Below are 57,671 nucleotides of genomic sequence, written 5' to 3' on the forward strand. Positions count from 1 at the left end.
ACCTGAGGAGCCACGATGCCCAAAGCAGTGCGATTCACCGAGTACGGCGGCATCGGCGTACTGAACGTGGTCGATGTCGAACGGACCGTGCCCGGTGAACGCCAGGTCCTCGTCAAGGTGGTGGCGGCCGGGATCAACCCGGGCGAGGCCGCGATCCGGCGGGGGTTCCTGCACGACAGGTTTCCGGCGACGTTTCCGTCGGGGCAGGGCAGCGACCTCGCCGGGATTGTCGAGGAACTCGGCACGGGAGCCACCGGATTCGCCGTCGGTGACGAAGTGATCGGCTTCACCCACAAGCGGGCCAGCCACGCCGAGTACGTGATCGTCGACGACGACCACCTCACCCCCCGACCTGCGGCGGTCCCGTGGGAGCAGGCAGGCGCGCTCTTCGTCGCCGGGACCACGGCGTACGCGGCCGTGCACGCCGTCAGGGTCAAGCGTGGCGAGACCGTCGTCGTCTCCGGGGCCGCAGGCGGAGTGGGCTCTCTCGTCGTGCAACTCGCCCGGCACGCCGGAGCCACCGTCATCGGCCTGGCCAGTGAGCCCCACCACGCATGGCTCGCCCGGCACGGAGCGATCCCACTCACCTATGGCGAGGATGTCGGCGAGCGCATCCGCGCGGTGGCCGGCGGCACGATCGACGCCTTCATCGACACCTTCGGCGCTCCCTACGTCGAACTGGCACTGGAACTCGGTGTACCCGGTGAACGGATCAACACGATCATCGACTTCCCCGGCGCGGCCAAGCACGGCACCAAGGCGGAGGGCAGCGCGGCGGCGGCAAGCGCCGACGTTCTGCGGGAACTCGCCACGCTGATCGCCGATGGGGATCTGGAGATCCCCGTAGCAGGCGTCTACCAGCTCGACGAAGTCCGAGAGGCCTTCCGAGAGCTGGAACGCCGACACACGAACGGCAAGATCGTTCTCAGGCCCTGACGGGCCGTCATCGACCGGCTGCCACCGCATCTTGCGAGCGAGCCGTCAAACCAAGCACACCCCTGAACGGAGCAAGGCCGTGGCCAAGCCGTCACAACCCGAGATCCGCACCCGGTGGTCGTCCCAGGACGCCGCCGATCAGTTCACCGTCGACAACCCCGCGACCGGCGCGCCACTGGCCGTCGTCCAGGGCGCCGGCGACAAGGAAGTCGACCAGGCCGTACAGGCGGCCTACGACGCGCACTTCTCCTGGAAGGCCCGCACCGCCCGCGAGCGTGGCAGCTGGCTGCGGAAGATCGCTCAGGCGATCCGCGAGCACGCCGACGAGATCGCGACCCTGGAGTGCAGCGACAACGGCAAACCCCTGACCCAGGCGCGCAACGGGGACGTGAACGCGGCGATCGGGCTCTTCGAGTATTTCGCGAGCCTGTGCGACTCCATGCCCGGTCAGGTCAACGACGGCGGAAGCCTGCTGGACATCACGGTGCTCGAACCCTACGGCGTCATCGCCGCGATCGTGCCGTTCAACTGGCCGCCGATCCACACCGCCAGCAAGCTGGCCCCGGCGCTGGCCGTCGGCAACGCGGTGGTGATCAAGCCGCCGGAGCAGGCCCCGCTCTCAGCCATGCGCATGGTGGAGATCATCCAGTCCGTCCTGCCCGACGACGTGGTCCACATCCTTCCCGGCACCGGCTCGATCGGGTCCCGGCTCGCCGGCCACCCGCTCGTCGGCAAGATCTCGTTCACCGGGTCGCCCACCACCGGCGTCTCGGTCATCAAGACCGCTGCCGACAACCTGACGCCGACCCTGATGGAGCTCGGTGGCAAGGACCCGTTCATCATCTTCGAGGACGCGGACCTCGACCTGGCGGTGCCGTGGGCGATCGAGGGCGGCCTCTACAACCAGGGCGAGGCCTGCACCTCGGCGTCGCGTGTCCTGGTACACGCCGACGTCTACGACGAGGTCGCGCGCCGCTACGGCAACGCGGTGAAGCGGCTGCGCGTCGGCAACGGCATCGATCCCGGCACGCACATCGGACCGATGGTGTCCGCCGCCCAGCGCAAGCGGGTGCTGGACTACATCGACATAGGTGTCCAGGAGGGTGCCACGATCGCGGCGCAGGCGCCGCTCCCCGATGATCCGGAGCTGGCGGGCGGCTACTACGTCGCGCCGACACTGTTCACCGGCGTCCGCCCGGACATGCGCATCGCGCAGGAGGAGATCTTCGGCCCGGTCATCTCGATGATCCCGTTCCACGACGAGGACGAGGCCGTCAGGATCGCCAACGGCACCGAATTCGGCCTGGTCGCCGCGGTGTTCACGCCGGACTCGGAGCGCGCACTGCGGGTCAGCCGCGCCCTGCACACCGGGTTCGTCTTCGTGAACAACTACAACCGGAACTTCACGGGCACGCCGTTCGGCGGTGTCGGCGCGAGCGGCTACGGCCGGGAAACCTCGGCAGAAACCCTTCGCGAGTACGGCTACAGCAAGAACATCCGCCTGGTCTCCGGGAGGGGCGAGATGCCGCGCTGGGCGCCGTCCCTGGAGGTGACCGGACACGACAAGTGAGCAACCCGGTCATCAAGGCGACGTAACCCGCCACGAAGACACGAAGAGACGGCGTGCGGCACCCTTGAGACGGACGGTGCCGCACGCCGTCGCGCCGTTCACAGTCCCTGACCGATGTCCTGCACGGCTGCCAGCAGGGGACGGGACAACGCTGCCAGGCTCGCGCGGGTGCACCGGACCGACGGAGCCGCGACCGCCACGGCGGCCACGGCGGTGCCTGTGCGGTCACGCACACACGCACCGACGGCGTGCACTCCGCGCTCGCTCTCCTGCAGGTTGATCGCGTAGCCGTCCCGTCGTACCGCCACCAGCTCGTTGAACAGGCGCTCCACGTCGCCGGAAGCGTCGGACCCCTCCCCGGGGAGCCCGTTGGGGTAGAGGGCCCGGAGCCGGTCGGCCGGCAGTGCCGCGAGCATGGCCTTTCCGCCCGAGGTCACATGGGCGGGCAGGAGCGTGCCGGTGCGATAGCTGACCCGCAGCGCCTGTGGGCCCTCCACGCCGTCCAGGAAGCGGGCTCCGTTGCCATCGAGCACCATCAGGTGGGTCGTCTCACGGACGGCGTCCGCCAGCCGTTGAAGGTGGGGGTGGGCGATGGTGATCAGGTCCGGGGGAGGGGTCGACCGGCTTCCCCTGATCGCCTGCAGAGCCGGCCCGGGCCGGTACACCTTGTGGCTGTCCTGCACCGCGAATCCCTCGAAGACGAGCATCGCCAGGATCCGGTGCGCGGTCGAGCGTGCGACGCCCAGCCGGTCCGCGACGTCCATCACCCGCAGTTCGTCGAGCTCGTGCAGCAGCCGGACCACGCGCAGGGCGTTGCCCGCGGCGCTCACCGGATACGAAGGGCCGGGCGAAGGACGAACTGAATTCTCCATAGCGGAATTCTACACTTCATGGATTCCGCTGAGGGGAAACAGTGGCCTAGCGTCAGGACCAGCGCCGAACGATGTGCGCTTCTTCCGACGGTCGCCGAACACAAGACCTGGAGGTCTCCGTGACCGATACCACCAGTGAACAGACCGAGCGCAAGCTGCTCGACGAGCTGTACGCGGACTTCGAGGACGCGGGTCTGATCCCGCTGTGGACGCAGGTGGACGGCCTCATGCCGATGTCGCCGCAGCCCGCCGCGGTACCGCACCTGTGGCGGTGGACGGAGCTGCTGCCCATCGCGCAGCGCTCCGGAGAGCTCGTACCGGTGGGGCGTGGCGGCGAGCGCCGTGCCATGGCACTGTCCAACCCCGGTCTCCCGGGCCTTCCCTTCGCCACCCCGACCCTGTGGACCGCGATCCAGTACCTGGGGCCGCGCGAGATAGCCCCCTCGCACCGGCACAGCCAGGGAGCCTTCCGGTTCGTTCTCGAAGGCGAGGGCGTGTGGACCAACGTCGACGGCGACGCGGTCGCGATGGGGCGGGGTGACCTGCTGCTCACGCCGAGCTGGGCCTTCCACGAGCACCAGAACGTCACCGACAAGCCGATGGCCTGGCTCGACGGACTCGACATCCCCCTCGTCTCCAAACTGGACGCGGGGTTCTTCGAGTTCGGCCCCGACGAACTCTCCACCCGCGAAACCCCCGAACACTCGCGCGGTGAGCGACTGTGGGGTCACCCTGGGCTGCGCCCGATCAGCCGGCCCGACCAGCCCAACTCCCCGCTGGGCGCCTACCGCTGGGAGCACACCGACGCCGCCCTGACCGCCCAGCTGGAGCTGGAGGACGAAGGCGTAGCCGGAGTGATCGAGCCCGGGCACGCCGGAGTCCGCTTCTCCAACCCGACCACCGGCCGGGACGCCCTGGTCACGATGCGCACCGAGATGCGCCGACTGCGGGCCGGAGCACAGACCGCCTCCGTGCGTTCGGTCGGCTCCGCGGTCTGGCAGGTGTTCGAGGGCGAGGCGGTCGCCCGAGTCGGCGACAAGGTCTTCGAGATCGCCACGGGCGACCTGTTCGTCGTCCCGTCCTGGTGCGAGGTCTCGCTGTCCGCCCGCACCCAGGTCGACCTGTTCCGTTTCAGCGACGAGCCCGTCTACGAAGCCCTGGGACTCGCCCGTACCTCCCGAGGAGAACACAAGTGAAGCTCGCCACCATCCGGGTCAACGGCACCACGCGCGCCGTCCGTGTCGACGAGGCCAAGGCCGTGGACCTCGGGGAGAGCGACCTGGTGGCCTTCCTGCGCCACGGCGACTGGGCGGCACGTGCCGCGGACGCAGACGGCGAAACGTACGAAGGCACCCTGGACTACGCCCCCGTCGTCGTCGCGCCCGAGAAGGTCGTGTGTGTCGGCCTCAACTACCGCACCCACATTCTGGAGATGGGCCGCGAACTCCCCTCGCACCCCACACTGTTCTCCAAGTTCGCGCGAGCGCTGGTCGGTGCGTACGACGACGTGACCCTGCCCGCCGCGTCCACACAGATGGACTGGGAGGCCGAACTCGGCGTCGTCATCGGGGCCGAGGTCCGGCACGCCGACACGGAGCAGGCGCGGGCCGCGATCGCCGGGTACACCGTGCTGAACGACGTCACCGCCCGGGACTGGCAGTACCGCACCACCCAGTGGGACCAGGGCAAGACGTTCGAGGCCACCACCCCCATCGGACCGTGGCTGGTGACCGCCGACGACCCGGCGGTGTCCGCCCAGGGACTGAGCCTGACCTGTGAGGTCGACGGCGACACGGTCCAGAAGGCCGACACCGGTGACCTCGTCTTCGACCCGGCAACGCTGGTCGCGTACCTGTCCGAGATCATCACGCTGGTGCCCGGCGACGTGATCGCCACGGGCACTCCGGGCGGAGTCGGCCACGCCCGCAAGCCCGCCCGCTATCTGCACGACGGTACGGCCCTCGTCACCCGGATCGAGGGGATCGGCGAGTGCCGCAACACCTGCCGCCGCGAGACACGGTGAGCGCCCGCCCGGCCGCGACGCTGGAGTGGGCGGCCAAGGGCACGGCGGCTTTCGAAGCCGCCGTGCACTGGCTGACCGACTCGGGGCTCACCGGGCCCTCGTACCTGCCGGGCTGGAGCAGGGCCCACGTCGTCGCCCATGTCGCCCGCAACGCCGACGCCCTCGTCAACCTGGTGACCTGGGCGCGGACAGGCGTCGAGACGCCCATGTACGCCAGCGGCGACCAGCGTGCGCGCGAGATCGAGGAAGGTGCCCGGCGCCCGGCCGAGGAGCTGCGTGCCGACCTGCTCACGGCCGACGGCCGTCTCGCCGGGGAACTCGCCGCACTGCCGGACGAGTGCTGGGAAGCGACCGTCCGCACCGCGCGAGGCCGTGAGGTACCCGTCTCCCAGGTGCCCTGGATGCGAGTGCGCGAGGTGTGGGTCCACACCGTCGACCTGAACATCACCACCTTCGACGATGTCCCGCACGACGTGTGCGCGGCGCTCGTCGACGACGTCGCCGCCGCTTTCCGGACCCGCCCGGACTGTCCCCCCGTCGAGCTCCGGATCAAGGGCGACGTCCGCACCTGGACCCTGGGCGCGCTCGGCGGCGCGGAGCCGGTCGTGGTCAGCGGCGACCTGCCGAGCCTGGCCGCCTACGCCACCGGACGCCCTGTGCCCGGCCCTCTGAATCCCGTCGGCGGCCAATCCCCGCCGAAGCTGCCCGCGTGGCTGTGAGCGCGAAGGAAAGATGATGAAAGTTGCCTGCATCGGCGCAGGTCCCGGAGGACTGTTCTTCGCGACCCTGCTCAAGCGGAGCCGACCCGGCGCGGAGGTCGTGGTCTTCGAACGCAACGGCCCCGACGACACGTTCGGCTTCGGAGTGGTCTTCTCCGACGCCACCCTCGACGCCATCGACGCCGCCGACCCCGTCCTCAGTGAGGCGCTGGAGAAGCACGGCCGGCACTGGGACGACATCGAGGTCCGCGTGCACGGCGCACGGGAACGCGTCGGCGGCATGGGCATGGCCGCTGTCGTACGCAAGACGCTGCTGAGCCTGTTGCAGGAGAGGGCCCGCGCCCAGGGCGTTCGGATGCGCTTCCAGCACGAGATCCGTGATCCCGCCGAATTGGACGACTTCGACCTGGTCGTGGTGTGCGACGGCGCCAACAGCCGCTTCCGCACGGTGTTCGCCGACGACTTCGGACCGACGGCGGACGTGGCGAGCGCGAAGTTCGTCTGGTTCGGCACCTCGTACATGTTCGACGGGCTCACCTTCGTCCACCAGGACGGCCCGCACGGTGTCTTCGCCGCCCACGCCTATCCGATCGGCGACTCGCTGAGCACCTTCATCGTCGAGACCGACGCCGACTCCTGGGCCAGGGCCGGACTCGACACCTTCGATCCCTCGACCCCGCCGGGCCCGAGCGACGAGAAGACCAAGGCCTACCTGGAGGACCTCTTCCGCGAGCAGATCGACGGGCACCCGCTGGTCGGCAACAACTCCCGCTGGGCCAACTTCGCCACGCGCAGGGCCAGTTCGTGGCGGCGTGGGAAGTGGGTGCTGCTGGGCGACGCGGCGCACACCGCGCACTTCTCCGTCGGATCCGGCACCAAGATGGCCATGGAGGACGCCGTCGCGCTGGCCGAGGCCCTGGGGGAGTCACCGCACAGCGTGCCCGAGGCACTCGACGCCTACGAGTCGCGCCGCCGCCCCAAGGTCGAGAAGATCCAGAACTCGGCGCGGCCCAGCCTGTCGTGGTGGGAGCACTTCGGCCGCTACGTCCGCTCGTTCGACGATCCGACGCAGTTCGCCTTCCACTTCCTCACCCGCAGCATCCCGCGCGGCAAACTCGCCGTGCGTGACGCGGCGTACGTGGACCGCGTCGACGGATGGTGGCGCGAACACCACGGGGCACCGCCCCTGGAGACACCTTTCCGCAGTGGGACGTTCAGGCTTCCCTCACGCCGCGTGGCAGTCGGCGACGACCTCCTGACCGGGACGGACGGCACCGCCATCCCGATGGTCCCCTTCGGCGGTCAGCCGTCCGAGGCGGGTGTGTGGATCGACGCCCCGGACACCGAGGAGGGTCTGCCTCTCGCCCTCGATCAGGTGCGTGAGACGGCGGAATCGGGCGCCCCGCTCGTCGGCGTACGCGGTGGTACGACGCTGACCCGCGTACTGGTCGCCGAGGAAGCCCGACTCGCGCACAGCCTGCCGGCGGCGGTCATCGGCGCGTACGACGACGACACCGCGACCACCCTCCTGCTGTCCGGCCGGGCCGACCTCGTCGGAGGCGTCAAGTGACCGCCCTCGACCCGCTGTTCGCACCCCGAGCCATCGCCGTACTCGGTGCTTCCGCCACACCCGGAAAACTCGGTGCGGCGATGACCGACTCGCTCGCCTCGTTCCCCGGACCGGTGCTGAAGGTCAACGCCGGCCGGCCGGATCCCGACCGGGGCTTCTTCCCGACCGTTGCCGAGGCCGCCGCGAGCCACGGCATCGCACCCGACCTGGTGGTGTCCTGTATCCCGGCCGCCGCCACTGCCGGGGCCATTCGCGACGCGGCGAACGCGGGAGCCCACGCCGCCCTCGTGTGCGCCGGCGGTTTCGCCGAATCCGGCGACGACGGCGCGCTGCACCAACAGGCCCTGGCCGAAGTGGTGCGGGACACCGGAATCCGGGTTCTCGGGCCGAACACGTCGGGCTTCCTCGCCCCGCACCGACGGCTGACGGCCAGTTTCGTCCCGGGCGTGGCCGGTCTGGAACCGGGTCCGGTGGCGGTGGTGGCCGCCAGTGGCGGAGTGAACCACGCGCTGGCCTTCGCCCTTGCCGAGGCCGGCGTCGGTCTGCGCCTGGGGGTCGGGCTGGGCAACAGCCTGGACGTCACCCAGGCCGACGTCCTGCTCCACCTCGCCGAGGACGAGGACGTACGGGCCGTCGCCCTGCACGTGGAGACCGCCGCGGAAGGGCGCCGTCTCACCGAGGCCGTACGCCGCCTGACCGACCGGATCCCCGTCGTGGCCCTGGTCGTCGGACGCAGCGACATCGGCGACTTCGCCCGCTCCCACACCGGCGCCCTGGCCACCTCCTGGCGCGTCACCAGGGCAGCGTTGCGGCAGGCCGGAGCCGTCCTCGTCGACGACGAACGCGACCTCGTCGACGCCGTCACCGCGCTCAGCCGCGTACGGCTCCCCGCCCACCCACGTCCGGGCATCGGCCTGGTCACCGCACAGGCCGGACCCGGACTGCTGCTCACCGACGACCTGCGCTCCCACGGCCTGCAGGTCCCGCCCCTGGTCGAACGGACGGTGAAGGAACTGCGCGAGCTGCTCCCCGCACTCACCTACCTGAACAACCCCGTGGACACCGGCCGCCCGTCGCCCGCGCTCACGCAGATCGTGGAGCGGGTCTCCCAGGACCCGGGCATCGACGTCACCGCCGTGTACGGACTACTGGAGCCCACAGCCGTGGACCTTTCGGGCGCTCTGGCCACCGCCCGCACCGCCACCCCGCTCGTCGCCGTCGTCGGCGGGCCCGTGGAGCAGGCGCGACAGGCCCGCCGGGAACTCGGCGCGGCCGGCATTCCCTGTGCGGCCACACCGGCCTCGGGATCGGTCATGATCCGCGCGCTCGTCGAGGACGCGGCCTCCCGAGCCCGTCGGAAGGCCGCCGACGTCATCGTGTCCGGTGCACCCACCCTGCCGCTGCCGGGTCCGGTCGACGAGCACACCGCCAAGAGTGTCCTCGGGGACCTGGGTATCCGCACGCCTCTGAGGCGCGTGTGCGCCGATCCCGCGGCGGCGCACGCCGCTCTCGACGAGCTCGGCGGACCGGTCGTCGTGAAGATCCTCGACGCGGAGATCCTGCACAAGACGGAAGTCGGCGGGGTCCAGGTCGGCATCCGCAGCCACGAAGAGCTCGACGACGCCCTCGCCCGCATGCCCGCGAGCCCCGCACTGCTGGTGGAACAGATGGCCCCCGCCGGCCCCGAACTCATCGTCGGAGTACGCCGCGACCCGGTGTTCGGCCCCGTGCTGGCTCTGGGCGCCGGGGGAACCGCCGCCGAAATCCTCGGCGACGTCTCCCTGCGCCTCGCGCCCCTGTCCGCACACGAGGCCGACGCCATGCTCGACGAGCTCGCCACCCGCGAGATGTTCCTCGGCGCACGCGGCACCACCCCGGTCGACCGCGCGCGGCTCACCCACGTACTGCTCGCCCTGGCCTCCCTCGCCACCGAAAGCGCCGTGGCCGAGTGTGAGATCAACCCTTTGCGCGTCCTGCCCGACGGCGACGTCGTCGCACTGGACGCCGTGCTGCTCCTGCGTGACCCATGGGATCAAGGAGGATCCGACGATGCGTGAGGGATTCGTCCCCTGGCCCGAGGAAACGGCCGACCGCTACCGCGAATCGGGATACTGGCGAGGCAGGCCCCTGGGTGCCTACCTCCACGAATGGGCCGAGACCTACGGCGACGCGGTGGCCGTCGTGGACGGCGCCACCCGACTGACCTACCGTCAACTCGTCGACCGTACGGACGGACTGGCGTGCCGACTGCTGGACTCGGGCCTCAGCCCCGGTGACGCGATGCTCGTCCAGCTGCCCAACGGCTGGGAGTTCGTCACGCTCACCCTGGCCTGTCTGCGGGCCGGGATCGCCCCTGTGATGGCACTGCCCGCACACCGGGGCCATGAACTGCGATACCTGGCCGCACACGCCGAGGTCGCCTCGATCGCCGTACCCGACCGGCTGGGCGACTTCGACCATCAGGCACTGGGGCGGGAGGTCGCCGAAGCCACGCCGAGCGTAAGGCTGTTGCTCGTCGCGGGTGGCACGGCAGGCAACGACGCCACGGATCTGCGTGCCCTGGCCGAGCCGGCCGCCGACCCGGCCGCCGCAAGGGCCCGGCTCGACCGGATCGCCCCGGACAGCGGCGACATCGCTGTCTTCCTGCTCTCAGGCGGTACGACAGGACTGCCGAAGCTCATCACCCGCACCCACGACGACTACGAGTACAACGCGCGCCGCAGCGCGGAAGTGTGCGGCCTCGACTCCGACACCGTCTACCTGGTGTCACTGCCCGCCGGGCACAACTTCCCCCTGGCCTGCCCCGGCATCCTGGGCACCCTCATGAACGGTGGCCGGGTGGTCCTTGCCCGTACCCCCGACCCCGACAAGGCGCTGCCCCTCATGGCAGCCGAAGGCGTGACGGCCACCGCCGCCGTACCGGCCGTCGTCCAGCGCTGGATCGACGCCGTGGCCTCCGGCCGTCACACCGCCCCACCCGCGCTGCGGCTGTTGCAGGTAGGTGGCGCCCGCCTCGCGCCGGAGGTCGCCCGCCGTGTCGAACCCGTACTCGGCGGCACGCTCCAGCAGGTGTTCGGCATGGCGGAGGGGCTGCTGAACTACACGCGCCCCGACGACCCCGACGACATCAGGATCGAGACGCAGGGGCGCCCCATGTGCCCGGACGACGAGATCCTCGTCGTCGACGCCTCCGACAACCCGGTCCCGCCAGGAGGGATGGGCTCGCTGCTCACCCGCGGCCCGTACACCCCACGCGGCTACTACCGGGCGGACGAGCACAACGCCCGCGCGTTCACCCCTGACGGCTGGTACCGCACCGGCGACATCGTCCGGGTGCACCCCTCGGGCAACCTCGTCGTCGAGGGACGCGACAAGGACATGATCAACCGGGGCGGCGAGAAGATCTCCGCGGAGGAGGTGGAGAACTTGGTCTACCGCCTGCCCGGTGTCGCCCGCGTCGCCGCCGTCGCGAAGGCCGACCCCGACCTGGGGGAGCGGGTGTGCGCGGTCGTGGTCGTCGAACCGGGAACCCACCTGACCCTCGAATCAGTACGCGCCGCTCTCACCGCCATGCAGGTGGCCCGCTACAAACTCCCCGAAGACCTGCTGGTCGTGGACGAGTTGCCGCTGACGAAGGTCGGCAAGATCGACAAGAAACGTCTGCGGGATGTCGTCCGTGACAGGGCAGACCCCGTCGAGGCGGTGTGACAGGGTTCGCCGCCGCGGAGGGCGGGCCGATGACTTTGCGGTGATGCTCCCGCCTCCCCGGGGGGAGTCAAGCTGCTCTGCCCGCCTTCTGGCGGTACCTGGGAAACAGCTCCAGGTACCGCCATCACCGTCACCCTGTCCCGACCGTCGGACCAGCAACGGGAAGTGCCCCTTCTGGTGACCGGCCTCATGCGTCCTCGGGTACGTCCTGCCGCTGAGTCTTTCTCTGGGCGGACCAGGTCGAGCAGGTAGAGCACCGGCCGGGCGGTCAGAGGAAACAGATCGGCGTCATCGGCGCGAGCCGCCGGCTGACCAGGGACTGCACGTCGCCACCCGTCGTGCGCGTGGCGAACGGCAGCCCGGAATCTGGAAGCGGTCGTCATTCCCCTTCGCAGATGCCCTCGACAGCGACCTTCTGGTACAGGTGCGGGTAGGCGACGGTGCCGGCCGGGTAGCCCGCCAGGTGCGAGGCGAACTCCGGCGTGCCGAGCGCCGCACGGAGGTGTTCGGTGGATTTCCAGACCGCGACGTTGGTGAACAGCCGGCTGCCGCCGATTCCGCGGTACAGCTGCACCGCGAGGAGGCTCCCCGACTTCTTCATGTACTCCGCGTCGTCCGTCCAGGCGGCCACCACCTCGTCCTCCTTGCCCTCCGGAGCGACAAACGTGTTGATGATGGTGACCGGGCCGACCTTCTCCTTCTGCTGGTCGTGGAAGTTGGTGGACTCGTCGAGCTGTCCGAAATTGAGCATGATTCCTCCATGGAATCGAGGGGGAAGCGGGTCTGCCGACCCACAGGGATTCAAGTGATCCGGGACCGGGAGGCGGCCCAACCGCGTGTTGGTGAGGCGTGATCAATGGGCAGTGCGCGGGAGGGGATACGCCGATGACCGCCGCGAGGCCCCGCCCGTGGTGTGCGTTCAGGCGTGGTGCTTGCCGAGGAAGTCGGTGGTGAGCTGCAGCCACTCCTCGGTCCGCTCCAGCATCGGCAGGTGGCCGGTGGCGATTTCGGCGAGCTGGGCGCCGGGGATGGTCTCGGCGAGCTGACGGTGCAGGGCGGGGGAGGTGAGCCGGTCGTCGGTGGTCGAAACGACCAGGGTGGGGACCTTGATGCCGGCGAGGTCGTGCCGTACGTCGACCTGGCCGACGAGGTCGGTCTGCTCGGAGCTGCCGTCGGCCGAGCCGGCGGCGACATAGCCGAGGGTCTGCCGCAACTGCTCGGCCGGCATCGACTCCAGCGCCTGGGTGCCGAGGGCCATCATGAGCTGGAACTCGGCGAGCAGTTCGCGGTCGCCGGACGCGGCGATCTTGCTCCAGACCGAGGAGGCGAGAGCGAGCCGGTTGTCGCGGTGCGGGAACGCGGCGGTCAGGACGAGCGCGGTGACGCGCTCGGGGTGGCGGGTGGCGGCGCGGATGGCGACCGGGCCGCCGAGCGAGTATCCGGACACGGCGAAGCGGTCGAGGCCCTCCGCGTCGGCGGCGGCGATGAGCTGGTCGGCGAGGTCGTCGACGGACAGCGGGGTCGTGGAGCGGGGGGTGTCGCCGCTGCCGGGGTAGTCGATGCCGACGACGGTGTGGCGGGCGGCGAGCCCTTCCAGGACGGGTCCGTAGGTGCCGGCCAGGCTGCTGCCGGCGCCGTGGGCGAGGAGCAGGCCGGGGCCGGAGCCGAGGCGAGTACGGGCGAACACGGGCTCGAGCAGGTTGCGGGATGACATGGCCATCTACCTTTCACAGTCACCGACACGCAATGAATCATCCAGTGCGTGTGATTGCTCTTCATTTGTATCACACGCTCTGTATGATTCAAGCTGTGACGTCAATCACGCTCGCCGTATGATTTGCCGCTAGGGTGGTGGCATGAACGAGCCTCCCCACCGCCGTCAGCCGACTCCGGGCAACCCGCGCGTGCAGCGCACCCGCAACCGCGTGCTGGCCGTCGCGCGAGAACTGCTGCCTCAGGTCGGACCGGCCGGGCTGACCTATGCGCTGCTGGCCGAGCGGGCAGATGTCACCCGTCAGACCCTCTACCGGCACTGGCCCAACCGGGCCGCACTGCTCTTCGACCTCGTCCTGGAAGGCCCCGACCTCGGCAACTATCCGGAACCGGGCAGCGACGTGGGCGCCGTGGCCACCGCCTGGCTGAAGAGCCTGCGTGCCGGGGTCAGCGTGCCGTCCGTGCGAACCGCGGCTCTGGCCGTCACCGCCCAGGCCGACCACGACCCGGACAGTGCCCGGGCACTCGTCCGCATCGGCGAAGACCGCTACGTCGGCTTCAACAGACTGCTGGAACCTGCAGGCATCCAGATCAGCGAAGACGAGTTCACCCTGCTGTACGGGCCCGTCCTCGCCCGGCTCTTCCTCGACCGTGGCCAGGTCACCGACGCCTTCATCGAGGCGGTCGTGGCCCAGTGGCTCACCATGCTGCGGCCTGTCGGCGCACCGCAGGACGCGGAGCGGTAGTCACCGAGGCTTTCGGCGGAGGCCGACCGGAACAACCGCCGATCGTGCCGGTGCGGTCGCCTGCTGACTTGAGTGAGGGCCCTGCTCCGGCACGAGGCCCTCACACGCACCGGGCATTGAGCGGGCGCCGGACCTTGAGAACAGCAGGACAACCTCGACACCGTTGGACCGTGGCTTCACCTGCACCCGGCACGGCGGACGCACCCAAGAGCTGACCAGGGTGGCGACTGAGTGAGGCCCCCTGCCGCTGTGAGAAGCCGGAGACCGCTGCAGGACGTGGGGCCGGTCCGGCGGTTGGCTTCATGGAAGCTTCATTTGCCGAGTGGTACGTGCCTTATGAGGCGCCTGTTGTCTGACGGTCATGCACGCACTCCTCGTCCCACCGGTGGGCACTGTTGAGCACCATGCCGTGGGGCACCTGACTATGGCGATTCACACAGCGCTGTCCGGTTCCGTCGTGCTCGGCGCGTTCCCTCGTCTTGAGTCGGCCAGGCATGTGGACCACGTCGGACAGACGGTCGGCGATCGCGCGCTGCATGAACGAACCGGCGGTCAGTCCACGACCTGTGCAGGGGGAGTGGCGGCGGTGTTGCCGACGGGGCCACTCCACAGCCGACCACCGGGTGGCGCGGCTGCATCGGCGTCATGGGGTTCCCGCGCATGAGTGCCGAATCCGACCGGCCGGCGGTGACCGGCCCAGCCGAGGAGCGACCCACCCGTCGCACTCTCAGATCGGCCTGGACCGCACACAGGTCCGTGGCGACAGCGCTCGTGGCGGGGACCATCGCCGTCCTGCACAGGACCTGCCCTGCCCGGCCCGGGCCTGGCGACGGGGCTTTGACGCACGCACATATGACCTGACTCTCACACAGAAGCAAGAGGGAAACCCGAAATGAACCTGCGACGGAACATCTCGCGTCGAAGGATGATCGAAGGAGCATCGGCCGCGGCGCTTGTCACGGCTGCGGCGGCGGCCACGGTGCCGACCGCCATGGCCAGTCCGGAGACGGCTTCGTCCGGCTCGGGGCTGCCGAAGGGCAACTGGCGTATCGACACCCACGCCCACTACTCGCCCGACGTGTACAACGACTACCTGCAGCGCTACGGCCTCCTCGGCGCCATCACCGGGGCGTACGGCCCGTGGTCGGTCGAGCGGCACGTGGCCTTCATGGACCAGTACCGGATCCAGGCCAGCGTCCTGTCGTTCGGCGACCTCCAGGTCACCGTCGGCCCGGTCGACGACCGGCGCGCCACCGCCCGTGCGGTCAACGACTACGCCCACAACCTCGTGCAGACCCGGGGTGACCGGTTCGGCATCTTCGCGGTCACCCCGATGCCCGACATCGACGGCTCGGTCGCCGAGGTGGACCGCGCGCTCGGTGAACTGGATCTCGACGGCATCTGCCTGCTAACCAACTACAAGGGCACCTACCTCGGGGATCCCTCGTTCGCGCCTCTGTACGAGATCCTCAACGACCGCCATGCCTACGTCTACGTCCACCCGACGGGTCCGGAGAACAACCCGGCTCCCAAGCTCTGCTTCGGTCCCGACATCCCGGCCGGGAACAACGTCTTCGAGTACAACTTCGACGCGACCCGCGCGATGACGAGCCTGATCTACAACGGTGTCCTGCGGGACTACCCGAACATCCGCTGGCACTTCACGCACTCCGGCGGGGCACTGCCGTTCCTGGCCTTCCGGCTCGCGACCCGGCACTCGGCCTTCCCGCCGTTCAACGAGGTGCTGCCCGAAGGGCCCCTCAAGTACATGAAGCGGATGTTCTTCGACAACGCGCAGGCGTTCACCGCCGCGCAGTTGCAGCCGCTGTCGTCGCTGGTGCCCGACAGCCACATCATGTTCGGCAGCGACTGGCCGGCGACCCGCCATCTCTACGCGGCCGACAACGTCGAGACGATGCCCTTCCTCAAGGGCAGCCTGCCCAACCTCAAGGCAGGCGACCCCGAACCGACCGTCGACGAGATCTACAGCCGGCGCGAGCGAATCGCTCTCGAGCGGGACAACGCCCTCCACCAGTTCCCGAAGCTGAAGGCGCGTATACGCCGCGCCGGCTCGCGCTGAGCCGCGACCGCACGCCAAGCCCGCCGCCCGCTGCCCCGCCGACGGGCGGCGGGCGGCGGGCGGCGCTCTGCGCAAAGATCAGCGCCGGCCGACGGAGGGGCCACCGACGGACATCGACGTCGCCGGGCCGGGTGAACACGGCCCGCAGGATGGGGAAGGCGGTTCCTGATCTGCCCGGCGGGGGTGCCGGTACCGGGACCAGCGTGGAGAAGGGGATCACGGTGCACCGGCCGGCTTGCCGCCGCACCCCGTTCCGCCTCCGCCTTCCGCGTCTGCCTGCCCTGACAGGTCGCCCGGCTGCTGAAGGCGATCGGTTCGGACGTCGGCACATCCCGTCCGACTTCGCCGTCCGTGGACCGCCTCATGGAGTTGCCCGGCGGCCCGGCGCCGGATGGGCGAGGCCGGCCCACAGGTCGTCGCCGGCCACGACAAACCCCGTACGCTGGCCGCATTCGAGGCGTTTGCCTCCACGCCGCCCGTCACCCCGCGGCCATGACGACCCTCCGCCTCCCTCTTCCCGACCGACGATGGAAAGCGAGCACGATGAGTACGCAGCGCGTTCTGGTCGTCGACGACGAGCCCAAGATCCGTATGACCGTGCGCGGTTATCTGGAGGCGGACGGGTTCCATGTCGTCGAAGCCGCGGACGGACCGTCCGCCCTGCGGGCGGTCACCCGTGACCGGCCGGACCTCGTGGTGCTCGATGTGATGCTTCCGGGGCTGGACGGATTCCAGGTCCTGCGCCGCATCCGGGAGGCGAGTCAGATCCCGGTGATCATGCTCACCGCCCGCGACGAGGAGGTCGACCGGCTGATCGGCTTCACCACCGGCAGCGACGACTACGTCACCAAGCCGTTCAGTCCCCGCGAACTGGCCTTACGGGTGCGGGCCATCCTGCGGCGCATCGACAGCCGGTCCGAGGAGGCCGAAGAGGACGGCGTCCTGCGGTTCGACGGACTGACCGTCGATCACGTGACCCGGACTGTGCTGGTCGATGCCGACCGGACGGTGGAGCTGTCCGCTCTTGACTTCGATCTGCTGTTCGCGATGGCCCAGGCCCCTGGGCGGGTCTTCACCCGGCGCGGCCTGCTGGCCCAGGTGTGGGGCGATGACTTTTTCGGCGACGAGCGTGTCGTGGACGTGCACATCCGCACTCTGCGTCGCGCGCTGGGCGACGACGCGGGCGCACCCCGGTTCGTAGGCACCGTCCGCACCATCGGCTACCGGTTCGTCGGGCGCCCCGCCTAGCGGCCAGGAAGGACACCACCCATGTCGCCCGCCCGCGTCCCGGCCTACCAGAGATGTCGTGCGCGGCTGCGCCAAATTCAGGAGCGGATGTCGCTTCGCAACCGGCTGGTGCTCTCGCACGTCATGGTCCTCCTCCTGGCGCTGCTGGCCATGGCGGCGATCAGCGCACTGATCGAGGTCTGGCTCGGTTTTGCCGACATCGAAGGTGACGTGGTCTTGCAGGTCGGCCTCTTGTTCGGATTGGCCGCGGCTTTCCCGGTGTCCGTCGCTCTGTCCCGGTTTCTGCTGAGGCCGCTCGACAGAGTGCGCGCCGCCACGCGCCGGCTCGCCGAGGGACACTACGACGATGTCCTCGAACTCCCCAGCGAGCCGGGCCTGGCAGCTCTGGTCCAAGACGTCAACACCCTGGCGGCAGCCCTCGCCGACACCGAACGCCGCCGCGCCCGGCTGATCTCCGAGGTCGCCCACGAGATGCGAACCCCGATCACCCTGCTACGCGCCCAGATCGAGGGCGTGGCCGACGGAATCTTCGTCCCCGACGAGGCCATGTTCGCCTCCCTCGCCGACGACCTTCACCGGTTGCAGCGCTTGGCGGGCGACCTCTCCAGCCTGTCCCGGTCGGAAGAGGGCGCCTTCGTTCTTCACGGCACGCCCACCGACGTGGCCACGTTGGCCCGGACGACAGGCGAGAGACTGCGCCCCCAGTACGACGACCAGACGGTGACCCTCGTCGTGGACGCGAGCACCCCCGTCGTCGCTTTCTGCGACCCGGACCGGATCACCCAGATCCTGGTGAACCTGCTCGGCAACGCACTGGCCGCATCCGATCGGCACGGGCACGTGACGCTGTCCGTGCACACCGAACCGTCTCCCGCGGCCCGGGTGATCGTCCGTATCGTGGATGACGGCATCGGCATCGCCGCCCACAACCTGGAGCGCATCTTCCACCGCTTCGAACGCCTTGAGCGTCCCGGCCGACCCGCTACCGCAGGCGGCAGCGGTATCGGCCTGGCCATCGCCCGGGGCATCGCCCGAGCCCATGGCGGAGACATCACCGCGGAATCCGCCGGCCTGGGCAAAGGAGCCACGTTCACCTTGCACCTACCGCAGGACCCCGCCCCTGGGAGCGGTATGCCACCGGCTTCTCACTGACTCCATCTACCCCCGACACCGGGGTGAAGGCGATGGGCAGATCGAGGTCGTGAAGGACGTCGAGGAAGTGCGCTCAGCGCGCGTCGCCGGGTTCGGAGACGGCGAGAGCGCGTGCGGCGGCCCGCGGCGCGTGACTCGGTCAGTGTTCCGGTGATCGCTCGGTCCGCAGGCATTCTCGGCGCCCGGTCGGTAGGACCCACAGTGGGTGAGCGGGCGTCGGACGCCCCTCGGGCAGCTCGTACGAGGACCAGCAGAGCACGGGGCTCGGTGTGAGGCCGCCGGCCAAAGCCGGCACCCGCACGTCGGCCCTGCCGACTCCCTCCCGCGTTACGCATCCGAGGCAGGAGCCCGGCTTCATGGAACCTTCATACGCCGAGTGGTAGGTGCTTTATCAGGCGGCTGTTGCCTGGCGGTCATGCAGGCATTGCTCGTCCCGCCATCGACCGGCGTTGAACACCATGCGGTGCGGCACCCGCCCAAGGCGGTTCACGCCGTCCTGTCCGGAGCCGTCGTGCTCGGCGCGCTCCTTCACGGGGCGTGGGCGGAGCACGTGGATCCCGTGGGGCAGACGCTGAGCGAGTACACGCTGCGTGAAGCAACCGCCGGCCTGGTCACGGCCGTTGTGGCGGCATCGGTGGGGTCGCCCGTGGGGCTGCTCCGCATCCGACAGCCAGCCGCTGATGTGGCCGACCCGGCTGCGTCGAGCATCGGGTGCGCCGGACTCGTGCTCAGCCGGGACCTGCTCGCGAACCCGGCGCTGTCGTCCGACCCGGACACGGCCGAGCGGATCCTCGACCTGATACGAACCCGCCCCGAGATCAAGTGACCGATCGTCAGGCCGATCAGCTTTCTGCTCCACCCCTGGCAAGCCGCCTGGTCGAAGTCCGCTCGCACTCGGTCTCGCCCGGCGGGTGAGGTGCGGGCGGCTGTATACAGCCCCCGACGAACCGCGTAACGATCTGAAGGAACGTGAAAGTGGAACAGACCATGATGGCGGTCCGCCTGTTCGAACACGGCGGGCCCGAGGTGCTCAAGTACATCGAGGCACCGATTCCCGAGGTCGGCCCCGACGACATCTTGATGCGCGTGCACGCCACGGCCGTCAACAGCTGGGACCTCCGGTACCGCGCGGGCAACTTGCCGCAGCCACTCCCGGGACGGCCCGCGTGGCCTCTGCCGTTCCAACTCGGCCGGGACGCGGCCGGTGAAATCGTCGCCACCGGCGAGAACGTCACCAGGTGGAGCCCCGGCGACAGAGCGGTGCAGCTTCCGCACCCGCCGTGCCGCAACTGCGCCCTGTGCGTACGCGGGCTCGAAAACCTGTGCATCGACACCGCCTACCCCGGACACCAGGTCTTCGGCGGATACGCCCAGTACGTCGTGCGTCGCCAGGACGCGATCCTGCCCATCCCCGACGGCGTCGACTTCGAGACCGCCGCAGCCACCATGTGGTCCTACACCACCCCGCTCAACTGTGCCCGGCAAGCCCCTGTCGGCCCCGGCGACACGGTGGTCATCACCGGCGCCAGCGGGGGGATGGCGATCGCCTGCGCACAACTGGCGAAGCTGAGCGGAGCCACCGTCATCGGCACCACCACCAAGCCGGACCACGACGAAGCGCTCAGGAAGCTCGGCTACGACCACATCGTGCGCTCCACGGATCCCCGACTGCCGGCACAGGTCAGGGAGCTGACGCACGGTCTGGGCGCGGACGCCGTCTGGGACTGTGTCGGCGGCAACGACTTCTTCCAACTCTCCCTTGCCTGCATACGGCTGGGAGGTACGGTCATCGTCCTGGGCACACCGACCGACCAGGGATCCCGCCTTGAGCTGGACGCACTGGCGCTCATCGGTGGGCAGGTGAAGATCGCCAGCGTGCGTGGCGCGACCCTGCGGGACCAGCAACTGTGCCTGGAACTGCTGGCAGAAGGAAAGATCGAGCCGATCATCGACCGGGCCTATCCCCTGGCAGAGGCGGCTGAGGCCCACGCGTACCTGGAAAGCCATCGGCAGACCGGCAAAGTGCTCCTCCTGCCATGAACCCGGGGCGATGACTGACGCCCGCGGAAGGCACGGCCGGACGCGCCATCGAGACGATGCGGCGGAGAACATGCCGTCGGCCCGCCGGTCAGGTCCACGCCGTCGGCTCCGCCTCCGGCACGCTCATCGAGGTCGAACAGCGCGAACTGGGCTCCTATGAGCCTCTGTTCACCGTCACTGCCGCAATCAGGCGATTGCTGAAGTGGGCCAGCCGGCCCTGTGACCAGCTACTGGTGACGCAACGGCCACCGACGAACAGCAGCTGCTCGATCGCGGCGGCGGGCACCGAGGTGACGGTCGCGGTGGTGACGTTCTTCATGCCCGGTCAAGTCCCAGTCCCGCCTGGGAGATGCGGGCCGCAGCGTCGAAAGGCTGCGGCGGACGGACTTCCGGGTGCGTTCAAAAGAGCCCCGAGCCCGGGGGCGGGTCAGCGGCGATCCCGGCTTCACTCGCTCCACCTGCTTTCCAGCGGGTGGAGACGAGGGCGGCCTGGATGTCACGCCTGCCTTCGGTGCGCTTGCGTTCGTAACCGGCGGGACTCATAGCAGTGTCCGTTGCTGGACAAGGCGGAGATGCAGAAGGCGCGTTGGAGTCGGCGGTTGTAGTGCCGCGGCCGGTGAAGACTGCCGGGGTCTTCGCCTGAGGCACCGCCGCGGTGGTCACCCCGATCGGCCACGTCAAGACCGGGACGGACGCCTGGACCCACGGCGACGGCACCCCCGGCGAGGTCACCCTGAACCTCCGTGATGCCCTGCTCGGCATCCGGCGGGGTGTCCGGGACGACAAGCACGGCTGGATGCCCTGACTGGGCTGAGCCCCGCGGGCCACTCGGCACGCAGTCCTTCCAGGGCCCGTCCGGACGAGTTCCGGGCGGGCCCGCTCTGCGTACTCCCTTCTGTTCCCTCCCGTCCACACGGCCACCCGAACCGGCCAGGCTGCCGTACGGATCCTGCTCGACCGGGCACTGGACGACTCCGCGTTCGACGCCCTGCGCGACCTGGATCTGACCGGATTCGGCAGCGTAACCCCGCGCTACGACACCACCGAGGCCTGCTGGGTACCGGTCCCCGCCGACGACAGCCCGGAAGCCGACTGGCCGAGCCGGTCCGACGGCTCGACGAGATGCCCGCGTACCCCGGGTGGGGGAGGGGTTGCGGACGATTCTCGGCCACGTACGGGCGTTCCTGGACGAGCCTCTCCTCGCGGACGCGTGACCTTCCGTCCGGGTTGTACGCAACAAGGCCTATTGACCCTGTGGTAGTTGGTGCGTTTGCCTCGGAGGGAGCCCTCGGCGCGGGGCCGGGGGTCATGCGTCAACGGGGAACACAAGGGGGAACATGTCCAAGGCTTCAGCCGTGTCCGGCAGAGCCGTGACCGTGTCCGGCATTTCCTTATCGACGGCGCTGCTGCTCGCGTTCACCGGAACGACCGCCGGTGCCGCGCAGCACGCGCCCCGGACGGAGCGGGTCAGCACCGCCGCCGACGGCACCCAGGGCGACGGCGCCTCCAGCGTGGCCGTCACCACGCCGAACGGACGCTACATCGCGTTCCGTTCGTCGGCCACCAACCTCGTGCCCGAGGGGGTCAGCCGCCCGGGCACCTACTCCTACATCCGTGACCTGACAACCGGCGAGGTCACCAAGATCGAGAGGGCACTGAGCACGCCCCGGCTCAGCGCCGACGGACGCTGGGCCACGTACACCGACTGGGGCAGCCGCAACATCAACGTCTTTCTGTCCGACCTGAGCACGGGCACCAGAATCCGGGTCGGGGCCCCCGACGGCCGGGACACCGCGTCCTCGCCGACCATCAGCGAGGACGGTCGCCACATCGCCTACCGGTGGCTCGGGCACCCTGATTTCCCGACCCGCATCGACCTCTACGACCGTCTGACCGGCACCCGTGAGACCGTCAGCGCGGGCCCGCAGGACTCCAACCGGGACATGGACAGACCGTCGATCAGCGGCGACGGTCGCCGGATCGCCTACCAGGACAACGGCACCGGTGACGTGTGGGTCGCCGACCGTGTCACCGGCGCGCAGACCGAGGCCGACGACGGCACGCCCTCGACCGTGGTCCAGCTGAGCGCCAACGGCCGTTTCCTGGCGATGGATTCGGCCGGCGGCTCCTATGTACGGGACCTGCGCACGGGCCGCGTCCGGCACTTCCCCGGCGTCCGCGTCCTGGCCGTCAGCCCGGACGGGCAGCGGCTGCTGACGCGGGACACGGACGCGAACCTGACCCTGCGCGGCCTGCGCGGCGGACGCGAGATCCCCGTCGGACACGGCAGCGCCACCGCGGGCTCGGTCTCCGCCCACGGCCGCTCCGTCGTCTACTCCACGGAGGACGCGGACGTCGTTCCCGATGACACCAACGGTCTGTACGACGTCTTCCAGTGGAGGTCACGCTGATGTTCCGCGCCTCAAGAGCCGTGCTCGGCACGGCAGTCACGATCGCGCTCGCCTGGACGCCGGCGGCCGCCGCACAGGACCGGGGTCACCAGGGGCCCGACCAGCCCCGTACCGTGCGCGTGAGCACGGCCGCCGACGGCACTCAGGCCGACGGACCGTCGAGCGGGGCCTCGATCAGCGCCGACGGCCGCCAGGTCGCGTTCACGTCCACCGCGCCGAGCCTCGGCTGCGAGCGCCTCTCGCCGTGCCTGTTCCTGAAGGACCTGACCGACGGCGGCCTGACCAGGATCGACCTCGGCAGCGGCCACACCTACGACGCGCCGCTGTCCAGCGCCGACGGGAGCCGTGTCGCCTTCTCCGCCGGCACCCGCTTCCAGGCTCCTTACCTGTACGACAGCGCCACCGGCCGTTCGGAGCGGCTGTGGCCCGAAGACCCGCCCGGATCGGCCGAGTTGGGCCGCGCCCAGTCGATCAGCCCCGACGGCACGCACGTCGCGTACACCGTCGGCGGCCGCAACGGAGGGCAGACCGCGCGGCTGCTGTACGTCCGGGACACGGAGACCGGCACCGAGGAGCTGATCTCGACCGCCGAGGAGGGCGACAAGAGCAAGGCCTCGGTGAGCGGTGACGGCAATCGGGTCGCCTACTCGGTCCAGGGGGACGTCGGGGGCGACGACCCGAACGACGTCTTCGTCAAGGACCGGGCGACAGGCCGGCGCATCCACGTCGACGCGGACCTCGGTGTCGCCCATCTGATCCGGATCACGGCGGACGGCCGCCGGGTCCTCCTCAACGCCAACACCGGGGTGTACGTCCACGACCTGAGCACGGGCACATCGCGACGGGTGGCCGACGGAACCGCCTCCTCGGCCACGGCGGACGGCCGGTACGCCGTCGTATCGGGTACGGACGGAGTGCGGGTGCGTGACCTGCGGACGGGGCTGCGAGGGGCCGCCCTGTCGTGGACCGCCACGGTGATGGGCGACTCGCTGGCCGCCAAGGGACGTGTGGTGGCGTTCAGTTCGACGGAGTCCCACCTGGTGTCGGGCGACACCAACCGGCAGTCGGACGTGTTCGCCTTCTCGGGGGGCCTCGGGAAGAACCCGGCCCCGATGCCGTCCGTCACTGAACGGCTCGGCGGACCGGCCGGAGCGTCGCACGACCCGGTGATGGGGGAGAACAAGCTCGTCACCTTCACCTCGGAGGAAGACGTCTTCATCAACGCGGCTGTCCGCGTCGTCCAGGTCAACTCCGCCACGGAGAAGCCGTCGTCGGAGGGCACCCCCTGCTACAGCGGACGCATGGTGAGCTATGTGATCCCGTCCGCCGCCGACGGCGCCCCGGAGATCCACATCCGCAACCGCTCCGTCGGCAAGGTCACCACCCTGGACTCCTACCAGGGCGTCCGCTTCACCTGGATGGGGCAGTCCCGGATCAGCCCCACCTGCCAGTGGATCACCTACGCGGCGACCCTGCCCGCCACCGACGCCGACCCGGACCCGCAACCCCGCGTCTACCGCTTCAAGTTCGACGGCGGCACCACGGACGTGGTCAGCGCGCCCTCGGGCGGTCCGGCGGGCAACCCGTCCATCGACTACGACGGCCGGTACATCGCCTTCGAGCAGGGCGACGACGTCTACGTCCGTGACCTGGACACCGGCGACCTGTCGAAGGTCGCGGACGGCGCCTCGGCCCCCTCCCTCAACGCGATCGGCCGCACGATCGCCTTCCAGCAGGGCCGGTACGTCTACGTCCGGGACCTCGACACCGGCACCACCACGGCCCGGGTCAGGGGCACCGAGCCCTCGATCTCAGGGCACGGCACAGAGTTCGCGTACACCTCGGGCAGTTCCGTGTACCTGCTCGAAATCGGCACGGGGAAGAGGCAGTTGGTCAGCGTCGATCGCTGGGGCGGCCGCAACGACCTCCCGGCCGGGCACCCCTCGGTCAACGCCGACGGCACGGTCGTCGCGTTCGAGTCGGCCTCACCGGATCTGGTTGAAGGGGACACGAACGGGGTGACGGACATCTTCCTGCGGACAGTGCGGTAGCAGGCGACAACCACCACGAACAACAGGCAACACCACAACGGGGGACCACCGTGCACAACACCAAGCGAGTCTTCGCGCTCGCGCGCACGCCAGTGGTGTTCCTCGGCGATTACCCGCCGACAGCTGAAGCGTACGACCGGCACACCGCTGCGGGCCCAGCCAGTAGGGGCCCCGGTAACGGTGGTACGGCCTTCCAGACGGATCTGGTCGAGGGGGGAGGCCCCAGAGAACAGGCAGTCGGTCAGGTTGGCGTCAGTCGGTGCCGGGTGCGCAGCATCCACGCCCTGTACCGAGACGCCCGGTTGCGGGCTTGAGTCGGCCGGCGGGTCCTGACTCATGGCCGTGCCGTTGTGGGTGAAGGTGGTGGGGTGGGTGCTGACCGACGCAGGGGCGGTCAGCACCGCCTGGCTGAGGTCAGCACCGAGCGCGTCCGCTTGCACGTCACTTCCCGCGCTGCTGTCGGGTGGCACGAGTTTGTGGGTCCGTCCGTCGCGGAGGGGCCCAGGACGTTGACACGGCGGCGGGGCAGGGCGAGGACGGCCTGGATGTGATGACCGTTCCAACCGGTCGTTGAACAAGGTGCGGGTGGATGTCGCCACCACCCGTAACACGGTCAACCTCCACGGCTGGACGCTGGAGGAAGCCTCCGGCCACACCGTCTGGCCGGCCGTGCCACGGCCCGTATCCACACCGGTGAGGGCCGCGACACCCGCACCGACCTCTACCAGGACCGCCGCAGCTACGTGTGGAACAACGACCACGACACCGCCACCCCGCGCAACGACCACGGCCGCTTCATCGACGACGAGCCCAGGAGCCGTGACCGTGACCGCGACCACGGCGACGCCCGCCGCTGAATCCACCCACCACGCGGACGGCTGAGCACGCCACCCGCCCCCGCACCTGAGATGACGGCGTGCCCGGCCCACAACGGACCGGGCGTGCCGCCGGCATGAGGGGCGGGGACGCTCGCGCACCCAACCACAGGCCCGACCATGGCCTGGGGACCACCAGGTCTGGCGATGACCTCGTGCGCCGCGAGCGCTGCCGAGCGGGCCAACTCCCGTTCCCGGACCACGAAGTCGTCGACGCCCCGCGGAAGCGCCATAACGCCCACCGGGCTGTAGCCCCGGTGCGCCCGGCCCGGGCCGCGTCAGCAGTCGCTGCCGCAGTGCCTCGTCCAGGCCCAGTCCGTCCGCGAGCGCGGCGACGGTCCGCCGCTGCGGAGCCGCCCGCCGCCCCGCTCCAGATCCCCCGATGCCCCGTGCACGTCCGACGCCTTCGCCAGGCCCTCGATGGTCTGCGACGCGGACAGCCGCAACTCCCGCAGCAGCGCCCCGAACGCCGCCTGCTCCCCGCTCAACCCCGCCCCCGAGCATGATCATTCGAATTCTGGAAGAGCCGGCGACGCGCGTCGGTCGTCGGCGCTGCTCAGTGGTCGGCAAGGGCGTTGTCAGTGGTCGCCGGTAAGTTCGTCAGTGTCGCGCCGATCGGTCGCGACACTCCCCCTGGGCTGCGCCGATTCGGCGTGCGCAAAAGCCTTGTGCCGTAAAGGAGATGGTGCGTGTCGGATTGGGAGAAGTCGAGTACGGCCCGGGTGGTGCCGCCCGCGAGGCCGCGCAAGCTCGCCAAGGTCCCCTTCGTCGAACTGGCCGACGGACGCCTGCAGGGAGTGGTCTCCAGCGGCTCGGACATCGAGCGGGTGTACGTCTCGTCGGTCGCCGCCAGTACCTACGCCTTCGCGTGCAGCACGAACAACAACCGCCCCTGCGGCGGCGCGCGGGGCTCGTTCTGCAACCACATCCGCGCCCTGGTCACCGAGGCCGTCCTCCAGTACGGCGCCGACCGCGTCGCCCGCTATCTGCGCGTCGAGCCCGGGGCCGCGCAGACGGACGCCGCCGCTCTCACCGCCGCGATGACCGGCGCCCGGCCCCCGCAGGCGGACGGCAAGGCCGCCGCGGCGTCCGTCTTCAGCCGGTTCCTGCGCCACCTGGCCTACCTGGAACTCGCCCCGGTCACCGCCCCGTTGCCGGAACTGCAATGGTTCCCGCCGACCAGGGCGGCGGCCGCCACGGGCACACCCGCCGACGAGTCCGATCCGGCCGGGGAGGGGGAAACCGGCCGGCTCACCGCGCCGGTGGCGGGGCTGGACGAAGCGCTGGCGGCCGCCGACGCCTTCGACCGGACCCTCGTGGCAGGCCTGCTGCGCCCCCGCCCCGACCGGGTGCAGGATCTCGCCGAACTGGCCCGCGCCGTCGCCGGCACCCCGCTCGCCACGCGGGTCGCCGAAGCGGCCGAGAAGGCCGCGGCCGGAGCGGCGAGGGAGGAGCACTTTGTCGCCCTGGCCGCCGCCCGCACCGCCCTGTTCGGCGCCGTGCACGACGCGCTGACGCTGGGCGCCGACGAGCTGACCGGCCGTACGAGGGAGGAGCGAGGGCCGACTGCCGCCGACGCGGGGCCCGAGGCCAACCTGCTCGCTGCGGCCCGCAGTTGGCTGTCGGACCTCGCGCGCACCGGCTGGCAGGGCATCGACCACGAACTGGTCAGCGGGGCCGCACCGATCGTCTCCGCGATGCTGCCCGACCCAGGGCTGCGCCGCCTGGCCACACTGCTCGACGGTTTCGCCGCCGAACTCGCCGCCTCCTGCCCCGGCGCGGCCCTGGACCGGATCCCGGCGCGCCGCTGGGGCGATCTGTGGGCGCGCGCCCTGCTGCTGACCCGGCCCGGAGCCGCCGATGTGCCCGCGGTCGAGGCCGTCACCGGCCGGCTGCTGCCGCTCGGCGTGGACCTGCACGAACACGTCACCGCCGCGCAGGCCCAGGTCCACGCGGTGTTCGAACCCGCCGACGGCGCCGCACCCCGGCTGGTCCGCGCGAGCGTCTCGGTGCCGAAGCCGGACACCGTCGTCGAGGCGGGCGTCTGGCAGTTGCTGCGTCCGCATCTGTCGCTGCTCACGGCCCTCGGCGAAGGCCGGACGATGGACCTCGACGCGATGCCCCTCACCGGCGAGGGCGATCTCCTGTGGGACGACGCCCGGGCCCGCCTAGGCGATCCCGCAGACGCCCTCGCGACCGCGCGGGTCGTCCTGCCGACCGCCACCGCCCTGGCGACCGCGCCCTTGGACCGCCACCCGGCGCGCATCGCCGAGCCGGTGTTCCTGGAGGGCTACGACAGGAGCCAGGACGGCGACACCCTCACCTTCACCGTCGCTGGCCAGGCCCTCCCCGTCGACACCGACCGCATTCCGACCGCGAGCCCTCTGACCCCCGAGGCCGTCGCCGCCTCCGGCGCGTGCATCGCCCTGCTCCGTTGGGATGCCGGCGGGTTCCGGCTCCAGCCTCTCGCCGTCGAGACCACCGTCCGAAGGAAGGCCGTCGCCCTCCACGCGGGCGCGTGGGCCGGCGGCACCACCGACAAGGCAGGCGCCCGGGCCGAGAAGGCCGCCACCGAAGCCGTGACCGTCCTGCGGGAACGGGCGGGAAGGCTGCTGCGGAAATGAGCGACGACATGGAATACGCGGCCGACGTGCTGGAAGCGGCTCCCGACGACAACCGTCGGCAGGTCCTCTACTGGCGTCTGCTCGCCCGTCTCTTCGACCCCGAGGAGCAGGCCGGCCTGGAGGCCGCGAGCCTCGCCGTCGTCGAGGACATCGGTCTGCCGCCCGCGCTGCTGGACCCGCAGGCCTCCGTCGACTCGATCGTGCAGCGCCACCCGGAACTGGCGGCGGAGTTCGACGGGTTGATGGTCCCCGAGACCGACACCGAGGATGCGGCTGACCGAGACACTCGCGACCGTGCTGCCGAAGTCCGGCGCGCGGCCCTGGTGTCCAAGGTGCTGCTGAACGTCTTCGCCACAGGCTCTGGAGCCGTCGGCGCCGGACAGTTGTCCCGTTGGCAGAGCGACGCCGGCTGGCTGGAGCGTGCGCTCGGCTGCGCACCGGGCGAGCTGCGCGGCGGCCGTGCGCCGGGAGGCCCCGGCGTCAGCCCGACCGGCTCCGGAGGCGGCGGCCGGACGCCCGACCTGAGCAACCTGATCCCTGCGATCGGTCCCGAACTCGGCGCCCTCGAAGCCGACCTCGTCCGGCGCATGCATCTGCGCGAGGTGCTCGCCGACCCGCAGCTCGCCGCGCGGCTCACCCCGAGCATGTCGCTCATCGAGCAGCTGCTGCGCGACAAGAACAACCTCTCCGGCGTCGCCCTGGCCAACGCGAAGGCGCTGATCCGGCGCTTCGTCGACGAGGTCGCCGAGGTGCTGCGCACTCAGGTGGAGAAGTCCTCGGTCGGCGCGATCGACCGCTCGGTCCCGCCCAAGCGCGTGTTCCGCAACCTCGACCTCGACCGCACCATCTGGAAGAACCTCACCAACTACAGCCCCGAAGAGGAACGCCTCTACGTCGACCGCCTCTACTACCGGCACACCGCCCGCAAGACGACGCCGCAGCGGCTCATCGTGGTGGTGGACCAGTCGGGCTCGATGGTCGACTCCATGGTCAACTGCACCATCCTGGCCTCGATCTTCGCCGGCCTGCCGAAGGTGGACGTCCACCTCATCGCCTATGACACCCGGGCGCTCGACCTCACCCCGTGGGTGCACGACCCCTTCGAGAGCCTGCTGCGCACCCAGCTCGGCGGCGGCACGGACGGGACGGTCGCGATGGCCCTGGCCCAGCCCAAGGTCGCCGAGCCCCGCAACACCGTCGTGGTCTGGATCTCCGACTTCTACGAGTGGCAGAGCCAGCCCCTGTTCGACAGCATGGCCGCCCTGCACCGCTCGGGGGTCAAGTTCATCCCCGTCGGCTCGGTGACCAGCTCCGGGCGCGGCAGCGTCAACCCGTGGTTCCGGGAGCGCTTCAAGGACCAGGGCACCCCGGTGATCTCCGGCCACATCCGCAAGCTCGTCCACGAACTCAAGACGTTCCTCACCTGAGCTCCTGGGTCTCCTGAGATTCCTGGGACTTCTCCCGCCTCACGAACTTTCGAGAAAGGCCTCTCCATGTCCGACCTGCTGCGCGCCCCCGCCGAGCTCAAGTACGCCGAGGAACTCGACTGGCTGGAGTCCGTCGACGACGGCCCCAAGCCGTTCTCCTGGCGGCTGTCCCCGAAGATGGTCCGGCTGTTCATCCTGGGCTCCGAGCGCGCCGACGGCCTCGACCGGGAGATCTCCCAGAAGTGGTTCGGCGACCGCAGCTTCGTCGAGCGCTCGATCGTCACCCTCGCCTCCGACCGCGGCCTGCTGCTCATCGGCGACCCCGGCACCGGCAAGAGCTGGCTGGCCGAGCTGCTGTCGGCCGCGATCTCCCGCAACTCCACCCTGGTGGTGCAGGGCACGGCGGGCACCACCGAGGACCACATCAAGTACTCGTGGAACGTGTCGATGGTCATCGCCAAGGGCCAGTCGCGGGAGTCGATGATCCCCTCGCCGATCATGACGGCCATGGAGGCCGGCTCGATCGGCCGCTTCGAGGAGCTCACCCGCTCCACCAGCGACGTGCAGGACGCGCTGATCTCGATCCTGTCCGAGAAGTACATCTCGGTCCCGGAGCTGGGCAGCGACCAGGACAGCGACAACATCGTGTTCGCCAAGCCCGGATTCTCGGTCATCGCCACCGCCAACAGCCGCGACCGGGGCGTCAACGACCTCTCCTCCGCGCTCAAGCGCCGCTTCAACTTCGTCCGTATCCCGGTGGTGACGAACAAGAAGAGCGAGGCGGAGATCGTCCGCTTCCGCACCGAGGAACTGCTGCGCCGCCACCAGATCGAGCTGGACGTCCCGCCGACCCTGCTGGACGTGCTGCTGCAGAGCTTCGCCGATCTGCGGGCCTCCTCGGCCGCCGCCGGCAGCGACGACGAGAAGCTGGAGTCCGCCCTTTCCACGGCCGAGCAGATCGGGGTTCTGGAGGACGCCATCCTGCACAGCAACTTCTTCGGCGAGCGCGCCCTCACCGCGCACGCCCTCGCCGCCTCGCTCGTCGGATCCCTGGCCCGGCGCGAGCCCGAGGACCTCGCCATCCTCAACAAGTACCTGCACGGCGTGGTCGAGCCGCGCAGCAAGGAAGAGGGCGGCTCCTGGCCGGAGTTCCTCCAGGGCGGCCGCGACGCGATCGCGAACCTGTCATGAGCGGCGGCCCCTTCGAGGCGCTGCGCGGTCAACTACACGAGGCGGCGACGGAGTTCGCCGATGGTCCCGGAGCCCTGGAGGGCATCCTGCGGGGCATCGTCGACGACGTCGAACGTGCGGTGCGCGAACCGCTGGAGATCTTCCCGGTCTGCCACCACTCACCGGCCTCGGCGATCGCCATGTCCCGCCGGCTGCGCGAGAAGCAGCCGAAGGTGGTCTACCTGGAGCTGTGCGAGGACATGGCGCCGCTGCTCACGGAGCTGCGCAACTGCCGTCTCCCGGTGGCGGTCCAGGCCTTCGCGAGCGAGATCGAGGGCTTCCCCCTCGACTGGGCGCCGCTCTCCGTGGTCGCCCCGGTCACCGAGGCTTCCGCCGAATACCAGGCGATCGCCTACGCACTCGACACCCCGGGCGTCGAACTGGTCCTCGTCGACCGCTCCTCGGACCATGTCTTCCAGTGGGAGACCGAGCACCTCACCGAACCAGACGCAGCTGCGGACTCCGACCCCGACGCTCCCGAGACGCCGCAGCAGGCCGCCCTGCACGGCGACGCCGTCGGCGTGGAGATCGGCGACCTGCGCCCGCGCTTCGCCGAACTGGAGGAGCACCTCCTGCGCCACGGCCGGGTCCGGCACTGGTCGGAGTGGTGGCACCAGTACGTCGAACTGCCCCTCGGCGACAGCGACCACGACACCTACCGCCAGGTGATGCTGCTCATCGGCAGCCTCTTCCGGCGCCTCGCCCCCGGCGACCCCGGGAAGGTCCGCGTCGACGAGGACCGCGAGCGGTACATGTGGACGCGGATGCGCGAGCACCTCGCCGCCACCGGCGCCGACCCCGCCGACTGCCTCTACGTCTGCGGCGCCTTCCACGCGGCCAGCAGGGTCGAGGAGTTCGGCGTGCACGGCAGCGACACCTTCACCATCAGCCCGCCGAGCCCCACCAAGTGGCGGCACGGTCTGATCCCGTCCAGCCACGCGGCGATCGAGGCGCAGTTCGGCCTCGCCGCGGGCTCGGTGTCCATCGCCGCGACACAGTGGGCGAAGAACGTCAAGCGCACCGGCGTCCGCCCGTTCCGCCTGGAAGGCCAGGCGGGCACGAGGAAGAGCACGAAGAAGCCCACGGCGAGGAAGGCCCTCCCCGCGCCGACACCGGCCCAGGCCGCCCCGCCCGCCGACCGGCTCACCTGCTTCCTCCGGCGCCCGCCCACGCTCGACCCCCTCGACGAGGCCGAACTGCTCGGCTGGTCGGTGGACATCGTGCGCGCGGCCCGCCGGGGCGGCTACCTCGCCTCCACCGCCGACGCCATCGCCGTCTTCGAGACGTCGATCCTGCTGGCCGGGATGCGTGAGCGCGCCAAGCCGACACCGTACGACTTCCAGGACGCGGCCGTCACCTGCATCGAGAAGGACGCCGTCCCGGGCCGGCGCGACGTCGCCCGACTGGTCGAGATCATGATGGGCGGCGACCGCGTCGGCCAGGTCGGGTACGACGCGCTGCCGCCGCTGGCCCGCGACGTGCACGACCGGCTCGCCCCGCTGAACCTGAAGCTCCAGCAGCGCGGAGTGCAGCGCGCCCTCCTGGACATCGCCTCGCGGCCGGAACTGGAGCACTGCTCCGACCTGCTGTGGATGCTGCGCCGTCTGCTGCCCGACGGCGCCGCCCGGCCCATCATGGGCGAACGGCGGCTCGGCGAGCGCCCCATCCAGGAGTCCTGGGACCTGGCCCTGGGCACCCACCAGCGCGCCCTCATCGAGCTCGGCTACGAGGGCGTCAGCATCGAGCAGGTCCTCGAACAGCGGCTGCGGCGCGCCGCATACGCCCCGCAGGCCACGGCGGCCCAGGTCCTGGAGGCCGTCGAGGACGCCATCCTGCATCTGCGCAGCCGCCGGCTCGCCGACGAGCTCGGCACCCGTGCCCTGGAGGTGCTGGCGGGCGAACGCAGCGTCGACGGCGCGCCGGAGGTGCTGCGCCGGGTGCGCCGGCTGCTGGCCTACTACCGCACCGCCGAACCGGTGCTGCCGCCCTGGATCGAGTCCTTCGTCAAGGCCGGCTACGCGCACTACTGCACGCTGCTGCCGACGGCGTTCACCGACGACGACGCCACCGTCCGCCAGGTCGCGGCCATGCTGGGCTTCCTGTTCGGCATGGAGAGCCTGGCCCTGTCCCTCGGCTGCGACCGCACCCAGCTCGAACTCGCCCTCGCCCAGTCCCACCCGACCGAGCCCTCCCGCACCGCACTGCTGTGGGCGGCGCAGACCCACCTGGGCACGCTGTCGAGGACGGCGCTGCGGGCGCGCTGCGCCGAACTGCTCGGCAACCCGCTGGTCGTCCCCGCCTACCCCCGCTACCTCAGCGGGTTCGTGCACGCCCTGGAACCGGTGCCGGGTCTGGCCGACTTCGTCGTCGAGGCAGTGTCCAACGCCTTCGCCCGGCTCCCGGACCCGGTACTGCTGCCCTGGCTCCCGACGCTGATCACCGGCCTGCGGGCGGGCGGCAGTGAGTTGGCCCCGCTGCTGATCCGTGAGGCCGGCCGTGTCTTCCCCGCCCGGCTCGCGGAGCTGGACAGCTGGGTGCCGCCCTGGCGACTCCCGCAGGAACCGCCGCGCGTGCACCTTGAGTCAGCAGCGAGCACCGGGACCGGCCTGGCGCTCCTGTCCGCCCACCCCGTTACCTGCGATGCGCTCGCGGACCTGCTGGGCTGCGAAAAGACATGGGGGACCGCCGAAGCCCCGCCGGCCGGGGCGGCCCTGCTCGCCCGCCACCCGGAGACCGCGACGGCGCTGGAAGTGCTACTCGCCGTCGGCTGACGCGGCGCAGGTGCTCACCAGAGCGCGGATCGCCGGTGCGGGCAACGCCGGGTTGGCGGCCGCGTGGTGGACCAGCTCCTCGTCGTCGAGAAGCTCCGCCAGCCGGGACGGCGGAAGGTTCGGGTGGCGTGCGAACGCGGCCCGGACGGCGGGGTCGGGGTCCCGGGTGAGCCGCTCCACGGCGGCCGGCGGGACCTTGGGGTCGCGGGCGGCCAGCGCCCGGACGGCGGGATCCTCGTCGTCGGCATGGACGGCCAGTCCGTCGGTGGGGAAGTCCGGGCGGGTGAGGAGGCGGTCGCGCTGATGGCCGGTGTACTCGAGGAAGCTGCGCAGGAGCAGGGCCGCCGGGGCGTCCGGGTGGTTCTGGGCCAGCAGGACGCGCACGCCCAGGTCGTCGTCGACGGCCAGCCGCGCCACCAGGTCGGCCGGCAGCGTGTGCACCCGCGCGGCGTCTCGGCGCAGCATCGGGTGACCGGACAGCGCGTCCCGGCGGACGGCCTCGGGGTCCGGGGGCGTCAACGGCCCTGGACGGAACAGGAAGAGCCCGTCCAGGGGGACCGCGTAGTCGATTGCGGCCCGCTCCTCCTCGCTCCACGCGGGGTGCACGGAAACCGCCAGCCGCACGCCCGGATCGGGATCCGTGGCGAGGGCCTGCCGCTGGGCAGGACCGAGGTCCGGGTGACGAGCGACCGCCCTGCGCACGTCCGGCACGGGGTCGGCGGCGAGGGCGCGGCGCTCGGCGGGCCCGAGGTCGGTGCGGCCGGCGATCTCCGCACGGACCTCCGGGTCCGGATCGGCGGCCAGGAGCCTCACCACGTCGGGCGGCAGGGTGGGATTCCCGGCGATCATCGCTCGGTCCTGGGGGCCGACCGGCGCGGTGAGGACTCCGTCCACGACCGCCCTGCTGAGGGCGTGGTGCATCAGGGCGTCGGTGCGGCCGTGACACGGTCTGTCGGGCAGGACGCTCTCTACCCACACCGGGTCCTCGCCGCGCAGATGCCGCTGGGCCCTCGACCGGACCTCGTCGTCGGGGTCCGTCAGTAGCGCGGCCTGTGTGTCGGCGGGCAGCCACGTCCACTCCATGCCGACGCCCCAGGCGCGGACCTTCGGATCCGGATGCGTGTGCATGGACCGGCGCAGCCCGGGCGAGAACTGCCGGAAGAAGGAACCGCCGAGGTGTTCCTGGTCGTAGGTGTTGAGCATGTACACGATGGCTTCGTCGGGCAGGGGCGGCCCGTCGTAGTCCAGCCCGGGTCCCTGGGCGAGGTGGGCGCGGACGAACCAGTGCGGATCCTCCAGGAGCCGTGCCCGCTGGGCCGGATCGACATGGGGGTTGCGGGCGAAGAAGCTTCGGGTGCGATGGTCGGGGTGCGCGATCACGGCGTCGACGACCGCCGGCGGCAGGACCCGGTCCCGGCACAGCACCATCCGTACGGCGAGGGGGGCCTCGGCCAGCAGGTGCAGCAGGACCTCCAGCGGAGCGGCGGGATTCAGCGCCAGCCCGGCGAGCCGCCGGGTAGGCAGGTCGGCGTCCTGCCAGATGTCGTCAGGTGTCGGCACGCCTCGAACCCCCAAGAAAAGACCACGCAACGGACCCCTGCCACAGGACAGGGGGTCCATGACCCTAACCGCTCCCTGCTGCCCTGCCGGTCTCGGACTCCGATCGTGACGATGCCGCAGACCATCGTCGCGGCACTGTTGTCGCGGATCGCGGATCACCTGTCCGCCGGACGTCTTCCAGATCTTGATGCGGAAGGTGTCCGGTCTGGCCGTCGCTGTGATCCGGAAGCTGTCGCGGCCTCTCAGGCCGTCGTTGATGCGCCCGACGGGATGGGCACCGTCACCTCCTACGCCACCGAGGTCGCCCTGCCGTCGACGGGCACGTGGAAGAACCCCGGCGTGGGGGCGCGTGGGCCGACATCGTCCGCATCGCCCCGGAGGCCGGGCTGCCACTGCTGTTCATCGAGGCCGACAACTGCACCGAGGAAGCCCCCATCAGCGCGGCCAAGTTCGACAAGTACCTGCGCCACTTCCACCGCAAGGCGAAGGACACCGACGGCCACGAGAGGCCGATGTGGCGAACCTGTTGGTCCGCGCCCGATCCCCGGTGGAGCGACGCGCGCACCCGCCGGTCCTGATCGTCTTCCACCAGGTCGGCAAGCGGTCTGCGCTGAAGCAGATGGAGCGGGTCGCCGACCCCACCCGCGAGTACTGGCAGGCCCAGTGGGGAGAGGGCGGTTCCGCATCTACAACGGGAAGATGCCGGTCGTGGCGACCATGCTGGAGCTGCTGCGCGTGCACGGCCCGGCCGGGCCCGCGTTCTGGCGGTTCGGCCGCGAGGGCCGCCAGAACCTCTGGGACGCGATCGGCGATCCCCGCCCGGATGCCTTCCTCGCTCGCCGCGCCGGAGACGCGCGGCGCCACCAGGTGCGGGAAGCCGTTGAACGTGAGGCGCAGCGCCCGGCGTGCGGAGACTGCGGGCAGAAGTTCACCGACGACCGGTGGAAGGACAGCACCGCCGTCGAATGGGATCACGGGGACAGCCCCTGCATCTGTGCGACGACTGCAAGTGCCGGACACTCGAAGGAGAGCAGCAGGCACGAGTGGACGAGCGCGAGCGCCGGCAGGATCGCCAGGGGACGGAGGCGGCGGCCGCCGACCAGAAGGTCGGCGGCTGGTTCTGATGAGGATCTCTGAAATCGGCCAGGGACGCTCTTCCCTCCACTTCGTTGCGTCTTGAAGCGTGTGGGAATGTGAGGAGTGAAGAGCGCGTGTGAGGGCCCAGCGACCGAAGCCGCCGACGCCGGCCTGGCGGCCGCCCAGACCGGCGGACGAGGCAACGTCACGCAGAGACGCCGAGCGGCGGGTGCTCGAGCACACGGGGCTTGTACTCGACCAGCTGGATACGGCCATCGAAGGTGCGGTGCTCGATCATCTCGAGGGCAACGTCCGGATAGCCGTCGTAGATACGTTCTTCGCCCGTGGCCCCGGTGATCACCGGGAACATCACGACCCGGAAGCGGTCGACGAGTCCGGCTCGTAGCAGGGACCGGCACAGGGTGAGGCTGCCGATCGTGCTGAGGAGCCCCGAGCCGCTCGACTTCATGGCGCGGACCGCCTCGACGGCGTCGTCGCGGACAAGCGTGGAGTTGGCCCACGTCAGTGGCTCCTCGAGTGAGGAGGAGAACACCACCTTGGACGCTTGCGTGAGCTCGTCGACGGACGCCTCTTCTTCGGGCCTGAACTCGTCTTGGCCATTCGGGACCTCGCCTGCGGCGAAGCCCGACATCAGGCGGTAGGTGTTCGCTCCCATCAGGTAGGTGGCCTCGGGCTGCTCGCCGAGCCATGCGAGGTACTCCGGGCCCTCGAGGCCCCAGAACCCGGGCCATCCCTCTCCCGATGCGTGGCCGTCGAGGGAGGTGATGAAGTCGACGAGAAGCTCCGACATGGCGGTGTCCTACCTTTCAAGGGTGGTTGCTCTGGTCGTTCGTAGGATCGGAGGGCCCAGGGGTTCTGGGTATGGCTGTCATGGCGGCGCCGTTGGCAAGGCTCAAAGGACTTGGCCGCCCGGGACCCCGCGACGACTCGACCGCCAATTGGGAGACGCGACCCGATCGCTGCTGTAGGACAACGTCGGCGAGGTCGTCTGCGGGTGACAGGTGAGACGGCGAGGTGGCGGAGGTGACCGTGCCCGAGATCTGGGCCGGAGTGGACATCGGCAAGGAACATCACCACTGCGTGGTGATCAATACGGACGGTGAACGGCTGTTGTCGCGCCGGGTACTCAACGACGAGAGCGAGCTGTTCCAGCTGATCGGTGACGTCCTGGCGATATCCACGGACGTGCTGTGGGCCGTCGACCTCAACCACGGTGGCGCCGCCCTGCTGATCGGCCTGCTCCTCAGCCACGACCAGCCCATGGCCTATCTGACCGGCCTGGCGGTCCACCGCGCCTCGGCCACCTACAAGGGCGAGGGCAAGACCGACGCGAAGGATGCCTTCGTCATCGCCGACCAGGCCCGGGTCCGCCGGGACCTCGGCCTGCTGCGGCCCGGCGACGAGATCGCCGTCGACCTGCGCACGCTGACCAACCGGCGCCTGGACGTGGTCTTCGACCGCACCCGGCAGATCAACCGTCTGCGGGCCCAACTCCTTGAGATATTCCCCGCGTTGGAGCGATCCCTGGACCTGGTCAACAAGGGGCCGGTCATGCTGCTGACCGGCTACCAGACCCCGGCCGCGATCCGTCGCGCCGGTGCCAAGCGCATTGAGACCTGGCTGAAGAACCGCAAGGTCCGCAGCGCCGCCGTCCTCGCGAGGACGGCCGTGGAGGCCGCCCAGGCCCAGCAGACCGCGCTGCCCGGTGAGAAGCTGGCTGCCGCCATGGTGGCCCGCCTCGCGAAGGGGGTGATGGCCCTCGATGAGGAGATCGCCGAGCTCGACGCCCTGATCGAGGCCCGGTTTCGCGAGCATCCGCACGCCGAGGTGATCCGCAGCCTGCCCGGCATGGGCCCGAAGCTCGGTGCCGAGTTCATCGCCGCGACCGGTGGCGACATGGATGCCTTCGGCAGCGCCGACCGCCTGGCCGGCTTCGCCGGCCTCGCTCCCAGACCCCGTGACTCCGGCCGCGTCAGCGGCAACCTCCGCAGGCCCAGGCGATACCACCGCGGCCTGCTGCGGTCGATGTATCTCTCGGCGATGGTCAGCACCACGACGTGCCCCGCGTCCAAGGCGTACTACCAGCGCAAGCGGAGCGAGGGGAAGGGCCACAAGCAGGCCCTGCTCGCGCTCGCCCGCCGCAGGCTCAACGTCCTGTGGGCCATGATCCGTGACGGACAGTGCTATCAAGGTTCACCCCCCGTCACGGGAGCGGCTTGACATCACGATTGGGAAGTCCTTTCCTGGGATGTCACGTGCTTGGACTGGCCGGGAGCCACAAACTCATCGGCCGCGCTGTGGAGTATCGAGAACCCATGACGCTGCCGCCGATCAGGTCGGCGGAGCGGCACTGCTTCGGAGGGCCCGAGTCGTAAGGACAAACGGACCCCTGCCCCAGGCAGGTCATTCCACAACTGGGGAATCGCGAGCAGGTGTGGGGACACCCCTGAGCAGCGGGTGGCCAATTTCAAAGAGCGTCATCAGTCTCCCGCTTCCGGACCTGACCCGAGCCACACCGGTAGCGTCGGGGTTGCCCAGGACCGCCTGGGCAACCCCGCGTTGTCAGTGGCGGCTGCAAGGCTGGACCGCATGGACAGCGATGACGAGCAGCTGCTGCGAGGCCGGGTCTACGGTCACGACGCGGACGACCCTCACCCAGGTCCCCGCCCCGGCCGCGTCTACGCCGAACTGGTCGGCGGGCCGCTGGACGGCCTGCTGCTCGACATCACCGGCTGGAGGCAGGACGAGATCGACACCGGTGTTTCCCTCCAGACCGAGCTGGGGCACTTCGGCCCCGGTGGGAGAGCACTGTACGACCCGCGCCCCGGCGACCCGGCCCGCTGGGACTGGGGTGGCGACAGTCCCTGACAGGCGCGGACCGGCTACGGCCTGCCACGTTGGTGGGCGGGCTGGTGGCAGAGCAGCCAGACGGTCACACTGCGACCTGCCGGCAGAAGACTTGCGCGCGTCTCGGGGGGATCCTGGCTGAACAGGCGGACCGGCACGGGCATACCGTCCCCTTTGATCTTCGGGACATCCCCGATGAAGTGCGCGCCATCGCGGGGGAGCGTGAACGACTGTGGGAGCGGGCCTTGCACAGTGCGCACCATCAGTTCGCAGCTTCCATGATCTGGCGCAGGGGAGGAGCCCCCGAGCGGGGCCGGCGACGGGTCAAGCGTCGGGTCAAGCGTCGGGTCATGAGGGTGATGCAGGACCCGGTGATGAGTGCTTCGCTCATCTCGGGGAGCCGTTCGTGGTTTCGGCGGTGTCGACGGGCTCGCATGATCCACGACCAGGACCGTTCCACTGCCCAGCGGCGTGGTAAGGCGATGAAGCCTCTGGTGTTCGGCGGGCGCCGTACCGTTTTGACAGCGATGCCGAGGTACTTCTTCGCCCACGGCAAGGAAATGATCAACTGGAGCTGTGGCTCCGGGTCCCCAAGCAGTTGTCGGCTCAGCACGTACATTGCCACCAGCCGATGCTGACTCCACGGCGGCGCCCAGGATCTGGGAGCCGTGGATCTGTGAGCGGAGACGGGCGAGTTGAGTGGTGGGGTAGGGCTGTTCAGAGTGGGGACCGGCTTTTGCCGGGTTCGTGGGCTCATGCGGTGGCGACGTCTATTACGACGTAATAGACGCTGGGGGAGTGGCGGGGCGGGGATGATCCGGCTCGGCAGGAGCGGCCGCAGCGGATTGTCCTCAGCGCCAGGCTCACTCTTACTCTCACAAGACTCGGATCCTGCTCCAGTGACCAAGCAGCCGCAGGCTCTGGAGATCAGCCGCGGTCGAGCCGCGGCAGCGACGTACAGAGGTGCTCGGGCAATTCCGGCAGGACTTTGTGGATCCCGGCGCACCCCGCATCGCCGTTCGTGGCGACCGGCCGCCAGCCCGATGGCTCGGCCCGGTAGAACCAGCGCTGGGAGACACCAGAGGAGGAGCATCCGTCGCTGGCGTCATCGCACGCCGCCCCCATCCGGGTCGACAGGTCCAGCACCAGCCACGTGTCGTCGCAGCCGCGTTCCTCCCAGCTCGTGTGCTTGGGGATGTCCGTGTCGTTGACCGCCTGCCCGTACGAGGACGAAGTGCAACGCGGTGGCGTGGGGTCGCAGCCGTTCTCACCGCACTGCCGCAGAGCGGGTGGCGTGGCACCGACGGGGGTGTACACGTCCATGCTGTTCACCATGACCCTGCGGGAGCCCAGGGGCTCGCCCAGCTTCACCGTCGCTCTGACCTGCCGCGTGCCGGTGCAGCCGGAGTCCTGGTCCAGGGAACGGGTCTCGAACGTGACCTTCGCGTATACCGTGCCGTGCTCGACGGTGTCGAGCTCACCGCGCAGGCTGCGCACGCAGTCGCGTGCCCCGTCGGGCACTTCGGCATCGACCACCAGAGAGCGGCCGCCGTCGGCGGTACGGACGCCGTCGATGCGCATCGGAGCGGCGAGCGTCCAGGCGGAGGCCGTGGCCGCGTCTGTCGCCTCCTCACCGGTCTGGGCGCTCTGGATACCGCAGCCGGCGAGGACCATCAGGGCCGCGCCGAGCACGACCACCCATTTCCCCCGCTGCCACATGTCATGCCCCATCCGCCGAAGCACTGCAGCCTAGCGTGCCCCCAGGTGTCCCTGACCGTCTCCTCCCGGTCCGCCTGCAGGGCAGATCCAGGCCGAACACGTCGTCCAGGCCTGGACGATGCTGCATCAGCGATCCGCCGTGATGGCTCTCCAGGATCTGTGCCGACGCCAGCCCAGCGATGTCGCCGCCAACCCCGCAGGTGTGCTGGCGGCGCATGTAGGAACAGCGGGCCCCGCGGGTGTTCGCAAGGTTGGCGTAAGGGTGACCGGCTAAGGGCACCGGAGTTCAGCGTCAGGCCGCCATGGCCGGCATGTGGGGTGTCGTGTTCAGCGCCGGGCTGCCACGGCCGCTGCGGCCGCGGCCAGGATGCGGTACAGGACGGGGACGGGGATCGCCGGATTGGTGACCGCCGCGCATGCCGTGTCGCGGTCGTGCAGCAGCGCGGCCAGGACACGGGCCGGCAGCCGCGGATTGCGCACTGCGGTGCTGCGGACGTAACCCTCCGGGTCGTTCAGCAGCCGCACCGCGCCAGCCGGTGACAGCCGGGGGTCCTGGGCCGCGCGGCGGCGCACCTCGGCTTCGGGATCCCGGGCCAGGCGGGCGACGTCGGCCGGAGTCGACTCCGGATCGTCCAGGGCCAGGCGGCGCATCCGCCCGCTGGGGTCGGCGGCGTAGCGCAGCAGGCCCGTACGGGGGAAGTTGGGGTGGCTGCGGGGCCGGTCGGGGTGGCTGAAGCTGCCGTCCCACCAGCGCCAGACCTCCAGCAGCATCTCGGCCGGCGCGTCCTCGCACGATTCGGCGAGGAACAGGCGGACGGTCCGGTCTTCGTCCCGCGCCAGACGCTCCACGACGTCAGGTGGGAGATGCCGGGCACGGGCCACACTGCGGCGGATGAGCGGATGGGACGACACGGCGAGACGGCGCATCGCGTCGGTGTCGCCGTGCAGGTCCTCGACCCAGCGAAGGGTGTGCGACATCGACGTCGGGTCGAAGTCGTGGCGCACTGCGGCACGTTGCTCCTCGGTGAGGTCGGGGCGCAGTGCCACCGCGGAGCGGATGTCGTCGTGCGGGTCCTCCGCCAGGACGGCGACGCCGTGCGCGCCCAAGCCCGGGTTGGCGGCCAGTGCCAGGCGTACCTCCGCGTCCCCGTCCCGGACCAGCTCCGCCTCCAACTCGGGCTCGAGGCGGCACCGTTCGAGCGCCTTCCGCGGGTCGGGCAGCGCGGCGAAGACCTCGCGGGGCATGGGGACGTCGGTGTGGTGGGCGAGCAGCGCCGCCGTGCGCACCGCACTGTCGGTGTCGGCCAGTAGCCGCGTCCGCAGCGGCGCGGCGAGGTCTTCCCACCGGCCGCAGCCCGCCGTCCGCACTCGGGGGTCAGCGTCGGTGGTGAGGCTGGGGAGGTGGTGTGCGGGGAGCCCCGGGAGCTCGGCGGCCAAGGCGCGGGACGGGCCGGTGAGGAGGTCGTCGTATACGTCCTCGGGGAGTTCGGTGCCGCAGATGCAGGCGCGCTCCGCCCAGAGCACGCGCCGGCTCGGCGACGGTTCGGCACGGATCAGGCGTACCCACTGATCGGACGTGAGCTTGGGCCGGAAGGTGTCCGCGGGCCTTGAGCGCACCCCCGGATCGGGGTGCGCCACGGCGGCGTCGAGGACGGCGGGCCGGTCGCAGTCATGCAGGAAGCCCTCCTCCACATCCAGCAGCCGGATCAGGAGTTTGTCCGGCGCGGCCGGATTGGACCCGATCCCCTCAGCCCAGTGCAGAGGCCACGCTTGTCGGTCGGGCACCGCCGCCCACACCTCGGCGCGCTCGACCTCCGTCTCGCGCCCGGAGGCCGCGGCGGCCTCCTCCAGCCGCTCGGGCAGCCGGTCGAGGGCCGTCACCCGAGGCCCGTCCGCGCCGGGCACCTCCGCCAGCAGCACCTGCCCGTCGAGGGAGAGCGCCACGAACCCGGGGGCGCCGGTCAATTCCGGCACGCCGTTCCCGGCGTACCGAACCCGGGTCCACCAGGAGTCGTTGCCGCCGATCCGATGTCCGAGGACGGCCACCAGGAACTCGCCGTCGGCATCGGAAAGGCGGCGCCACCACGCGGCATCGAGCGCTTCTCGGGCCGCACCGTCCGGCGCCGCGATCCCTCGCGCGATCCGCCAGCCGGCCTCCGGAGGGAACAGGCTGCCCGGCCGCACGTCCTCGACGACTGTGAGTCCGGCGCGTACGAGCAGTTCGTGGAGTTTCCCTGGGTACGGCACCCGGTCATGATCCCCGTCAGCTGGCGCCGGAACAAGGCCCTCACCTCAGGCGCAGCCGACCCTCACCCGCGTAACACGTCATTGGCTACGACAATCGTTCGGTTGCCCCACCCTGGCGACTTGAGTCGGCCCCACCTGAGCAGTCGCGGTCTTCGCTGGCTCCGACAAGACGGGATGCCGGCACGAGCTCTCGAGGAACTCCTTCGCTTTCCCGATGGCAAGGTCAGGCTCCGGTTCGACCGCGCCTTCCATTCATTCCACTCGCCCTTGGCGAACTGCATGTTGTACGCGTACAACATTGGGGAGGTCCAACGTGAGCAGGGTCTGGGCAGTCTCAGTCGAGTCAACCTACTCCGCCTTTCTTGAGCGAGAGGCTGGCCGCCGTCCACCGTGCCGTTACGGCAACTCCGGAGCTGGCTGGAGTCGATGTCGGCTGACAGTCAGGGGCAAGGGTTAGATCTTCTGACCTCCCGTCGGGGTCCTAAGCCAGATTTTTCCCGTCCCATCGCCGCCGAGTCGGTCTCCGTCGATCTGGGGCTTCAGCTCCCGGTGCTTGCCAGGAAGGCACTCGTGGTTTCGTCGGTGGAAGCGGGCAACGTTTGTCGACGGTTTCGGGTAACAGTTGGCGATCAGACAGCTCGAAAATATCGATGAGAACTGACAACGCTGCGAGCTCTTCCCGGTGTCAGCGGGAAGCGCATACTGTGCGGTGTGGCGACTTACAACAGCATCGGTGCGACCTACGCTGACACCCGGCGACCGGACCTCCGAATCGCCGCCAGGATCCATCAAGCCCTCGATGGTGCCACCAGTGTGATCAACGTAGGAGCCGGCACCGGCTCCTACGAACCGTCACACACGGTGCTGGCTGTTGAACCCAGCTCAGTGATGATCGCCCAGCGCCCAGCCGGGTCCGCACCGGCCCTGGAAGCATCCGCGGAGTCGATCCCTCTCGCCGACGACTCGGCCGATGCGGCGATGGCCCTCCTGACCGTGCACCACTGGAGCGACCTGGAAGCCGGCATCGGCGAACTCCTCCGCATCGCCCGGCAGCGGATCGTCGTCCTCACCTTCGACCCCGACATCAACCACAGGTTCTGGCTGCTGGAGGAGTACCTGCCCGAAGCAGCCGCTTTCGATAACACACGTGCCGTCGCGGTCGACCGCTTGGCCACGCTGCTGGGAGGCGCCCGCATCGAAACCGTCCCCATCCCGCACGACTGCACCGACGGATTCCTCGCCGCCTTCTGGCGCCGACCCGAGGCATACCTCGACCCGGAAGTGCGGGCCGGTATCTCGCTGTTCGCCCAGACCAGTGACGAAGTCCTCCAGCCGGGCTTGGCCCGGCTTTCAGACGACCTGTCCTCCGGCCGGTGGCACCAACGCCATGCCGACCTGCTCGACCGCGAAGCCCTCGATGCCGGCTACCGGCTGCTCGTGGCCGACCTGTAGGACCAGGCGCGAGCCGTCTGACTGCACACTCAAGCCTGCGAGAAAGGGCCGGTCACGGCGGTGCGCCAGAAGTGATCAGTTCGCGGCGATGTCCTGTCCTCGGGCCGCCCTGGTGCTGGCGAGGCGGTAGGAGTCGGTGCCGGTCTCGATGATGTTCCCGCCGAAGGTGAGGCGGTCGACGATGGCCGCGCAGAGTCGCGGATCGGTGAACGTTTTGGTCCAGCCGCCGAAAGATTCGTTGGAGGCGATGGCGACGCTGTTCTTCTCCTCGCGTTCGGTGAGCACCTGGAACAGCAGCTCAGCGCCGCGGCGGTCCAGCTCCATGTAGCCGAGCTCGTCTATGCAGAGGAGATCGACGCGTCTGTAGCGGGCGATTGTCTTGGTCAGGACCTTCTCGTCCGCCGCCTCGACCAACTCGTTGACCAGCTTGGTGGCAAGTGTGTAGCGGACCCGGAAGCCAGCCATGGCGGCCTCGGTGCCGAGCGCGATCAACAGGTGGGACTTGCCTGTGCCCGAGTCGCCGATCAGGCAGAGCGGCAGGCCCTTCTTGACCCATTCGCAGGTCGCCAGGGTGTGAATGACGGCTGCGTCGACGTTCCCGTTGGCCTCGAAGTCGAAGGCCCGCAGCGACTTCTCCCGCGGGAACTGCGCCGCCTTGATGCGTCGTTCGGAGCGGCGGCGGGCCCGGTCGTCGCACTCGGCCATCAGCAGTTCGGCGAGGAAGCCGCGATAGGACATCTGGTCGCGGGCGGCGGCTTCGGCCAGTTCGGGGAACTGGGCCCGGATAGTGGGCAGCCTGAGCATGCGGCATGCCTGGTCGACGGCGGCGGTCGCGGCCTGTTCGGTCAGCCCGCGGTGTCGTTTGAGTGTCACGGCATCTCTCCATGGACGGCGGGGCGGTCGGCTGGCTGCCGGGCTCGCAGCAGCTGGTCGTAGGCCGCGACCGAGGGCAGCGGCCGGGTGTCGGGCGGCAGCTGGGCCAGCCGCCGTTCGGTCAGCGAGGTCACGTTCGTCCGTTCCGGCTCCGCAGGGACAACCGGAGCTGCGACCTCGTCGGCTTCGGCAGCCTTCCGGGCCTCCAGGGCGACGGCGTCCGCGGTCAGGGCGCCGGCCCTGAGCGCGGAGGCAAGCCCGGCGACCAGGTGCTCGTGGGGGACGTGGCGGCCCATCAGTAGGACCTCGATCAGGGCCCGGGTGCCGTCCCGCTCGCCGTGGGCGGCCTTCGCCGCCTCCCACCAGGCGTCATGGACGGGCGTGAACTTCCCTGCGGAACGCGCCTGTTCGAGGGCGGTGGCCCCGGGAAACGCGCCAGGCTTGCGGACCAGGGCTTCCAGGTAGTGGTCCAGATCCAGCCGGGCCTTCCCCTTGGCGATCAGCCGTTCATGACGGGCGACCTCCCGCTGGCCGTCGTAGACCACCAGCTCGGACGCGTGCAGTATGGCTCTCACCGTCCGCCCGATCAGCCGCACCGGCACCGAGTAGCGATTGGTGCGGACACTGATCTGGCTGAAGCGGTCCACCCGCAGGCTGAACAGCCGTCCCGTCTCGAAGGGTTCGGCCGGTAACGGCTGCAGCAGCGGCCGTTCAACGGCGAAGTACTCGCTCACCGGCCGTGGCCGGGACTCGATCCGGCGCCGTTCGTCCTCCTCGTCCCACTGCTCGATCATCACGCTGAGCTCGGCGAGGGAGGCGACCTCGGGGACGGGGACCATGTGATTGCGGCGGAACCAGCCGATCTGCCCTTCCACCCCACCCTTCTCATGGGCGCCCTCGATGCCGGCAGGCAATACGCAGCATCGATGCCGAAGTGCGACCGGAACGCGGTCCACCGCTCGTTCTCCACGCGGGAACGCGAGCTCAGCACCCGGGAGACCGCAGAGCGGAGGTTGTCGTAGCGGACCTTGCCGGTTGGGACACCGCCCAGCACGCTGAGAGCGTGGACGTGGCCTTCGAGGAACGCCTCCTGGCCGCAGGAGGCGAAGACGCTTCTCTGCACTACCGAGGATGAACGCGCGGCGTCGTGAAGGGCTAACGTTCCTGGCCGAGTTCAGTGACGAAGGCTTTAGCGGCTCGTTCGATCTTTGCGCGCTGGGCTTCCAGAAAAGCCGCGTCGTGCCGCGGAGTCGCGTACTGGGCTGACGTCCCCGTCGAGCCGTCGACCTGTTCGCGCAGGATGTCGGCGTGTCCTGCGTGCCGGCTGGTCTCGGTGAGCATGTGGACCAGGATGTTGAACAGCTTCACGTTGGGCTGGGGCCACCAGGGCACGTGGCCAGGGGAGTCGATGGCGAGGGCGGTGATCGTCGCGTCTGAGTGTTCCCAGACGCGACGGTAGCGGTCGGTGATCTCCTCGCGCGTCTCGTGCTCGGTCGCCCACAGGTCGGCGCCGCGCTCCCCGGCGTCGTCCCACCGGGGCAGAAGCTCGGGGAACGGTCGGTTGAAGACCTCGCCGAAGTACCTGGCCTCCCAGATCGACAGGTGCTTGACCAGACCGAGAAGGTTGGTACCCGTCGAGGTCAGAGGCCGGCGGATGTCGTACTCGCCGAGCCCGTCGAGCTTCCAGAGCATCGTCTTGCGCATCTCTCGTAGATCGCTGTGCAGGTACTCTTTCGCGAAATCATCGATCATGGCGTACGAGCCTGTCATGCGCTGCCGGTGGGCTCAACGTGCGACCGGCACTCCCTGGGTGGCACGTCCTGATAGCGGTCGTCAGCTGAGAGCACCGGTTCCTCCCTCTCCGTGTTCGGCATGCCGGCGCAGGCGGTCGGCCTGCTTCTTCTTCTCGGCGATGTGCCGCAGGCTCTCCTGCAGGCCGGCGACCTCGCCCAGCCACTGCATCCGCTGGGCCTCTCCCAGGCGCTGGTGGGTGTTGGTCTCGATCTCCAGCAGCCGGGGCTCCTGGGCCAGGTCCAGCCGGAGCATGGGGCACCTGACACAGGCTTCTCTGAACTAGCTCAACGAGTGGCCGGGGGCGGTGTCAGTGGCTCCTGTTAGGGTCCGCGCCGTGACCTCAACCGATCATTTGCTCGCATTGATCCGGGACACCCCCGGCATCGCTGACCTGCTGCATTCGTCTTTCGAGTTCGGAATCTTCCGCAACGATCACGGTGAGGCGGTCCGAGCAGCCTCGGGTGCCGCGCTGGACGCCATCGCCGGTGACTGGGCCGGCGGAACCTTCTTTCTGTGCCATGACGAGGACGGGCGGCGGCCCGTGGTGTTCGCAAGTTCTGAGGGACAGGGCGGTGTGATCGCTGGCGACTTGAAGGCAGCGTTGGAGATCATCACCGGCTTGGCTGTCTGGCAGGACTGTCTGAAGTTCTCCGGTGGCGGGAGTTTGGAGGCCATGGAGGACGCCGCTGTGCTCCTTGAGCAGGACCGGGTGCGTGATGAACCCGAGATCACCGAACACCGGGCCCGTGTTGCTGCGGCTCTGTCGTTGCGCCAGGTTCCCGTGCCTGAACTCGTCGTCCGGCTGCGGGAGGCAGTGGCCAGCACCGAACCGGGCCACGTAGTGGTAACCGAGTCGGGCGACGAGTACGAATCTCTCTTCGGGACGTTCCTGCCCACCGACAACCCGGGCTGGCGATGATTGATGACTGGTCGTGGTGTCAGGCATCATCTTCTGATGATCTCGGGTCCGTGACGGTTGGCTCGACGATGCGGCTGATGTCGGGCATACCGAGGTGGACGGTGGGGTGGCGGTCGAGCTGGGTGAGTTTCTCCTCTGCTCCGGCGAGGCTGACCTGGAGTCCTTCGACTTCGCCGAACCAGCCTTCCCGTTGGGCTTCGGAGATGCGGGCGATGAGGTTGTCGCGGATGTCGACGAGCCGTGCCCGCTGAGCGGGGTCTGGTCTCAGACGCCATCCGCTTATCGATCACGGGGCTGGTCTGGTCGAACAGGATTCCTGATCGGGTGGTCGCGCGGGGGCACGCGCATAAGAGCAGGGCCTCTTGGTAGTTCGGGGGTGCGAACCAAACCGAGTACCAGGAGGCCCTGTTGCCGCAGTCTTTCGCGCTCGCGTGCGTGGAGTCCAACTCGCTGCCACCGTCGTGTGACTGCCTCGCGCACAGGTTCGGCAACGCGGCGGACGGGCCGGAGCGCACTCCGAGTTATGGCTCCGACATGACGGAGGCGGAGTGGAGGGTCGTCCGGCCGTTGCTTCCGGTTCCGGCCTGGCTGGAGGGGCGGGGCGGGGCGGGCGGCCGGAGGGCTATTGCCACCGCGTGATGCTCGACGCGGTCCGCTATGTCGTGGACAACGGCGTGAAGTGGGTCAATCTGCCCGCAGACTTCCCTCCGTATCGGCGCGTGCATGCCTTCGCCCGCCGCTGGCAGGTCACGGGTCTGCTCGCCGAACTCCACGATCGGCTGCGCGACCGCGTCCGGGAGAAGGATGGCCGCTTGCCGGACCCGACGGCCGCGATCGTGGACTCGCAGTCGGTGCGGGCGGCGGCGAACATCCCGCGATCGACGTCCGGGTGGGACGGCGGGAAGAAGGTGGGCGGCCGAAAGCGGCATCTGGTGGTGGACTGCCTCGGCCTGGTCCTGGCCGTCGCGGTGACCGCGGCAAGCATCCAGGACCGCGACGCCGCCGTCCCTCTGCTCGAGCGGCTGCGACGGCAGTACTTCTCCATCCGACTGGTGTGGGCGGACGGCGGCTATGCAGGCCGGCTCGTCGACTGGGCGGCCGAGGAGCTCCGGCTCACCCTTCAGATCGTCAAACGCACTGACGACACCACGGGGTTCGTGGTGCTGCCACGCAGGTGGGTGGTGGAAAGAACCCTCAGCTGGCTGATGCGCTCGCGCCGCCTGGCGCGCGACTACGAGACACTGCCCGCCATGCACGAAGCCATGGTGCTGTGGTCGATGGCCATGCTCATGAGCAGCCGCCTGGCCGGACACCGTCCAGCCGGCTTCAGCCGGCCGGCACCGCGAGCGTGGTGAACACCCCCGGTCGCACCTGCAGGGCCCACCCCCGCTCCACCAGGCGTTTCGCCTTCGACCTCAGCCCCTCCACCTTCGCCGGGACCGCCTCCAACCCCAACGCGACGGCCAATTGCTGGCAGCGCATGCCCTCCCGGCCCGCTTCCGACCCCAGCACCGACACAATCCGCTGGTAGTCCGGCGCGAGGACCGACGCCGCCATGCCGTCGGTCCGGTGCGGCACCGGCGATCCCGCCACCGAACCCCGCTGCGGCTCGGCGACCGCGGAAGGCGGCTGGGCCAGCACCTCGGCCACCGTCCCCCGGGCATCCACCAGCCGCTCAAGCGCGCGTTCCGCCGCCCCGAGCGCAGCCTGCACCCGCTCGGCCTCCTCCCGCAACCGCGCAATCTCCTCCCGGACCTTCTTCTCCCGGGCCTCCAGCAGACCAAGCACCGACGCCACCAGCCACCTCCACGAGCCAGACGAGCGGACGAACCACGCCCATCTCTCCCGCCTCCGGCCGGAGATCATGCCCACCCACCCCGAGCCAACCGATCACGTTCGGAAAGCGGATGGCTTCTGAGCCACGGACGCCCAAACAGTCGCCCATTCACGCTTCATTTGCGGAGTCGTTTTGCTCCGGTGGTGGCGTTGGTGACTGCCGTGATCAGTTGATCGACTGTCTGGATCTGGAGGCCGATGCGCTCGGCGAGATGGGCGAGGCGCATCGGTTCGGGGACGTCGGCGAGGGCGGCTGAAGCGATGAGCACGCTCTCGACAGTGTCGAGTTCCACGGGGTTGCTCACCAGAGCCGTCATCAAGTTGTTCACGTGGGTGAGGTGTTCGTGCAGGGTGTCCTGGTGCTGTGTGGTGGAGTGCTCGATGCCGGGGATCAGGTCCGCCAATTTGCCGAGATCATCATCTTTTGCCCTGCCGTTGAGGCGCTTGATACGCCACGCTTCGACGGAGACTTCGTCCAGGACCGCGATGGTCTTGTCGACGTCCTTGTTGGCCTGGTCATTCCTGCGCCACCGGCGGTGGAACCAGAAGACGCCCCACGTCCCCGCGGCGCCGACGAGTACAGCGGCGCCCGCGACCTTGGCAGCGGGGGTCCAATCGGACGACTGGGACTGCACGGTAGGCGGAACCTCCTGAGGCGTCGCCCACGGTGCAGGGGAGGTGACGCCGACCCACGTGACCTGATCGGCTGGCAGTGCCTGTGCAGGATGGTGCGGCAGCATGAGTGCTGTACTTAGCGTCGCGGTCGCGATCAGGCGCCTGCCCCACAGGGACAGTGCGGGCCAGCCCTCGTGCGCCTTGCGGGTAGAAGGACCAGCGTCCGCGGGAGCTGAGCGAGGTCGGCGCCCATCAAGGCCTGAGGTACTGACGTCCTTGGTTGAAATGGCATGCTGGCCTGACACGGCCTGCCTCCCTGCAGGGGGTTGGGTCTGGTGTGGGCCCCGCCGCTCCTTGGTGGCCTGAGAATCCTGGGGAGCGGCGGGTGTCCTTGCGTAGTTCGGGCTGAGGCGATGAGGCGGTGTACCGGGCGGGAAGCGGCTCGGTCGGCGACGGCTTCCCATTACCGGTGACGGCCCGGGGCCCCATTCGACTCGAAGCGAACGGGACGCTTCCCGAGACGTGGGCTGCCACGTCGGCGGTTCGAATCACCGACATGGCGCAGGACCTTCACAGCGTTGGGCCTCTTCCCTAACCTGGAGAACAAGGTCTGATGACGGCGCATCGTAGGACCTGGGGAGCTACGCGTTCACCTCGCTTCGTGTCAACGACGATCTATCGGGGGTTCACGCCGACGCCCCAAAACTTGGCCCCATGCGGAGAATTGGCAGGCTCGGGGGACCACAGCCTGCTCGCTGACGCGCCGTTGCCCTCCTCGCGCTCCCAATGATGACTGTGGACGTACTCCTGCGCGATCTGTGTCTTGCCGACGCCACCGAAGCCGTCGACAGGTTCCGGCGAAACGGTGGTCGACAGCGGGACAAGACCCAGAACACGGCGCAGCAGACGGTGGGTTCGCGAAGCCGGTGCGGGGGTTGCCGAGGTGCAGTCCGTCGCGCTGAAAGCGTCCGACCGGGCGCGCAGGGGCAGTTGCGGGGCGACGGCGTCCAGCGGGTGGGCGGGGTCGGGTTCCCACATGACGGGGATGACCGCGTCGGCACTGCGGCCGGTCCTGGACCGCTGCATGCTGAGCCGGCGCTGGAAGTAGGACAGCTCGGCCCGGCAGTAGGACTGGCTGAAGTAGCGCGGTGAGTGGAGCACGACCAGGACGGTGGACCGGGCCAGCAGATCCGCCGACACGTCCGGCGAGTGAGGTTTCCCGTGGACGCCCACGACCTCCGGGGAGCGCCCGGTGCGCTCAGCGACGACCCGGCAGAGGTCGTGAAAGAACGACGCGACCCACTCCTCGTCGACGGTGCGAACGTGACTCAGATAGAAGTGGCTCACGGTGACTCCAATTGCCTGGCACGGCCCCATGGCGCGGGCAGCCTCGGGCTGCGCCGGACAGAGGCCGGGAGCGTGCCGCCTGCCGCCGCCTCCCGCGCGCCCGCGACCACCCGCCGCGCCGTCGCGTCTCCGTCGTGCCACCGCATCCTCATAGTGGATCCGCCCCCGGTGTCGTCTCGTCGGCCGTCTTCCCGCCACACCCGGCAGTTCCACGGCTCGTTGCAGGCGCACCGCCGCGCGACCTTTTCCGCCCACGCCCTCTCCTCCTCCTGATCGACCGCACCGCCCGCGCTCTGCACGACGGCGGAACCGCTGCTTACCGCACTGTTGGTCGACCCGAGAGGGGGTGCGTCCCATGACGCCCGATCTCACGGATGGGTGGATCACGCGAGGTCCGCGCACAGGGAAGCCGTGCAACTCCGCCTCGTCGGTCATGCATTCGAGGAAGTAGGTTCTCCGGGACGTCAGAGCGGCCTCGTTGCGCCACAGGCCCCGCAGAGCCGCGGCCACCTGCCGTCCGTACTGGTGCAGCCGTGCCTCGGCCGCGCGGGCCGGTGCGCCGTCGAGCGTGTGGTAGACGCGCGACCAGAACTCCAGCACGCCGATGTGGGCGTGTGTCCCGGTGAACACGGCGCCCAACGGCCGGGGATCGGGGCGCCAGCCCACCCGGTGCCGGGTCCGGTCCTGCGGGTCGGTCAGGTCGACCAGGTCGGTCAGCGCCGCCAGGGCTACGTGGTTCGTTTCGTGGAGCAGGGTCTCGGTCAGCAGCACCGGATCCCGCTCGGGAAGTCCTCGGCCGTCATGCGTAACGCCATGGGTTCGGTCACGAGGCCCTCCCGAACAGCTCCCTGACGTCGGCCACCACACGGTCCCGGATGTGCGTGGTGAGCCGGCCGAGATCGGCACAGAAGACGCTCGGATTGTCGAATCCGTTGCGCGGGCGGTAGCGGTGGGTCCGCAGTCCTCCGCCGCACAGCCGGACGACGGGACAGTCGAGGCAGTCGGCGGCGAGCGGGACCGGTTGCGCTCCTCGGGCCGTCACCACACCCGGATGACGCGCCACCGTGTCGAAGTCGTGGTCGAGCAGGTTCAGTTCGGTCGCCGCGGCGCCGTCGTAGGCGGCTTTGAGGTTGTCGGGGAGTTCCACCGACAGGTCGCTCTCCACCACGATGAAGTCGGAGACCACGGGCGCCGACGGGAGCCGGCCGCTGAGCGACAGTTCCATGATGTGCTCGAAGCGACGGATCCCCGTCTCCCTGACCGGCGCGGTGTACCAGCGCTCGAAGACGGCCAGGAGCCAGTCGGCGTAGGGCGTCGCCGCGGTGTCGTGGCCTGGCGGCGGGTGCTCCCATGTGCTGTGGGGGAGGAGGAAGTCGATCATCGGGGGCTCGTGCGAGAGCAGCTCCTCGTACACCGCCACCGGATCGTTGGCTATGTCCACCGTGCAGAGCAGACCGCTGTACAGCGCTCTGTTCTCCGGTCGCCTCAACAGTTCCAGCCCTTTCAGAACTGCGGTGTAGCTACTCCGGCCGTTCCTGGAACGCCGATGGCGGTCGTTCGCCGTGCGGTCGCCGTCGAGGCTGACCCCCACCGACACCCCGTACCGGCGGAACAGATCCAACCACTCAGGATCGAGGAGTGTCCCGTTGCGCTGTAGTGAGGTATCACAGCGCGACACTGCCTGCAGCGTGGCCCTCAGGGCTGAGACGATGTGTTCGATTCGCTGTCTCCCGGCGAGCAGCGGCTCCCCGCGGTGCAGCACGACGCGGACCTCGGGCAGAGCGTGGGCCCGGGCGTGCTCGGCAATCCGCTCGGCGAGCCGGACGGCCGACTCCTCCGTGATCACACCGGGTTTGTGCCGCCAGCTGGTGTCCTGCAGCTCGTAGACGTAGCAGTGGTCGCAGGCCAGGTTGCACTGCTGAGCGACCTTGACCACCCATTCACGAAAAGGCCGTACCGTTTGGGCGCGGACCGGCGTCTGCACACGGCAGAAGGATCGGGAACTGGTCGGGCTGCGGGGAGGATCTTGAGGGCCTTCCCGTGCGTTTCGCCGTCCAGGCTGGTCAGCAGCCGTAGGACGATGAGCCAACCTGTTCGGCCGGGGTGTTGCATCGCGCCGTCGTTACAGACGCTGCACGACCTCCTACCGCAGCGTGGCGCTCTTTCGTTGCTCCGAGTTGACCTTTGGCGGGCGGTGGCGGTGCCCCGGCAGATCCCGCTCTTTTACAGATGTCCGGGGTACGCGCCGCCAGGCACGGGTAGTGTCTGTGTCAGCCGAGTCAGGGTCATCGTTCGTAGCGAGGACACCAACTGGCATCCCAACTTGCCTCTTTCACCGTCCGGGGACGCGGCCGCACCGTGTTCACCAGCGGGTTCCTGTCTGTGCGCGTGCGCCGCCCGTCCGGTGCGCCCCGCGTTCTTCCCCTTTTGGAGTCCCGCGATGACGTCATCGCTGTCCGTGGCCCGGGCCATCGACTTCCTGTGCGAACACACCTCCAGCAAGAGTCGGGTGCTGGCCCTGCTGGTGCACGACTACGGGCCCAGTTCCCTGACCGCCGTTTTGACCTGCAAAAACCCCGAGCACGCCTTCGAGGCGACAGGCATTCTGCGCCGGGTCCTGGCGCTGCGTGACGCCGCAGCCGTCGACGACGAACTGACCGCTCTCACGGCTCAGATGCCGGATGCACCGGCCGGCTCCCTGCGCGAGGCCGTCACGCGAGCCGCGAGCGGGACCTGGCCCGCGGAACCCGGAACCCTGCTCACGGCGACGGACCCGGACCCGGAGCCGTTCGACGACGAACCGGATTCCTCGGCAGCGCCCGCAGCGGCGGGCCACTCCCGGCTTAAGGACCTGCCGGGGAAGGTCGTGCGGATCACCCACCTGCGCGAGTTCCACATCACCGACGAAGACGCGCTCCTTCACGCCGCTGCCCGCCGCGGCTGGGAGCCGCTGCCGGCGTCCGAACTCGGCGACGACGACCCACGCGACCTGGCCGGCGCCGTGATCACCCTCACCGAGGACAGCGACGTCACCGGCAGCCAGACGCTGGAAGACCAAAGCTCGGCAGAGGTGCTGAGCATCGAAGACGGCGACGAACTGGCCGACTGGAGCGCAGCGCCCGTCGTCACCCGGTTCGTCCACGGATGGCGCCTGCGCCAGCAGCGCAAAAGGCCCACAGCCGGTGAGCAGACGCCGAACTTCGCCGCCCTCTTCGCCGTCCGGGACTGCCCCTGCAAGGGCGAGGACCCCGACTGCGAGGAGTGCGGCTGGCAGCTCACCCCCCGCACCGCCGACCTGCTCCACACAGCCCTGGTTCTCCTCGCAGACCAGGCCTACGACGACGCACACCGCCTGGGGGACCAGTTCCTGCCGGACGCCAACGCCACCACCTGGGAAGTCTTCGACCGGCTGCCTACGCTCACCTGGACGGCCGACCACCGATGGCGGCGGCGCATGGCGCGCGCCTTCGACGACCTGGCCGCAGATCTCGCCCGGGGCAAGTGGCCCGAACCCACCTGCACCGCGGAGGAGATGGCCCTGCACCTGGCCATCGAGGACGCCCCCACCCACCTGGAAGACCGCCCTCCCACGGACCCCCACCACACGCTCCCCGAACACGGAGACGACTACAGCTGGGACGACTGTTCCGAACTGCTGTTCCAGGACCACGACGTCCTGATGCTCTTCGACCCGAAACTCGGCGGCATCGCAGACCCGGAGGACCCAGCGAACCAGTCCATGGGTGTGGGCGACCTCAGGACGGCCGCCTGGTTCGAGCCCTTCGGTAGCCACAGCGTCCGCGATCCCGGACGAGGCTTCCGCCGGTAGGACACAGCGCCTCCACGCCGGGCACCATGAGGCCCCGCCGAGCCCGGAGTTGCCCTCCGCCTTCCCGCGCCCGGTGCACGGACGCCCCGCGCCGAAGCCGGGTCAGGGTCCCGACCAGTGGACGGTCATGGTGAACGAGACCCGCGGCGACCGCTGAGAGCACTGCCCGATGACCTGCACCGCGCCAACGGCCTCGTAGCTTCCGAGCCGGAGAGGACGGCTGCAGCCTCAGCCGGTTGTCTGCGGGGCGCCGGCAGTGCTGTGCTGCTCGTCCCACTCCTGGATGGCCGTGCGCAACATTGCGGCGATCTCGGGGTCGGTGCTCTTGCGGGCGGCCACGCTGCGCAGGTACGCCTCAGCTCCCTGGAGCAGGCCGGAGCGGGGGTAGAGCGTCACCAGGGCGCGGTGGGTGCCGCGCTCCAGCTGGTGGCTGATGGAGTCGACGTCGTCTTCATCCTCGGGCGCGGCGATGTGTCCGTCGACGAAGGCGCCTCTGGTCGTCGTGCAGCAGTTCCAGCCGTAGTCGATGGCGCAGCGTTCGCAGGCGAGGGTGCCGTGCATGGCTGCGTATCGGCGCTGCCACTCGCCATCGAGGGCGATGACGTCCCCGGCGAGCGGGATGTTCTTGCGGCACAGGCAGCACCTGATGCGGAACGTGACGGACACGGCGGATCTCCCAATCACCTGCGGGCCGGACGCGCTCAGCCTGGCAGTCGGCCCCGGCGCTGCACCGTCGCCATGCCGCAGCGCGGTGCCCGACGCCGCTGTGCAACACCCCCTTGTTGCAGCCCTGATCTGGGAGGAAGCCGTTGCACGTCTTTCGCAACCCCGTGTTACATCTGACGAGATGTGCGATTGGATGAGCGATCCAATGCGCGAATAAGGGAGCGATTGAGGTATGATGTTCATTGGAGGTGACCTCTGTGTCCACTGAGAACGAGCTGTTCAGTGCTGTCGATGCGCTGCTGGAGCAAGTCGCGCAGGATGATCTACCGGTCCCCGCAGAGCGCAAGCGTCTGCGTGAGGCGGCGGGCCTGAGCCAGGCGCAGATCGCCACGGCGCTGGACGCGCGCCGGGAGGCGGTGGGGAACTGGGAGACCGGGCGGACCGAGCCGCGGCCGCCGAAGCGCGCCGCCTACGCCCGGCTGCTCGAAGGCCTCGCCGCGCGCTTCCCCGCTCCCGAGATCGAGGCGGCTGACGAGCCAGCCGTGCCGGAAGCGTTCACCGCCGCGCCCGCCCCGGAGGCGGCTCCTGCTCCGTCGGCGCCGGCCGCCGCGAAGGCACCCGCCCGACCGGCGGCGAGCACGACCAGGTCGTCGTCGACGTCACGGCGCCCGGGCGCGAAGAAGGCCGCGAAGGCCACCACTTCAACGGCGGCCGTGGCCGACGCGCGTTTCGAGAACGGGCCGCTGGCGGTCGTCGACTGCGAGGACGGGCAGGTGTCGGCGTACTGTGTCGGCGGCCTGGTCCTGGACGTGCCCGCCAAGTCGATCCCGGCGCTGGTCGACTGGACGCTGACCGAAGCCCGGCTCGGGCAGGCCCGGCTGCACCGCAACGGCCGTGACGCCGACCCGGTCCTGGTCCTCACCCCGGCCGCGCTGGAGCGCTACGGCCTGCCCGCCGCCCTGTCGGATGAGGAGCGGCGCGCGGGCCGGCTCCCGGACAGCCACAAGGTGGTCAAGCAGATCAAGAAGGCCGAACTCCAGCTCACCCAGCTTGGGTTCGGGCCGTGGGCGCGGATCTACCGGGACCCGGAGGGCTCCTGGCGC

At 69.9% G+C, this 57,671-nt stretch carries 47 protein-coding genes and 2 pseudogenes (1 of these 49 cut by a window edge); 31 read left to right on the plus strand and 18 right to left on the minus strand.

The annotated features are described in order from the left end of the window. Nucleotides 1-15: 15 nt before the first annotated feature. Nucleotides 16-936: an NADP-dependent oxidoreductase gene (locus tag OHN74_RS42450; protein ID WP_327699895.1), complete on the plus strand. Its 921-nt coding sequence runs from the start codon at nucleotides 16-18 to the stop codon at nucleotides 934-936. Between the two features lie 79 nt (nucleotides 937-1,015). Then, a complete protein-coding gene (locus OHN74_RS42455) occupies nucleotides 1,016-2,506 on the plus strand; it encodes an aldehyde dehydrogenase family protein (protein ID WP_327699896.1) in 1,491 nt (496 codons plus the stop codon). A gap of 98 nt (nucleotides 2,507-2,604) precedes the next feature. Here OHN74_RS42455 and OHN74_RS42460 read toward each other — a convergent pair whose 3' ends face one another. Further along, the gene (locus OHN74_RS42460; RefSeq protein ID WP_327699897.1) at nucleotides 2,605-3,378 is read right to left on the minus strand and encodes an IclR family transcriptional regulator; all 774 of its coding nucleotides are present in this window, start codon (nucleotides 3,376-3,378) and stop codon (nucleotides 2,605-2,607) included. Nucleotides 3,379-3,449: 71 nt separating this feature from the next. Between OHN74_RS42460 and OHN74_RS42465 the strand changes: the two genes are divergently transcribed. The 6 genes from OHN74_RS42465 to OHN74_RS42490 are packed head-to-tail and all read left to right on the plus strand — an operon-like array spanning nucleotide 3,450 to nucleotide 11,398. Further along, a complete protein-coding gene (locus OHN74_RS42465; RefSeq protein WP_443060527.1) occupies nucleotides 3,450-4,574 on the plus strand; it encodes a cupin domain-containing protein in 1,125 nt (374 codons plus the stop codon). After that, nucleotides 4,571-5,401: a fumarylacetoacetate hydrolase family protein gene (locus tag OHN74_RS42470; RefSeq protein WP_327699899.1), complete on the plus strand. Its 831-nt coding sequence runs from the start codon at nucleotides 4,571-4,573 to the stop codon at nucleotides 5,399-5,401. The genes OHN74_RS42465 and OHN74_RS42470 overlap by 4 nt, the downstream gene beginning before the upstream one ends. After that, nucleotides 5,398-6,120, plus strand: coding sequence for a maleylpyruvate isomerase family mycothiol-dependent enzyme (locus tag OHN74_RS42475; RefSeq protein WP_327699900.1), 723 nt, complete (start codon nucleotides 5,398-5,400; stop codon nucleotides 6,118-6,120). Before OHN74_RS42470 ends, OHN74_RS42475 begins: the two co-directional genes overlap by 4 nt. A 13-nt stretch (nucleotides 6,121-6,133) precedes the next feature. Next, complete coding sequence (locus tag OHN74_RS42480; protein ID WP_327699901.1) at nucleotides 6,134-7,690, plus strand: FAD-dependent monooxygenase; 1,557 nt, start codon at nucleotides 6,134-6,136, stop codon at nucleotides 7,688-7,690. Then, nucleotides 7,687-9,747, plus strand: coding sequence for an acetate--CoA ligase family protein (locus OHN74_RS42485; RefSeq protein ID WP_327699902.1), 2,061 nt, complete (start codon nucleotides 7,687-7,689; stop codon nucleotides 9,745-9,747). Before OHN74_RS42480 ends, OHN74_RS42485 begins: the two co-directional genes overlap by 4 nt. Further along, nucleotides 9,740-11,398 (plus strand): (2,3-dihydroxybenzoyl)adenylate synthase, encoded by a 1,659-nt coding sequence (locus tag OHN74_RS42490; RefSeq protein WP_327699903.1) that lies wholly within the window; start codon nucleotides 9,740-9,742, stop codon nucleotides 11,396-11,398. Before OHN74_RS42485 ends, OHN74_RS42490 begins: the two co-directional genes overlap by 8 nt. A 379-nt stretch (nucleotides 11,399-11,777) precedes the next feature. Here OHN74_RS42490 and OHN74_RS42495 read toward each other — a convergent pair whose 3' ends face one another. Then, entirely contained in the window at nucleotides 11,778-12,149 is a 372-nt protein-coding gene (locus tag OHN74_RS42495) for an antibiotic biosynthesis monooxygenase family protein (RefSeq protein WP_327699904.1), read from the minus strand. A gap of 168 nt (nucleotides 12,150-12,317) precedes the next feature. Continuing rightward, nucleotides 12,318-13,112: an alpha/beta fold hydrolase gene (locus OHN74_RS42500; RefSeq protein ID WP_327699905.1), complete on the minus strand. Its 795-nt coding sequence runs from the start codon at nucleotides 13,110-13,112 to the stop codon at nucleotides 12,318-12,320. Nucleotides 13,113-13,254: 142 nt separating this feature from the next. Between OHN74_RS42500 and OHN74_RS42505 the strand changes: the two genes are divergently transcribed. From OHN74_RS42505 to OHN74_RS42530, 6 genes are all read left to right on the plus strand, one after another. Next, nucleotides 13,255-13,857 (plus strand): TetR/AcrR family transcriptional regulator, encoded by a 603-nt coding sequence (locus OHN74_RS42505; RefSeq protein WP_327699906.1) that lies wholly within the window; start codon nucleotides 13,255-13,257, stop codon nucleotides 13,855-13,857. A gap of 925 nt (nucleotides 13,858-14,782) precedes the next feature. Then, nucleotides 14,783-15,937 (plus strand): amidohydrolase family protein, encoded by a 1,155-nt coding sequence (locus OHN74_RS42510; RefSeq protein WP_327699907.1) that lies wholly within the window; start codon nucleotides 14,783-14,785, stop codon nucleotides 15,935-15,937. A 543-nt stretch (nucleotides 15,938-16,480) separates the two neighbouring features. After that, nucleotides 16,481-17,185, plus strand: coding sequence for a response regulator transcription factor (locus OHN74_RS42515; protein ID WP_327699908.1), 705 nt, complete (start codon nucleotides 16,481-16,483; stop codon nucleotides 17,183-17,185). Nucleotides 17,186-17,272: 87 nt separating this feature from the next. Then, nucleotides 17,273-18,337, plus strand: a complete 1,065-nt coding sequence (locus OHN74_RS42520; RefSeq protein WP_327699909.1) for a sensor histidine kinase — start codon at nucleotides 17,273-17,275, stop codon at nucleotides 18,335-18,337. Nucleotides 18,338-18,752: 415 nt separating this feature from the next. Next, a complete protein-coding gene (locus tag OHN74_RS42525; RefSeq protein ID WP_327699910.1) occupies nucleotides 18,753-19,163 on the plus strand; it encodes a hypothetical protein in 411 nt (136 codons plus the stop codon). A gap of 149 nt (nucleotides 19,164-19,312) precedes the next feature. After that, the gene (locus OHN74_RS42530) at nucleotides 19,313-20,377 is read left to right on the plus strand and encodes a quinone oxidoreductase family protein (protein WP_327699911.1); all 1,065 of its coding nucleotides are present in this window, start codon (nucleotides 19,313-19,315) and stop codon (nucleotides 20,375-20,377) included. A 154-nt stretch (nucleotides 20,378-20,531) separates the two neighbouring features. Here the strand turns inward: OHN74_RS42530 and OHN74_RS42535 are convergent, their stop codons facing one another. Then, a complete protein-coding gene (locus OHN74_RS42535) occupies nucleotides 20,532-20,696 on the minus strand; it encodes a hypothetical protein (RefSeq protein ID WP_327699912.1) in 165 nt (54 codons plus the stop codon). 324 nt (nucleotides 20,697-21,020) lie between these two features. Between OHN74_RS42535 and OHN74_RS42540 the strand changes: the two are divergent. From OHN74_RS42540 to OHN74_RS42550, 3 genes and pseudogenes are all read left to right on the plus strand, one after another. Further along, a pseudogene (locus OHN74_RS42540) lies at nucleotides 21,021-21,182 on the plus strand (branched chain amino acid aminotransferase); the annotation flags it as partial. Between the two features lie 532 nt (nucleotides 21,183-21,714). After that, the gene (locus OHN74_RS42545) at nucleotides 21,715-22,788 is read left to right on the plus strand and encodes a protein TolB (protein ID WP_327699913.1); all 1,074 of its coding nucleotides are present in this window, start codon (nucleotides 21,715-21,717) and stop codon (nucleotides 22,786-22,788) included. After that, nucleotides 22,773-24,839 carry a hypothetical protein gene (locus tag OHN74_RS42550; RefSeq protein ID WP_327699915.1) on the plus strand — a complete coding sequence of 689 codons (2,067 nt, stop codon included), beginning with the start codon at nucleotides 22,773-22,775 and terminating at the stop codon, nucleotides 24,837-24,839. Before OHN74_RS42545 ends, OHN74_RS42550 begins: the two co-directional genes overlap by 16 nt. A 1,153-nt stretch (nucleotides 24,840-25,992) precedes the next feature. On the opposite strand, the gene OHN74_RS42560 is transcribed toward OHN74_RS42550, so the two are convergent. Then, a complete protein-coding gene (locus OHN74_RS42560; RefSeq protein WP_327699916.1) occupies nucleotides 25,993-26,202 on the minus strand; it encodes a hypothetical protein in 210 nt (69 codons plus the stop codon). A gap of 201 nt (nucleotides 26,203-26,403) precedes the next feature. Here OHN74_RS42560 and OHN74_RS42565 point away from each other — a divergent pair. The 5 genes and pseudogenes from OHN74_RS42565 to OHN74_RS42585 all read left to right on the plus strand — a co-directional run. Beyond that, nucleotides 26,404-26,907, plus strand: a pseudogene (locus OHN74_RS42565) (hypothetical protein); the annotation flags it as partial. Nucleotides 26,908-26,976: 69 nt separating this feature from the next. Next, nucleotides 26,977-28,338 (plus strand): hypothetical protein, encoded by a 1,362-nt coding sequence (locus OHN74_RS42570; protein ID WP_327700462.1) that lies wholly within the window; start codon nucleotides 26,977-26,979, stop codon nucleotides 28,336-28,338. Next, entirely contained in the window at nucleotides 28,335-29,765 is a 1,431-nt protein-coding gene (locus OHN74_RS42575) for a VWA domain-containing protein (protein WP_327699917.1), read from the plus strand. Before OHN74_RS42570 ends, OHN74_RS42575 begins: the two co-directional genes overlap by 4 nt. Nucleotides 29,766-29,831: 66 nt before the next feature. Next, complete coding sequence (locus tag OHN74_RS42580) at nucleotides 29,832-30,956, plus strand: ATP-binding protein (protein WP_327699918.1); 1,125 nt, start codon at nucleotides 29,832-29,834, stop codon at nucleotides 30,954-30,956. Beyond that, a complete protein-coding gene (locus tag OHN74_RS42585; protein WP_327699919.1) occupies nucleotides 30,953-33,766 on the plus strand; it encodes a hypothetical protein in 2,814 nt (937 codons plus the stop codon). Before OHN74_RS42580 ends, OHN74_RS42585 begins: the two co-directional genes overlap by 4 nt. Here OHN74_RS42585 and OHN74_RS42590 read toward each other — a convergent pair. Continuing rightward, nucleotides 33,749-35,326, minus strand: a complete 1,578-nt coding sequence (locus OHN74_RS42590; protein ID WP_327699920.1) for a hypothetical protein — start codon at nucleotides 35,324-35,326, stop codon at nucleotides 33,749-33,751. The two genes, OHN74_RS42585 and OHN74_RS42590, sit on opposite strands and share 18 nt — an antisense overlap. 323 nt (nucleotides 35,327-35,649) lie before the next feature. Here OHN74_RS42590 and OHN74_RS42595 point away from each other — a divergent pair, with 323 nt between their 5' ends. Next, nucleotides 35,650-35,904 carry a hypothetical protein gene (locus OHN74_RS42595; protein ID WP_327699921.1) on the plus strand — a complete coding sequence of 85 codons (255 nt, stop codon included), beginning with the start codon at nucleotides 35,650-35,652 and terminating at the stop codon, nucleotides 35,902-35,904. A gap of 130 nt (nucleotides 35,905-36,034) precedes the next feature. Then, complete coding sequence (locus tag OHN74_RS42600; RefSeq protein WP_327699922.1) at nucleotides 36,035-36,463, plus strand: hypothetical protein; 429 nt, start codon at nucleotides 36,035-36,037, stop codon at nucleotides 36,461-36,463. Nucleotides 36,464-36,608: 145 nt separating this feature from the next. Here the strand turns inward: OHN74_RS42600 and OHN74_RS42605 are convergent, their stop codons facing one another. Further along, nucleotides 36,609-37,214, minus strand: coding sequence for a dihydrofolate reductase family protein (locus OHN74_RS42605; protein ID WP_327699923.1), 606 nt, complete (start codon nucleotides 37,212-37,214; stop codon nucleotides 36,609-36,611). 239 nt (nucleotides 37,215-37,453) lie between these two features. Here OHN74_RS42605 and OHN74_RS42610 point away from each other — a divergent pair, with 239 nt between their 5' ends. Next, complete coding sequence (locus OHN74_RS42610) at nucleotides 37,454-38,644, plus strand: IS110 family transposase (protein ID WP_443060594.1); 1,191 nt, start codon at nucleotides 37,454-37,456, stop codon at nucleotides 38,642-38,644. A 369-nt stretch (nucleotides 38,645-39,013) separates the two neighbouring features. Then, the gene (locus tag OHN74_RS42615) at nucleotides 39,014-39,292 is read left to right on the plus strand and encodes a hypothetical protein (RefSeq protein ID WP_327699925.1); all 279 of its coding nucleotides are present in this window, start codon (nucleotides 39,014-39,016) and stop codon (nucleotides 39,290-39,292) included. 906 nt (nucleotides 39,293-40,198) lie between these two features. On the opposite strand, the gene OHN74_RS42625 is transcribed toward OHN74_RS42615, so the two are convergent. Then, nucleotides 40,199-41,002, minus strand: coding sequence for a hypothetical protein (locus OHN74_RS42625; RefSeq protein ID WP_327699926.1), 804 nt, complete (start codon nucleotides 41,000-41,002; stop codon nucleotides 40,199-40,201). 315 nt (nucleotides 41,003-41,317) lie between these two features. Further along, nucleotides 41,318-43,237 (minus strand): hypothetical protein, encoded by a 1,920-nt coding sequence (locus OHN74_RS42630; protein ID WP_327699927.1) that lies wholly within the window; start codon nucleotides 43,235-43,237, stop codon nucleotides 41,318-41,320. A 711-nt stretch (nucleotides 43,238-43,948) separates the two neighbouring features. Here OHN74_RS42630 and OHN74_RS42635 point away from each other — a divergent pair. Further along, nucleotides 43,949-44,689, plus strand: a complete 741-nt coding sequence (locus OHN74_RS42635) for a class I SAM-dependent methyltransferase (RefSeq protein WP_443060528.1) — start codon at nucleotides 43,949-43,951, stop codon at nucleotides 44,687-44,689. A 75-nt stretch (nucleotides 44,690-44,764) separates the two neighbouring features. On the opposite strand, the gene istB is transcribed toward OHN74_RS42635, so the two are convergent. The 4 genes from istB to OHN74_RS42655 all read right to left on the minus strand — a co-directional run bounded on the left by istB (nucleotide 44,765) and on the right by OHN74_RS42655 (nucleotide 47,608). Continuing rightward, nucleotides 44,765-45,562, minus strand: coding sequence for an IS21-like element helper ATPase IstB (gene istB / locus OHN74_RS42640; RefSeq protein WP_327699929.1), 798 nt, complete (start codon nucleotides 45,560-45,562; stop codon nucleotides 44,765-44,767). Beyond that, the gene (locus tag OHN74_RS42645; protein WP_327699930.1) at nucleotides 45,559-46,437 is read right to left on the minus strand and encodes a Mu transposase domain-containing protein; all 879 of its coding nucleotides are present in this window, start codon (nucleotides 46,435-46,437) and stop codon (nucleotides 45,559-45,561) included. Before OHN74_RS42645 ends, istB begins: the two co-directional genes overlap by 4 nt. Before the next feature lie 280 nt (nucleotides 46,438-46,717). Then, nucleotides 46,718-47,314 (minus strand): DinB family protein, encoded by a 597-nt coding sequence (locus OHN74_RS42650; protein ID WP_327699931.1) that lies wholly within the window; start codon nucleotides 47,312-47,314, stop codon nucleotides 46,718-46,720. 81 nt (nucleotides 47,315-47,395) lie between these two features. Next, complete coding sequence (locus OHN74_RS42655; protein ID WP_327699932.1) at nucleotides 47,396-47,608, minus strand: hypothetical protein; 213 nt, start codon at nucleotides 47,606-47,608, stop codon at nucleotides 47,396-47,398. Between the two features lie 82 nt (nucleotides 47,609-47,690). Here OHN74_RS42655 and OHN74_RS42660 point away from each other — a divergent pair, with 82 nt between their 5' ends. After that, nucleotides 47,691-48,275 carry a hypothetical protein gene (locus OHN74_RS42660; protein WP_327699933.1) on the plus strand — a complete coding sequence of 195 codons (585 nt, stop codon included), beginning with the start codon at nucleotides 47,691-47,693 and terminating at the stop codon, nucleotides 48,273-48,275. 638 nt (nucleotides 48,276-48,913) lie between these two features. After that, nucleotides 48,914-49,630, plus strand: a complete 717-nt coding sequence (locus OHN74_RS42665) for an IS5 family transposase (RefSeq protein ID WP_327699934.1) — start codon at nucleotides 48,914-48,916, stop codon at nucleotides 49,628-49,630. Here OHN74_RS42665 and OHN74_RS42670 read toward each other — a convergent pair. The 4 genes from OHN74_RS42670 to OHN74_RS42685 form a co-directional block, all read right to left on the minus strand. After that, nucleotides 49,602-50,072, minus strand: a complete 471-nt coding sequence (locus tag OHN74_RS42670) for a hypothetical protein (protein ID WP_327692419.1) — start codon at nucleotides 50,070-50,072, stop codon at nucleotides 49,602-49,604. The two genes, OHN74_RS42665 and OHN74_RS42670, sit on opposite strands and share 29 nt — an antisense overlap. Nucleotides 50,073-50,227: 155 nt before the next feature. Beyond that, nucleotides 50,228-50,851: a hypothetical protein gene (locus tag OHN74_RS42675; protein WP_327692418.1), complete on the minus strand. Its 624-nt coding sequence runs from the start codon at nucleotides 50,849-50,851 to the stop codon at nucleotides 50,228-50,230. Between the two features lie 550 nt (nucleotides 50,852-51,401). Beyond that, nucleotides 51,402-52,844, minus strand: a complete 1,443-nt coding sequence (locus tag OHN74_RS42680) for an aKG-HExxH-type peptide beta-hydroxylase (protein ID WP_327692417.1) — start codon at nucleotides 52,842-52,844, stop codon at nucleotides 51,402-51,404. Nucleotides 52,845-52,896: 52 nt separating this feature from the next. Beyond that, nucleotides 52,897-54,009, minus strand: a complete 1,113-nt coding sequence (locus tag OHN74_RS42685) for an FxsB family cyclophane-forming radical SAM/SPASM peptide maturase (RefSeq protein ID WP_327692416.1) — start codon at nucleotides 54,007-54,009, stop codon at nucleotides 52,897-52,899. A 504-nt stretch (nucleotides 54,010-54,513) separates the two neighbouring features. Here OHN74_RS42685 and OHN74_RS42690 point away from each other — a divergent pair. After that, nucleotides 54,514-55,902, plus strand: a complete 1,389-nt coding sequence (locus OHN74_RS42690) for a hypothetical protein (RefSeq protein ID WP_327692415.1) — start codon at nucleotides 54,514-54,516, stop codon at nucleotides 55,900-55,902. Between the two features lie 228 nt (nucleotides 55,903-56,130). Here the strand turns inward: OHN74_RS42690 and OHN74_RS42695 are convergent, their stop codons facing one another. Then, nucleotides 56,131-56,568, minus strand: a complete 438-nt coding sequence (locus OHN74_RS42695) for a hypothetical protein (protein WP_327692414.1) — start codon at nucleotides 56,566-56,568, stop codon at nucleotides 56,131-56,133. A gap of 257 nt (nucleotides 56,569-56,825) precedes the next feature. Here OHN74_RS42695 and tap point away from each other — a divergent pair, with 257 nt between their 5' ends. Continuing rightward, on the plus strand, nucleotides 56,826-57,671 hold the 5' portion of the coding sequence (gene tap / locus OHN74_RS42700) for a telomere-associated protein Tap (protein ID WP_327692413.1). The gene runs 1,341 nt beyond the window's last position; only the first 846 of its 2,187 coding nucleotides appear in the window; it begins with the start codon at nucleotides 56,826-56,828; its stop codon lies beyond the right edge, outside the window.

The organism is Streptomyces sp. NBC_00459 (assembly GCF_036013955.1).
Classification (GTDB): Bacteria; Actinomycetota; Actinomycetes; order Streptomycetales; family Streptomycetaceae; genus Streptomyces.

Bases quoted from the DNA above. Each gene is read 5' to 3' on its own strand.
- OHN74_RS42490 (WP_327699903.1), top strand. From the start codon at position 9,740: ATGCGTGAGGGATTCGTCCCCTGGCCCGAGGAAACGGCCGACCGCTAC.
- OHN74_RS42650 (WP_327699931.1), bottom strand. From the start codon at position 47,314: ATGATCGATGATTTCGCGAAAGAGTACCTGCACAGCGATCTACGAGAG.
- OHN74_RS42690 (WP_327692415.1), top strand. From the start codon at position 54,514: ATGACGTCATCGCTGTCCGTGGCCCGGGCCATCGACTTCCTGTGCGAA.
- OHN74_RS42525 (WP_327699910.1), top strand. From the start codon at position 18,753: ATGCAGGCATTGCTCGTCCCGCCATCGACCGGCGTTGAACACCATGCG.
- OHN74_RS42465 (WP_443060527.1), top strand. From the start codon at position 3,450: ATGTGCGCTTCTTCCGACGGTCGCCGAACACAAGACCTGGAGGTCTCC.
- OHN74_RS42520 (WP_327699909.1), top strand. From the start codon at position 17,273: ATGTCGCTTCGCAACCGGCTGGTGCTCTCGCACGTCATGGTCCTCCTC.
- OHN74_RS42675 (WP_327692418.1), bottom strand. From the start codon at position 50,851: ATGCTGCCGCACCATCCTGCACAGGCACTGCCAGCCGATCAGGTCACG.
- OHN74_RS42535 (WP_327699912.1), bottom strand. From the start codon at position 20,696: ATGAAGAACGTCACCACCGCGACCGTCACCTCGGTGCCCGCCGCCGCG.
- OHN74_RS42575 (WP_327699917.1), top strand. From the start codon at position 28,335: ATGAGCGACGACATGGAATACGCGGCCGACGTGCTGGAAGCGGCTCCC.
- OHN74_RS42615 (WP_327699925.1), top strand. From the start codon at position 39,014: ATGGACAGCGATGACGAGCAGCTGCTGCGAGGCCGGGTCTACGGTCAC.
- OHN74_RS42605 (WP_327699923.1), bottom strand. From the start codon at position 37,214: ATGTCGGAGCTTCTCGTCGACTTCATCACCTCCCTCGACGGCCACGCA.
- OHN74_RS42480 (WP_327699901.1), top strand. From the start codon at position 6,134: ATGATGAAAGTTGCCTGCATCGGCGCAGGTCCCGGAGGACTGTTCTTC.
- OHN74_RS42515 (WP_327699908.1), top strand. From the start codon at position 16,481: ATGAGTACGCAGCGCGTTCTGGTCGTCGACGACGAGCCCAAGATCCGT.
- OHN74_RS42655 (WP_327699932.1), bottom strand. From the start codon at position 47,608: ATGCTCCGGCTGGACCTGGCCCAGGAGCCCCGGCTGCTGGAGATCGAG.
- OHN74_RS42500 (WP_327699905.1), bottom strand. From the start codon at position 13,112: ATGTCATCCCGCAACCTGCTCGAGCCCGTGTTCGCCCGTACTCGCCTC.
- OHN74_RS42460 (WP_327699897.1), bottom strand. From the start codon at position 3,378: ATGGAGAATTCAGTTCGTCCTTCGCCCGGCCCTTCGTATCCGGTGAGC.
- OHN74_RS42505 (WP_327699906.1), top strand. From the start codon at position 13,255: ATGAACGAGCCTCCCCACCGCCGTCAGCCGACTCCGGGCAACCCGCGC.
- OHN74_RS42450 (WP_327699895.1), top strand. From the start codon at position 16: ATGCCCAAAGCAGTGCGATTCACCGAGTACGGCGGCATCGGCGTACTG.
- OHN74_RS42585 (WP_327699919.1), top strand. From the start codon at position 30,953: ATGAGCGGCGGCCCCTTCGAGGCGCTGCGCGGTCAACTACACGAGGCG.
- OHN74_RS42580 (WP_327699918.1), top strand. From the start codon at position 29,832: ATGTCCGACCTGCTGCGCGCCCCCGCCGAGCTCAAGTACGCCGAGGAA.
- OHN74_RS42665 (WP_327699934.1), top strand. From the start codon at position 48,914: ATGCTCGACGCGGTCCGCTATGTCGTGGACAACGGCGTGAAGTGGGTC.
- OHN74_RS42510 (WP_327699907.1), top strand. From the start codon at position 14,783: ATGATCGAAGGAGCATCGGCCGCGGCGCTTGTCACGGCTGCGGCGGCG.
- OHN74_RS42495 (WP_327699904.1), bottom strand. From the start codon at position 12,149: ATGCTCAATTTCGGACAGCTCGACGAGTCCACCAACTTCCACGACCAG.
- OHN74_RS42545 (WP_327699913.1), top strand. From the start codon at position 21,715: ATGTCCAAGGCTTCAGCCGTGTCCGGCAGAGCCGTGACCGTGTCCGGC.
- OHN74_RS42625 (WP_327699926.1), bottom strand. From the start codon at position 41,002: ATGGGGCATGACATGTGGCAGCGGGGGAAATGGGTGGTCGTGCTCGGC.